This is a genomic window from Pseudomonas sp. NFX1, from assembly GCF_051123555.1.
Taxonomy (GTDB): Bacteria; Pseudomonadota; Gammaproteobacteria; order Pseudomonadales; family Pseudomonadaceae; genus Aquipseudomonas; species Aquipseudomonas capeferrum.
The window spans coordinates 2,169,110-2,226,133 of record NZ_CP169366.1; the positions used below are offsets into that span (position 1 = coordinate 2,169,110).

The 57,024-nt window shown below is 60.1% G+C and carries 55 protein-coding genes and 1 pseudogene (2 of these 56 only partly in view); 29 read left to right on the top strand and 27 right to left on the bottom strand.

From position 1 onward, the window contains the following. The 4 genes from DJ563_RS09430 to speB all read right to left on the bottom strand — a co-directional run. A protein-coding gene (locus tag DJ563_RS09430; protein ID WP_047583413.1) for a cytosine permease crosses the window boundary here: on the bottom strand, positions 1-734 show its 5' portion. The gene continues 736 nt to the left of window position 1, outside the view; 734 of the gene's 1,470 nt are visible here — the first part of the coding sequence; it begins with the start codon at positions 732-734; the stop codon falls past the left edge of the window. Next, on the bottom strand, positions 731-910 hold the full coding sequence (locus DJ563_RS09435; RefSeq protein WP_033698618.1) for a hypothetical protein: 180 nt from the start codon (positions 908-910) through the stop codon (positions 731-733). The genes DJ563_RS09430 and DJ563_RS09435 overlap by 4 nt, the downstream gene beginning before the upstream one ends. A 96-nt stretch (positions 911-1,006) precedes the next feature. Then, positions 1,007-2,515 (bottom strand): aldehyde dehydrogenase family protein, encoded by a 1,509-nt coding sequence (locus tag DJ563_RS09440; RefSeq protein ID WP_434519354.1) that lies wholly within the window; start codon positions 2,513-2,515, stop codon positions 1,007-1,009. A gap of 15 nt (positions 2,516-2,530) precedes the next feature. After that, positions 2,531-3,502: an agmatinase gene (gene speB / locus DJ563_RS09445; RefSeq protein ID WP_033698620.1), complete on the bottom strand. Its 972-nt coding sequence runs from the start codon at positions 3,500-3,502 to the stop codon at positions 2,531-2,533. A 289-nt stretch (positions 3,503-3,791) separates the two neighbouring features. On the opposite strand from speB, the gene DJ563_RS09450 reads away from it, so the two are divergent. Next, positions 3,792-4,703, top strand: a complete 912-nt coding sequence (locus DJ563_RS09450; protein ID WP_274100466.1) for a LysR family transcriptional regulator — start codon at positions 3,792-3,794, stop codon at positions 4,701-4,703. An 11-nt stretch (positions 4,704-4,714) separates the two neighbouring features. Here the strand turns inward: DJ563_RS09450 and DJ563_RS09455 are convergent, their stop codons facing one another. Then, positions 4,715-5,614, bottom strand: a complete 900-nt coding sequence (locus DJ563_RS09455) for a LysR substrate-binding domain-containing protein (protein ID WP_434519355.1) — start codon at positions 5,612-5,614, stop codon at positions 4,715-4,717. Between the two features lie 125 nt (positions 5,615-5,739). On the opposite strand from DJ563_RS09455, the gene DJ563_RS09460 reads away from it, so the two are divergent. Continuing rightward, positions 5,740-6,375, top strand: a complete 636-nt coding sequence (locus tag DJ563_RS09460) for a glutathione S-transferase family protein (RefSeq protein ID WP_434519356.1) — start codon at positions 5,740-5,742, stop codon at positions 6,373-6,375. Between the two features lie 23 nt (positions 6,376-6,398). Continuing rightward, the gene (locus DJ563_RS09465; protein ID WP_047583416.1) at positions 6,399-7,427 is read left to right on the top strand and encodes an LLM class oxidoreductase; all 1,029 of its coding nucleotides are present in this window, start codon (positions 6,399-6,401) and stop codon (positions 7,425-7,427) included. Between the two features lie 293 nt (positions 7,428-7,720). Here DJ563_RS09465 and DJ563_RS09470 read toward each other — a convergent pair whose 3' ends face one another. Next, a complete protein-coding gene (locus DJ563_RS09470; protein WP_434519357.1) occupies positions 7,721-8,275 on the bottom strand; it encodes a pyridoxamine 5'-phosphate oxidase family protein in 555 nt (184 codons plus the stop codon). A gap of 51 nt (positions 8,276-8,326) precedes the next feature. After that, positions 8,327-9,031, bottom strand: coding sequence for an SDR family oxidoreductase (locus DJ563_RS09475; RefSeq protein WP_434519358.1), 705 nt, complete (start codon positions 9,029-9,031; stop codon positions 8,327-8,329). A 239-nt stretch (positions 9,032-9,270) separates the two neighbouring features. Here DJ563_RS09475 and DJ563_RS09480 point away from each other — a divergent pair, with 239 nt between their 5' ends. Then, positions 9,271-9,477, top strand: coding sequence for a hypothetical protein (locus DJ563_RS09480; RefSeq protein WP_434519359.1), 207 nt, complete (start codon positions 9,271-9,273; stop codon positions 9,475-9,477). Positions 9,478-10,038: 561 nt separating this feature from the next. Here the strand turns inward: DJ563_RS09480 and DJ563_RS09485 are convergent. Then, entirely contained in the window at positions 10,039-11,007 is a 969-nt protein-coding gene (locus DJ563_RS09485) for an AraC family transcriptional regulator (RefSeq protein ID WP_434519360.1), read from the bottom strand. 103 nt (positions 11,008-11,110) lie between these two features. Between DJ563_RS09485 and DJ563_RS09490 the strand changes: the two genes are divergently transcribed. Further along, positions 11,111-12,361: an MFS transporter gene (locus DJ563_RS09490; protein ID WP_274099894.1), complete on the top strand. Its 1,251-nt coding sequence runs from the start codon at positions 11,111-11,113 to the stop codon at positions 12,359-12,361. A 79-nt stretch (positions 12,362-12,440) separates the two neighbouring features. Here the strand turns inward: DJ563_RS09490 and DJ563_RS09495 are convergent, their stop codons facing one another. The 12 genes from DJ563_RS09495 to phnD all read right to left on the bottom strand — a co-directional run bounded on the left by DJ563_RS09495 (position 12,441) and on the right by phnD (position 24,833). Continuing rightward, positions 12,441-13,208: a transporter gene (locus tag DJ563_RS09495; protein WP_434519711.1), complete on the bottom strand. Its 768-nt coding sequence runs from the start codon at positions 13,206-13,208 to the stop codon at positions 12,441-12,443. Positions 13,209-13,426: 218 nt separating this feature from the next. After that, positions 13,427-14,095: a DUF3313 domain-containing protein gene (locus DJ563_RS09500; protein ID WP_410927302.1), complete on the bottom strand. Its 669-nt coding sequence runs from the start codon at positions 14,093-14,095 to the stop codon at positions 13,427-13,429. A 46-nt stretch (positions 14,096-14,141) separates the two neighbouring features. Continuing rightward, positions 14,142-15,443, bottom strand: coding sequence for an OmpP1/FadL family transporter (locus tag DJ563_RS09505; RefSeq protein WP_434519361.1), 1,302 nt, complete (start codon positions 15,441-15,443; stop codon positions 14,142-14,144). Between the two features lie 82 nt (positions 15,444-15,525). Next, entirely contained in the window at positions 15,526-17,448 is a 1,923-nt protein-coding gene (locus tag DJ563_RS09510; RefSeq protein WP_434519362.1) for an alkyl/aryl-sulfatase, read from the bottom strand. A gap of 245 nt (positions 17,449-17,693) precedes the next feature. Further along, the gene (locus tag DJ563_RS09515) at positions 17,694-17,840 is read right to left on the bottom strand and encodes a hypothetical protein (protein WP_274099900.1); all 147 of its coding nucleotides are present in this window, start codon (positions 17,838-17,840) and stop codon (positions 17,694-17,696) included. A 32-nt stretch (positions 17,841-17,872) separates the two neighbouring features. Continuing rightward, positions 17,873-18,700 carry a phosphonoacetaldehyde hydrolase gene (gene phnX, locus DJ563_RS09520; RefSeq protein ID WP_434519363.1) on the bottom strand — a complete coding sequence of 276 codons (828 nt, stop codon included), beginning with the start codon at positions 18,698-18,700 and terminating at the stop codon, positions 17,873-17,875. Positions 18,701-18,776: 76 nt separating this feature from the next. Next, complete coding sequence (locus DJ563_RS09525) at positions 18,777-19,643, bottom strand: LysR substrate-binding domain-containing protein (protein ID WP_186663078.1); 867 nt, start codon at positions 19,641-19,643, stop codon at positions 18,777-18,779. A 50-nt stretch (positions 19,644-19,693) separates the two neighbouring features. Continuing rightward, positions 19,694-20,989: an MFS transporter gene (locus DJ563_RS09530; RefSeq protein WP_186663079.1), complete on the bottom strand. Its 1,296-nt coding sequence runs from the start codon at positions 20,987-20,989 to the stop codon at positions 19,694-19,696. Positions 20,990-21,075: 86 nt separating this feature from the next. Then, positions 21,076-22,164: an iron-containing alcohol dehydrogenase PsrA gene (psrA, locus tag DJ563_RS09535; RefSeq protein ID WP_274098842.1), complete on the bottom strand. Its 1,089-nt coding sequence runs from the start codon at positions 22,162-22,164 to the stop codon at positions 21,076-21,078. A 187-nt stretch (positions 22,165-22,351) separates the two neighbouring features. After that, on the bottom strand, positions 22,352-23,170 hold the full coding sequence (gene phnE / locus DJ563_RS09540) for a phosphonate ABC transporter, permease protein PhnE (RefSeq protein ID WP_274098843.1): 819 nt from the start codon (positions 23,168-23,170) through the stop codon (positions 22,352-22,354). Positions 23,171-23,172: 2 nt separating this feature from the next. Next, complete coding sequence (gene phnC / locus DJ563_RS09545; protein WP_434519364.1) at positions 23,173-23,967, bottom strand: phosphonate ABC transporter ATP-binding protein; 795 nt, start codon at positions 23,965-23,967, stop codon at positions 23,173-23,175. Then, positions 23,964-24,833 carry a phosphonate ABC transporter substrate-binding protein gene (gene phnD, locus DJ563_RS09550; RefSeq protein ID WP_434519365.1) on the bottom strand — a complete coding sequence of 290 codons (870 nt, stop codon included), beginning with the start codon at positions 24,831-24,833 and terminating at the stop codon, positions 23,964-23,966. Before phnD ends, phnC begins: the two co-directional genes overlap by 4 nt. Positions 24,834-24,944: 111 nt before the next feature. Between phnD and DJ563_RS09555 the strand changes: the two genes are divergently transcribed. The 5 genes from DJ563_RS09555 (at position 24,945) to DJ563_RS09575 (ending at position 29,443) form a co-directional block, all read left to right on the top strand. Further along, entirely contained in the window at positions 24,945-25,802 is an 858-nt protein-coding gene (locus DJ563_RS09555; RefSeq protein WP_274098846.1) for a LysR substrate-binding domain-containing protein, read from the top strand. Positions 25,803-25,915: 113 nt separating this feature from the next. Next, positions 25,916-26,494: a TetR/AcrR family transcriptional regulator gene (locus DJ563_RS09560; RefSeq protein WP_434519366.1), complete on the top strand. Its 579-nt coding sequence runs from the start codon at positions 25,916-25,918 to the stop codon at positions 26,492-26,494. A gap of 63 nt (positions 26,495-26,557) precedes the next feature. Further along, positions 26,558-27,661, top strand: coding sequence for an alkene reductase (locus DJ563_RS09565; RefSeq protein WP_434519367.1), 1,104 nt, complete (start codon positions 26,558-26,560; stop codon positions 27,659-27,661). A gap of 108 nt (positions 27,662-27,769) precedes the next feature. Next, positions 27,770-28,165 (top strand): nuclear transport factor 2 family protein, encoded by a 396-nt coding sequence (locus DJ563_RS09570; RefSeq protein WP_434519712.1) that lies wholly within the window; start codon positions 27,770-27,772, stop codon positions 28,163-28,165. A 144-nt stretch (positions 28,166-28,309) separates the two neighbouring features. Next, positions 28,310-29,443: an alanine--glyoxylate aminotransferase family protein gene (locus tag DJ563_RS09575; RefSeq protein ID WP_434519368.1), complete on the top strand. Its 1,134-nt coding sequence runs from the start codon at positions 28,310-28,312 to the stop codon at positions 29,441-29,443. A 145-nt stretch (positions 29,444-29,588) separates the two neighbouring features. Here DJ563_RS09575 and DJ563_RS09580 read toward each other — a convergent pair whose 3' ends face one another. Beyond that, the gene (locus tag DJ563_RS09580) at positions 29,589-30,326 is read right to left on the bottom strand and encodes a GntR family transcriptional regulator (protein WP_274098851.1); all 738 of its coding nucleotides are present in this window, start codon (positions 30,324-30,326) and stop codon (positions 29,589-29,591) included. A 189-nt stretch (positions 30,327-30,515) separates the two neighbouring features. On the opposite strand from DJ563_RS09580, the gene DJ563_RS09585 reads away from it, so the two are divergent. Both DJ563_RS09585 and DJ563_RS09590 read left to right on the top strand, forming a co-directional pair. Next, positions 30,516-31,349, top strand: a complete 834-nt coding sequence (locus DJ563_RS09585) for an amidohydrolase family protein (RefSeq protein WP_434519369.1) — start codon at positions 30,516-30,518, stop codon at positions 31,347-31,349. A gap of 30 nt (positions 31,350-31,379) precedes the next feature. Beyond that, entirely contained in the window at positions 31,380-32,684 is a 1,305-nt protein-coding gene (locus tag DJ563_RS09590; protein ID WP_274098853.1) for an SLC13 family permease, read from the top strand. Between the two features lie 260 nt (positions 32,685-32,944). On the opposite strand, the gene ttdB is transcribed toward DJ563_RS09590, so the two are convergent. The 3 genes from ttdB to DJ563_RS09605 are packed head-to-tail and all read right to left on the bottom strand — an operon-like array spanning position 32,945 to position 35,815. Continuing rightward, positions 32,945-33,553 (bottom strand): L(+)-tartrate dehydratase subunit beta, encoded by a 609-nt coding sequence (gene ttdB / locus DJ563_RS09595; protein WP_028945996.1) that lies wholly within the window; start codon positions 33,551-33,553, stop codon positions 32,945-32,947. Continuing rightward, the gene (ttdA, locus tag DJ563_RS09600) at positions 33,550-34,458 is read right to left on the bottom strand and encodes a L(+)-tartrate dehydratase subunit alpha (RefSeq protein ID WP_274098854.1); all 909 of its coding nucleotides are present in this window, start codon (positions 34,456-34,458) and stop codon (positions 33,550-33,552) included. Before ttdA ends, ttdB begins: the two co-directional genes overlap by 4 nt. A 10-nt stretch (positions 34,459-34,468) precedes the next feature. Beyond that, the gene (locus DJ563_RS09605; protein WP_274098855.1) at positions 34,469-35,815 is read right to left on the bottom strand and encodes a dicarboxylate/amino acid:cation symporter; all 1,347 of its coding nucleotides are present in this window, start codon (positions 35,813-35,815) and stop codon (positions 34,469-34,471) included. Positions 35,816-36,009: 194 nt separating this feature from the next. Here DJ563_RS09605 and DJ563_RS09610 point away from each other — a divergent pair, with 194 nt between their 5' ends. After that, the gene (locus tag DJ563_RS09610) at positions 36,010-36,939 is read left to right on the top strand and encodes a LysR substrate-binding domain-containing protein (RefSeq protein ID WP_434519370.1); all 930 of its coding nucleotides are present in this window, start codon (positions 36,010-36,012) and stop codon (positions 36,937-36,939) included. Positions 36,940-37,273: 334 nt separating this feature from the next. Further along, on the top strand, positions 37,274-37,783 hold the full coding sequence (locus DJ563_RS09615; RefSeq protein ID WP_274098857.1) for a ProQ/FinO family protein: 510 nt from the start codon (positions 37,274-37,276) through the stop codon (positions 37,781-37,783). 138 nt (positions 37,784-37,921) lie between these two features. On the opposite strand, the gene nhaA is transcribed toward DJ563_RS09615, so the two are convergent. After that, positions 37,922-39,277: a Na+/H+ antiporter NhaA gene (gene nhaA, locus DJ563_RS09620; protein WP_434519371.1), complete on the bottom strand. Its 1,356-nt coding sequence runs from the start codon at positions 39,275-39,277 to the stop codon at positions 37,922-37,924. 247 nt (positions 39,278-39,524) lie between these two features. Here nhaA and DJ563_RS09625 point away from each other — a divergent pair, with 247 nt between their 5' ends. The 14 genes and pseudogenes from DJ563_RS09625 (at position 39,525) to DJ563_RS09690 (ending at position 54,562) form a co-directional block, all read left to right on the top strand. Continuing rightward, on the top strand, positions 39,525-40,520 hold the full coding sequence (locus DJ563_RS09625) for a TRAP transporter substrate-binding protein (RefSeq protein WP_274098859.1): 996 nt from the start codon (positions 39,525-39,527) through the stop codon (positions 40,518-40,520). 63 nt (positions 40,521-40,583) lie between these two features. Continuing rightward, a complete protein-coding gene (locus DJ563_RS09630; protein ID WP_274098860.1) occupies positions 40,584-41,216 on the top strand; it encodes a TRAP transporter small permease in 633 nt (210 codons plus the stop codon). After that, positions 41,213-42,496: a C4-dicarboxylate TRAP transporter large permease protein DctM gene (dctM, locus tag DJ563_RS09635; RefSeq protein ID WP_434519372.1), complete on the top strand. Its 1,284-nt coding sequence runs from the start codon at positions 41,213-41,215 to the stop codon at positions 42,494-42,496. Before DJ563_RS09630 ends, dctM begins: the two co-directional genes overlap by 4 nt. A gap of 86 nt (positions 42,497-42,582) precedes the next feature. After that, complete coding sequence (locus tag DJ563_RS09640; RefSeq protein WP_434519373.1) at positions 42,583-43,533, top strand: TAXI family TRAP transporter solute-binding subunit; 951 nt, start codon at positions 42,583-42,585, stop codon at positions 43,531-43,533. A gap of 75 nt (positions 43,534-43,608) precedes the next feature. After that, complete coding sequence (locus DJ563_RS09645; RefSeq protein WP_434519374.1) at positions 43,609-45,636, top strand: TRAP transporter permease; 2,028 nt, start codon at positions 43,609-43,611, stop codon at positions 45,634-45,636. Next, complete coding sequence (locus DJ563_RS09650) at positions 45,633-46,061, top strand: DUF1850 domain-containing protein (protein WP_274098864.1); 429 nt, start codon at positions 45,633-45,635, stop codon at positions 46,059-46,061. The genes DJ563_RS09645 and DJ563_RS09650 overlap by 4 nt, the downstream gene beginning before the upstream one ends. Positions 46,062-46,232: 171 nt before the next feature. After that, positions 46,233-47,459, top strand: coding sequence for an MFS transporter (locus DJ563_RS09655; protein ID WP_033700140.1), 1,227 nt, complete (start codon positions 46,233-46,235; stop codon positions 47,457-47,459). A 250-nt stretch (positions 47,460-47,709) separates the two neighbouring features. Further along, positions 47,710-49,770 carry a TonB-dependent siderophore receptor gene (locus DJ563_RS09660; RefSeq protein WP_434519713.1) on the top strand — a complete coding sequence of 687 codons (2,061 nt, stop codon included), beginning with the start codon at positions 47,710-47,712 and terminating at the stop codon, positions 49,768-49,770. A gap of 319 nt (positions 49,771-50,089) precedes the next feature. Further along, positions 50,090-50,333, top strand: a pseudogene (locus DJ563_RS09665) (hypothetical protein). Between the two features lie 344 nt (positions 50,334-50,677). Beyond that, positions 50,678-50,887, top strand: coding sequence for a lysozyme inhibitor LprI family protein (locus DJ563_RS09670; protein WP_434519375.1), 210 nt, complete (start codon positions 50,678-50,680; stop codon positions 50,885-50,887). A 164-nt stretch (positions 50,888-51,051) separates the two neighbouring features. Beyond that, positions 51,052-52,038: a DUF1852 domain-containing protein gene (locus tag DJ563_RS09675; protein WP_434519376.1), complete on the top strand. Its 987-nt coding sequence runs from the start codon at positions 51,052-51,054 to the stop codon at positions 52,036-52,038. A gap of 26 nt (positions 52,039-52,064) precedes the next feature. Further along, the gene (locus DJ563_RS09680; RefSeq protein WP_434519377.1) at positions 52,065-53,096 is read left to right on the top strand and encodes a methionine synthase; all 1,032 of its coding nucleotides are present in this window, start codon (positions 52,065-52,067) and stop codon (positions 53,094-53,096) included. A gap of 25 nt (positions 53,097-53,121) precedes the next feature. Next, a complete protein-coding gene (locus tag DJ563_RS09685) occupies positions 53,122-53,631 on the top strand; it encodes a flavin reductase family protein (protein ID WP_434519378.1) in 510 nt (169 codons plus the stop codon). A gap of 16 nt (positions 53,632-53,647) precedes the next feature. Beyond that, positions 53,648-54,562 (top strand): LysR substrate-binding domain-containing protein, encoded by a 915-nt coding sequence (locus DJ563_RS09690; protein ID WP_434519379.1) that lies wholly within the window; start codon positions 53,648-53,650, stop codon positions 54,560-54,562. Between the two features lie 591 nt (positions 54,563-55,153). Here DJ563_RS09690 and DJ563_RS09695 read toward each other — a convergent pair. Continuing rightward, the gene (locus DJ563_RS09695) at positions 55,154-55,387 is read right to left on the bottom strand and encodes a hypothetical protein (RefSeq protein ID WP_434519380.1); all 234 of its coding nucleotides are present in this window, start codon (positions 55,385-55,387) and stop codon (positions 55,154-55,156) included. Positions 55,388-55,602: 215 nt separating this feature from the next. On the opposite strand from DJ563_RS09695, the gene DJ563_RS09700 reads away from it, so the two are divergent. Beyond that, positions 55,603-56,508, top strand: a complete 906-nt coding sequence (locus DJ563_RS09700; protein ID WP_434519381.1) for an alpha/beta fold hydrolase — start codon at positions 55,603-55,605, stop codon at positions 56,506-56,508. A gap of 20 nt (positions 56,509-56,528) precedes the next feature. On the opposite strand, the gene DJ563_RS09705 is transcribed toward DJ563_RS09700, so the two are convergent. Then, positions 56,529-57,024, bottom strand: partial view of a FecCD family ABC transporter permease gene (locus DJ563_RS09705; RefSeq protein ID WP_434519382.1) — the 3' end only. Its footprint extends 524 nt past the window's final position; the window shows 496 of its 1,020 coding nt (coding positions 525-1,020); its start codon lies off the right edge, out of view — the gene reads right to left on this strand; its stop codon occupies positions 56,529-56,531.

The following is a 57,024-nucleotide window of genomic DNA, read 5'->3' on the forward strand; positions in this document are numbered from 1 at the left end:
CACAGGCGCGACAGGTTGCCAATGTAGGGCCACCAGGAGAACCCTGCGGCGATGTTGATTTCCACCGCGATCATGAAGTTGACGTGCGGGTTTTCGAAGGGTGGCTGCAAGGGCGGCATGGCCAACAGTTCGCCGAAGCTGTAACGGCGGGAGATGAAGTACATCAGCGCCAGCATGATCAGGATCAGGCTGGGCGCGATCACCGCGCTCAGGCGGCGGATCATGTCGGGCCCGCGCATGGCCACCAGCGCCGCCAGCACGATGGCCAGCAGGGCCCCGGCGGTCACCAGCCAGTCGCCGGCGTCGGGCTCGCTGTGCTGTACCAGGGTTTCCAGGTTGTCCAGCGCCCGCCCGCACATCAACCCCAGCACCGCCAGCCAGCCCATGGTCAGTATCACCACCGAGAGGATGTACACCAGGCGGCTGCCATTGACGCCGAACATGCTGCGCAGGAAGGTGAACTGCTCGACGCCGTATTTGCCACACGGCAGGCAGGTGGACGATGCCGCCAGTACCACGCCGATGATGTTGCCGATGATGATCGCGGCAATCCCTTGCAACGGCCCGACGAACAGCGCGGTGGCACCGCCGATCAAAAACACCCAGGTGGCCACCGCCAACGCCGAGTTGGCGTAGGCATAGCCCCAGAAGCCCCAGACCCGTTCACCCGGCAGCAAGGGCGTGTCGCCGCGTTCGGCGGCCAGGCGAAATTCCTGCTCTCTGGCCCGGCTCATGGCTGGCCCCCCAGCACATACGCGCCGACCACCATGACCAGGGTCAGCACGGCAAGGGCGATAACGTCCGTTGCCTTCAGCGCGCCGGGCCAGTGCGCCCTGCCCTCCAGTTCTTCATAGGCGCGCAGGCGCCGTTCCAGGTCTTGTGCACGCTCGGTATCCACTTGGCTGTTCATGGGCATCACCTCGACGGGTTCTTGTTCTTGAAATTCGATGCGTTCGTGTTGCCTGCGTCGCTCGCCAAACCAGGCGACGCAGGCCGGCCCTGTCCCTCAGGGCAAGGTGATCCAGACCGCCTTGGTCTCCAGCAGAAACTCCAGTTGTTCGGCGCCCATGTCCTTGCCATAGCCCGACTGCTTGTAGCCACCAAACGGCATGGACGGGTCGAGCGTGCTGTGGGCATTGACGTAGACCGTGCCGGCACGCAGGCGCGGGATCAACCCGTGAACCTTGCCCAGGTCGTTGGAGTAGATCGCCGCCGCCAGGCCGTACTGCGAATCGTTGGCCAGCGCCAGCGCCTGCTCCTCGGCGTCGAAAGGCATGGTTACCAACACTGGCCCGAAGATTTCCTCACGGACGATGCGCATGTCGTTGGTGCAGTGGGCAAAGATGGTCGGCTGCACGAAGAAGCCAGCGCCCTCGACCGGCTCACCGCCGTAGTACACCTGCGCCCCTTCGGCCTTGCCCAGGGCGATGTATTCCAGCACCCGCTGCTGTTGCTGGCGCGACACCATGGGGCTGATGAAGCAGTCCGGGTCCAGCCCCGGGGCGATCTTCAACGTCGCCGTGTAGCGCGCCAGCGCTTCGAGGAAGGCCGGGTAGACACTGCGCTCGACATAAGCACGGGTACCGGCATCGCACACCTGCCCCGAGTTGAAGAACACACCGTTGGCGACCGCCTCGGCCGCAGCAAAGATATCGGCATCGGCGAACACGATCACCGGCGACTTGCCGCCCAGTTCCAGGGTCAGGCGCTTCATCTGGTCCATCGCCGCCTTGCCCACCGAGCAGCCCACCGGGGTCGAACCGGTAAAGCTCAGCTTGTCGATGCCCGGGTGGCTGGACATCGCCGTGCCCACCACGCTGCCGCGCCCGGTGACAATGTTGAGCACACCGTCGGGGATGCCCGACGCCTGCACCAGCTCGGCAAAGCGCAAGGCCGACAGTGAGGTCAGCTCCGCCGGCTTGACCACCACGGTGCAGCCGGTCGCCAGCGCCGCGCCGAGCTTCCAGGCCATGGTTTGCAGGGGGAAGTTCCAGGGCACGATGGCCCCTACCACGCCGACGGCTTCCTTGCGGGTATAGGCCAGGTAGTTGCCCGGCAGCGAGGGCTCGACGGTGCGCCCATGGATCTTGCTGGCCCAGCCGGCAAAGTAGCGCAGCGTATCGACGGTGCCCTGGATGTCCACGGCACGGGCCTGGGCGACCGACTTGCCCATGTCGATCGACTCGATCTGCGCCAGCTCGTCGCCATTAGCCTCGACCAGGTCGGCCAGGCGATGAATCAGGCGCTCGCGCTCCAGCGGCTTGAGCTGGCTCCACGGGCCGCCATCGAATTGCGCGCGGGCGGCACGCACCGCACGGTCCAGGTCATCCGGGGTGCCCATGGGGATGCGCGTCAGCACGCCCTCGGTGGCCGGCTCGATGACTTCGGCGCTGGCACCATCACTGGCCTCCAGCCAGGCACCGCCGATGAACATACGCTGAGGCTTGCTGAGGAAACGCTGGGTGGCCTCTGAAACCCCGAAGGCCTGCAGGTAGGCTTTTACCTTGTTGTCCACGGTACAGTCTCCGGATCAGCGGGCGTTGGCGCGCGCGTGGAAGATGAAGCCGATGCTGTTCATCAGCAACTGCGCGGCAAGAATCGAGGTCACGCCTGCCGGGTCGTAGGCCGGGGCCACTTCCACCAGGTCCATGCCGACGATCCGCCCCTGGCTGCGCCGGGCCAGCGCCTGGATGATCTCCAGCACTTCGTAGTAGAAGAATCCGCCATGGCTCGGTGTGCCGGTGCCTGGGGCGATGGACGGGTCGAAACCGTCGATGTCGATGGTGATGTAGTAGTCGCGGCCTTCGGGGATTTTCGCCATCACGCCTTCACAACCCAGGCGGCGCACGTCGCGTACCGAAAGAATCTGCGAGCCGGCGTCGCGCGCGGCATCGTAGTCATCGCGGTTGGAGGACGACACGTTGCGGATGCCCATCTGGGTCATGCCGACGATGTGGTCCAGCTCCGAGGCGCGGCGCAGGGGGCTGCCGTGGCCGTAGCGCACACCATGGCGCTCGTCGACGAAGTCCAGGTGGGCATCGAAGTGCACGATGTGGATCGGCCCATGCCCTTCAAAGGCCTTGATCACCGGCGCATGGATCGAGTGGTCGCCGCCCAGCACCACCGGCATGGCGCCGGCCTTGAGAATCTGGCGCACGGCCGACTCGATGTTGGCATTGCTGCTGGCCATGTCGGTGTGCACGATATCGGCGTCACCGACATCGACCATGCGCAGTTGGTCATCGGTCAGGTAGGTGGCGTCATCTTCGAAGTCGTAGGCGCCGGCATGGCCGAACGAGAACAGGGTCGATGCCTCGCGAATGCCGCGCGGTCCGAAACGTGCGCCAGAGCGCCATTGGGTGCCCATGTCGTTGGGCGCACCGAGGATCGCCACATCGGCGTCGATGGCATCCCAGTCGGTGCAGATGGGCGATTTGGCGAAGGTGCAATGCCCGACGAAGGGCAGGTTCAGGCGGCCGGATTCATAACCGTGCTTTGCCATGTTCAGGTTTCTCCACTTATTGTTCTGGTCAGGAGACGGGGCGACTGCTCGACCGCCGTTGCAGCCACTATGGCGGCAGGCCAAGAGCGGAAAAATGCGCAAGTGCAGATGCATACATCGGGCAACCCGAAGTATTCGCCCGAATGCCCAAAGCCCGCCGGCATTTCCAGGCGCCAGGCATTGCAGGGATCACGGCTGCGTGGTTAGCTTGAAAAAAAACAATGGCCGGACGCTCATATCAGCCAGCGCGATGTGACGCAGCGATGTGAAGCACCGCCAGGAGGCCACAGTGATCCAGCTCCACGATGTCGATCTGAAGCTTCTCAGGGTGTTCACCACCATCGTCAGGTGCGGGGGCTTTTCCGCCGCGCAGGCAGCACTCAACGCCGGCCAGTCGACCATCAGCGAACAGATGACGCACCTGGAAACCCGCCTGGGGGTCAAGCTTTGCCAGCGCGGGCGCAGCGGCTTTCGCCTGACCGAACAGGGCGTGGCCATCCATGAGGCCACCTTGCGCCTGCTAAGCGCGGTGGAGAGCTTCTGCATGGATGCCGACGTGCTCAAGCAGCACATCAGCGGCAAGCTCAACCTGGGCATCATCGACTCCACCCTGACCGACAACGCCTCGCCCCTGCCGCGCACCACCCAGCGCTTTGTCTCACGCGGGCACGATGCCCACCTGCACATCTACATCGGCGCCCCGGCGGAGCTCGAAGAGCGGGTACTGGACAGCCGGCTGCACCTGGCCATCGGCCACTTCCCGTTGCGCGTGCCGGGGCTGTCGTACCTGCCGCTGTACGACGAAGCCCTGGGGCTCTACTGTGGTCGTCGCCATCCGCTGTATGCCAGCAAGGCGGCCAACGGCCGCCTGCTTGAAGAAGTTCGCCAGTGCCATATCGTCGTGCGTGGCTACATGCAGCAGTACGACCTGGAGCAACTGGGCATCAGCAAGGCCGCCGCGACCGTGGAGAACATCGAGGCGGCGGCGATCCTGATCATTTCCGGCGCCTACATCGGTTTCCTGCCCGTGCATTTCGCCGAGCAGTGGGTCAAGACCGGCGAAATGCGCCGCCTGGGCGCCAGCACACTGGACCTGACCTCCCCCTTCGATGTAATCACCCGGCGCGGCGTGTCGCCGCCACCGATCCTGCGGGCGTTTCTTGAAGACCTGCACACCTGCATGCACCAGGCTGGCGTCTGACCACGCTCGGCTTACCCTGTACTACGGCTTCCCGCAAGCTGCCCCTCGATCCAGTCGATGAAGGCACGCACCTGGGGCCGCTTCAACTGCTCCTTGCGGGCGACCAGGTAGTAGGCAAAGCGTGACGGCCAGGGCCGATCCACGGCCACCACCAGGCTGCCGTCACGCAGCCCCTCCTCGGCATGCTGCGCCTGGACCAGGGCAATGCCTTGACCGCTCGCGGCCGCGCGCAGCAACAGCAGCTCCTCGTCAAAGCTCGGCCCGCGCCGGCTGCGGCTGTCAGGCTCGAAGCCGTGGGCCTGCAACCACAGCGTCCAGTCGACACGGTCGGCATCCTGCAGCAGCGGGTACTGCAGGCAATCTACGGGTTCATCCAGTGCCGGCCCACTGGCGAGCAGCGCCGGGCTGCAAACGGGTAGCAGCACGGGCGCCAGCAAAGGCATCGACTGCAGCCCCGGGTAATCGCCCAGGCCATGGCGCAGGGCAATGTCGACACGTTCGCGCTGCAGGTCGACCAGTGCCGCGGTGGCCTCGACACGAACCTCGATACCAGGGTGCAGCGCGCTGAAGCTACTGAGGCGCGGCACCAGCCAGCTGGACGCGAAGGAAGGTTGCGTGCTGATGGTGAGGGTGCTGGCCCGTGCCAAAGCTTCAAGGTCGAGCAAGGCGCTCTCGATTTCGCCGAAACCGCGCGAAACGCCGGGGTACAGGCCCGCCCCGGCCTCGGTGAGCTGCACGCCATGGCGGCTGCGTGTCAGCAGGGTGACGCCGAGGCGGTCCTCCAGCAGGCGAATCTGCTGGCTGATGGCCCCCGGGGTAACCCCCATGCGCTCGGCGGCCGCCTTCAGGCTGCCCAGGCGGGTGGTTTCGCTGAAGGCGCGCAAGGCAAGCAGTGGCAGAACGGCACCCATGGAACTCCTCGATTTAGAAAAACTAACGCTGGCGTAAGAAGCAATCGTTTTAGTATCGCGCTCGATCTGCATAGCATAGCGCTCAGGCCAAACAACTTGCGTTAGTTTTCCTGAGGTTATTCGACATGCATGATCCCTCACTGGTGCTGTACACCGACAGCTCGCCCAACGGCTTCAAAGCCACCATCGCTCTCGAAGAGATGGGCCTGCCCTACCGCCTGGAGCATGTTCGCATCGAGCACGGTGAGCATTTGCAACCAGGCTTTCTCGCGCTCAACCCGGCAGGCCGCATCCCGGTCTTGGTCGACCATGCTGCCAACATCGTGCTGTTCGAGTCTGCTGCCATCTTGCTGTACCTGGCACAGCTCAGCGGCCAATTGCTCGACCTCGCGCCGCAGCCGCGCTGGGCGGCGATCACCTGGTTGATGTACCACAGCGCCAGCATGGGGCCGCTGCTCGGCCAGCGCGTGCACTTCGAATGCTTCGAGGCCACGCCCAACCCTGCGGCGCTCAAGCGCTACCGCAGCCTTACCGAAGGCACCTTCAGCGTCCTCGACCAGCAGCTTGCCACCCAGCCATGGCTGGCCGGAGAGCGCTATTCGATCGCAGACATCGCGACCTTTGCCTGGCTGCACATCGCCGCCCTGGTGGGCTTCGACTTCAGCCCCCACCGCCACCTGACCCGCTGGTACCGCCAGGTCGAGCAACGCCCCGCCGTGCAACGGGGTATCCGCCTGCCCGCCCCGGCCACTGGCCCATGAAATCGCCCAACCAAGGAACGGCCATGAACCCTACAACCCCCACCTGCGGCGCCAACGCCAGCGCCTTCGCCCAGCACCCCGGCTACCGGCGCATGTTCGCGCCCGATCAACTGACCTTGGGCATCTTCATGCCGCTGCGTTTCTACGACGGCAACATGCAGGCACTGGCCGGGCAGGCACGGCTGGTCGGCGACATCGACCGCCTGGGCTTTGCCGCCGCCTGGGTGCGTGATGTGCCCTTGTTCGACCCGGCCTTCGGTGACGCCGGGCAGGTATTCGACCCGTTCACCTACCTGGCCTACCTGGCCGCGCAGACTCAGCGCATCGCCCTGGTGACCGGCAGCGCGATCTTCGCCTTGCGCCACCCGATCGACCTGGCCAAGGCCGCTGCCACCCTCGATACCCTGTCGGGTGGGCGCCTGGTGCTGGGCATCGCCTCGGGCGACCGGCCCGTGGAGTTTCCAGCCTATGGCTTGGACCACGACAGCCGCGGCGAGCGCTTTGCGCAAAGCGTGGACTACTTCCGGCAACTGTTGGCCGAGCACCCTGGGCCGATCCAGTCGCCGCTGGGCCAACTCGGCAGCGCCCGGTTGCTGCCAAGGCCAGTATCAGGGCGCATCCCATTGGTGGTGACCGGCTCGTCGCGACAAAGCCTGCAGTGGCTGGGCGAACACGCCGATGGCTGGCTCACCTACCCCGACGCCACCCATAACGTGCTTGGACCACGACGGTTGGCCGAAAAAATCCGCGCCTGGCGCGCAGCGATACCGGGCGGTGGTTTCCGCCCGCACATGACCAACGAATGGATCGACCTGGACGACGACCCGAACTTCCCGCGTACACCGCTGCAAGGCGGCTACGTGCTGCGCACAGGGCGCAACGGGTTGATCGACCTGCTCGGCGAATGGCGCGAGGCCGGGGTCAACCATGCAGCATTGGGGGTGCAGATGGCGCGGCGCCCGGCCCAGGACATCCTTCAGGAACTGGCAGAAGAGGTACTGCCGCTATTTCCGGCGCTGGCAGGGCCAGCACCGCATTCGCAGGACTGGTAGCGCGCTGCTCAGTTGCACAGTGGGTCGCGCAATGAATCGGCAATGTGCGTGTGCAGCGCATCGGCTGCGCGCGAACCTGCAGCGTCTCGGCTGCGGGGTATTGGCATGAGCAGCAGACACAAGTGACTTGCCTGACATCGAACTGCTGTGCGACTGGGGAGCTGTCAGCTTAGGGTCGAACGTGGCCAATCGCGAGTGGCTGCTTTCGACTTTCCAAACATCGCACAACGAGATCAGCTGCCTTGGCCAGCTATTTGCCCTGCCCCATTCTGCTCATCAAAATTGATCCTGTCTTAGGGCGCGATCCAACCCGCCTGCCAATGTTCGCCTTGCAGAATGAAGCGTGCCCGCTGGTGGATATCCTGGGTAAGGTCGAGCCACTCAATTTTTCTCAGGTGGACAGTCACTAACGCGAAGTTTTCGAAACCCTCCAGGTGCGTTTCATAGGCTGATGAAGGTGCAGAGATCGCCTCACCGGGGATGCTTCCATGGCGAAAGAGTGCTTGAGTTCTTCCTCGTGCCTGCTCCCAGTGCTTGGTAAGTAACGAAACATCCGACACAGGTTCACCTCGGCCTTCCATCCGCAGCTGAAGCTTGCCGGATGGGTCGACGGAGGTTATGCCGACTCTAGGTTCGGCAAGTATCTCCGCGCATTTTGCCGACCGCTTGTCCGCATAAAAGATGATCGACTGCGTAGATTCATCCGCATGGCGCAAGACCACGGTACTTACTTTTGGCTGCCCTTCAGTATTGACGGTTGCCAGTTGCATCAAGCGAAAGGGATTGGGAATACCGCCAACAGGTATAGATAAATCCGACCATACCTTGGTCAAGATCAGATCAAGCATGGCAATCGCCTAAAATTAAAAAGGGCCGCGAACGGGGTGCGGCCCGGAGGCTCAGACGCTGCGGGTAACACCGCCATCGACCTTGATGTTCTGGCCGGTAATGTAGGCTGCCCCTTCGCTCGCCAGGAAGGCGATAGTGGCGGCAATTTCCTCACTCGTGCCATAGCGCTTAAGTGGCACACCTTCTCGACGCTGCTCGGTAGCAGGGAGACTGTCGATCCAACCCGGCAGCACGTTATTAATGCGAATGTTGTCAGGGGCGTACTTGTCAGCAAAGATTTTGCTGAACGACGCCAAACCGGCACGGAAAACTGCGGAGGTAGGGAAGAGTTCGCTGGGTTCGAACACCCATGCAGTAGAAATGTTGATTATTGCACCGCCGTTCTGGCGCTGCATGTACGGCGTCACCAATCGCGTAGGACGAATGACGTTGAGCAGGTAGGTCTCCATACCCAGGTGCCAGTCATCGTCGCTGATCTCAAGGATCGGTGCCCGCGGGCCATGGCCGGCGCTGTTAACCAACACATCGATACGGCCCCATTTCTGAAAGACTGCATCAACGAGGCGCTGCAGATCTTCGTTTGACTGATTACTGCCGGTTACACCGATACCGCCTAACGCTTGCGCCAGGGCCTCCCCCTTGCCAGAGGAAGAAAGAATACCGACCTTGAAGCCGTCGGCAGCCAGTCTACGTGCTGCTGCCGCTCCCATGCCGCTACCACCGGCAGTGACTATTGCTACTTTTTCTACTGACATACATCCTCCTGAGTGAGGCGTGGATGGGTGGTTGGTGAATTGAGACTAGCACCGCTCAGCACCGTTCAGAGAGACAGCAACGCTTGTTAATGTCAGTAGATAATCTATAGCCTTGCCTGTTCAAGTAGCCATGTTCGGACGGCGGCCACCCGACAATTCAATGGAAAATTCAATAACCTGCCACGAAATGCATCCCCTGGCGTGTGGTCTGAACAGCCACTCTGCAAAGGATATGCACCATGTCCCTACGTATTGCACGCTGCTTGCTGATCCTGCCGTTGTTCGCGGGCTGCCAATATTTCCCCCATACCGATTACTTCATCGCGCCTGAAAACGAGCCCAATCCCGCCTGGATACGCATCGTCAACTTCACTCAGCATGCCGATATCTACCAATACGAAAACGGTGTGCGCTCGGGGCTCCGGATCGAAATTCATCGCATTTGACGAAGATATCTCCAGAAAAATTGGGTCGCCTAGTGTGGTGTTTCAGAAGTGCCAATGAAAATTACATGCCCAAGGCCCGTGCCGCACGGGCGATGGAGGCCAGGGTGTCCTCGGCTTTTTCAGGGGGGTTGTGAATGCCTGGAGCTTGTATTCGGGGCCACCAGGTGGCTGGCTTGGCATTTTCGGCGCCTATCAGATCGAGCGCCGCCCGCGCGGCGCATCGCGACGCAAGGCCGCTCCTACATTTGTTTCGGGCCAATTATTCCTGGGGCATTGGCGCGCGGCCCCTTGGTGCCCCCCTCAATATCGCGTCGTACAAACAAGGCGGTCGCGCGCAAATGCCACTGGCCTCACTGGCCCGAAACAAATGTAGGAGCGGCCTTGCGTCGCGATGCGCCGCGCGGGCGGCGCTCGATTTCCGCCCCACCTCCAAACCCAAGACAGGCACCTGGCCCCCATCACCCTATCTCCCGTCAAGCACATAGCAGCCCCACTCCCCAACATTCCGTGAAAATCCAACCCAACGCCGCCCATTATGCCCCCCACTAATTCCACTCAGTTTCAGGTGGCAGCGGACTGCCTCAACGTGCGACTCGACCCAGGCGTCTTACCCGTAACACGCTTGAACGCCCGACTGAACGCCGCCTGAGACGTATAGCCCAAACGCTGCGCGACCTCTTCAATCGGCACCCTTTCCAGCGTCAGCCACTGGCTGGCAAGCCGCATTCGTACTTCGGTGACGTAGCGCAGCGGGGTCATGCCAATCGTCAATTGAAAACGCTCCGCAAAGACCGAGCGGGACGTATTGCATTGCTCCGCCAACTGCTCGACGGTCCAGTCGCGGCCCGGTTGTTGATGCAGCGCCAGAAGTGCACCTGCCAGCCGCGGATCGCGCAGGGCGGCAACCAGGCCGGAGGCGTTGCCGCAGGCGCACTCGACCCAACCACGAACGACCATGGCGGCGACCACGTCGGCCAATCGCGCGAGGATGCCGGCGAAGCCGACGCGTGCGGCGCTGACCTCGCGCTCCATAGTGGTGAGAATAGGCACCAGCCCGGGGTAACGCTGGCCGCCGGCATCAATCAGCATCAAGCCCGGCATCAGCTTGCCAAGGCCATGGAGGCTGCCCAATTCGAACTCCATGCATCCACTGAACAAAAGCGTGGTCGGCATGGGGCCGGCATCGGTTCCGGTGGCAACCGCGCTGACGGTGTCGCCCAGAGGCTCGCCGCCCAGAAGGTCGATGTCCTGCACGGGCACGTGCGTATGCGAGAGCAATTGATGGGCCGCGCCATGGGAGATGAAGACGGCGTTACCGGCGCACAGCGCATACGTTGTCCCGTCTTCCATACGCAGCACCGCGTTGCCGACCGCCAGGAAGTGGAACCAGGCATGCCCGGGTTTGGCAGCGAAGCCCAAGCCGAAGGCCGGGCCCGCCTGGATACGCCGGTACTCGACACCGCGCAGGCGCATGCCGCGCAACAGCTCGTTGATGAGGTCGGAAGAAAGGGCAAATTGATCTGTCGACATTGCTCAGGTGTTTCAGTCAAAAAATTGAGTTTTTTGATCATAGATCATCCGGATTCTCGCGCCTAGACTACGGGTCGCAATTGAAGATTGGGAGATCCATGCAATGACTGACCTTGTATGCAATGCCGTACCCGACAGCCGTCCCGGCGCCGGGCCGGATGCAGAACCTGCAACCCCCGCGTGGATGGCCGTATTGTCGTTGGCCATGGGCGTGTTTGGCTTGCTGACCGCTGAGTACCTTCCGGCCAGCCTGTTGACGCCGATGGCGACCGAGCTGGGGGTGTCCGAAGCGCTGGCTGGCCAAGCGGTAACGGTGACAGCCGTGGTGGCGCTGTTCGCCGGCCTGTTGGTGCCAGGCCTGACTCGCAGTATCGATCGCCGCTGGGTGTTGCTGGGTTTTTCCACGTTGATGATCGCTTCCAATCTGTTGGTCGCCGTTTCCTCCAGTTTCGCGGTGCTGTTGTTGATGCGTATCTTGCTGGGCATCGCACTTGGCGGGTTTTGGAGCATGGCGGCGGCGGTGGCGATGCGCTTGGTGCCGGGGGCTTTGTTGCCGCGCGCGCTCTCGATCATTTTCAGCGGCATCGCCATCGGGACGGTGGTTGCGGTCCCGCTGGGTAGTTATCTGGGCGGGCTATATGGCTGGCGCAGCGCGTTCTTTGCAGCGGCGGCGGTGGGGGTGGTGACCTTGGCTTTCCAGTCACTCACACTGCCGAGCCTTGCGCCACGTCGGCCGGCACGCCTGCGCACGGTGCTTGAAGTGTTGCAGCGCCCAGGCATCGCTATGGGGATGTTCGGTTGTGTGCTGGTGCACAGCGGCCACTTTGCGATGTTCACGTATATTCGGCCATTCCTCGAAAGTACGAGCGGCATTGGCCCGCAGGGGCTGTCGCTGATGTTGCTGGGTTTTGGTGTGGCGAACTTTGTCGGCACATTGGTGGCCGGGTGGATGCTGACTCGTCACCCGTTGGCCACCCTGGTGTTGATGCCCGCGCTGGTGGGCGTTGCGGCACTGGCGCTGGTCCTGTTGCCGGCGTCGGTGCCAGGGCAAGCCGTACTGCTGGCGGTCTGGGGCCTGGCCTTTGGGGGTGTGCCGGTGGCGTGGTCGAACTGGGTCGCCAGCGCGGTCCCTGACCAGGCGGAAAGCGCCGGGGGCATGGTGGTAGCGTCTGTACAGTCGGCCATCGCCACAGGCGCAGCCGCGGGCGGGGCAATGTTCAGCCTCGGTGGCAGCGCAGGCGTATTCGTGGCGGCGGCCGTGCTGATGCTGCTGGCCGCGTTGCTGATTGCATTGCGTGTGCGAGTGCCTTCGGTAGATGGCACTGTACTGAACGGGTCGGCACTCCACCTGTGATTTAGCTCTCCAGGCGGCGCCGATCCGCTTCCAAACGGCTTAACCAATGCTGCAGCACCGGTAGCATGTGCGGGATTTATCAGCGCGGGAACAACAGCGTCACAGCAAAGCGAAAGCCCCACCCTTCTGGGCGATTATCCGGTGATTCGAGCCAGTAGCGCGGCCCAGCCTGGAGCGTGATGGGGTGGCCACCAACCTTTAGTAATTGGGTGACCATCAGGTTGATCGGAATCGCCCATTCTTTGGATTGCCAGTCGTAGGTTGATTCACTGTTGATGCCAAATGTGGTCAATGTGCTGTTCGTGTACGAAAGAAACGGCTGCATGAACGCCTGGTTGACCTTCTCCTTACCGTCTGCGGGGCTGCCCTCCAGCCCCCAGATATGGTTAGCCAGTATCCCGTGCGTCCAACCGTTGGATTGCTTCAAGGCTACCGCAGTCGGTCCGAGCCCCCATTGTTCAGTGCTCAGCACGTCGTTGCTGCCTGTTGGTATCAATAGCGCCGGCCCTGCGCCGAGTATCCAGCCACTGGCAGTGGGTTGTTTCGGTGAGAAGAAAAAGCTCTGGGTCACATCGCCCACGCCGGAGGTGTCTGCCGCGCCACCCAGGCCATGCTGGTCGATGACGGGCAGGATAGTCCTGGAGATCAGGTTCCAGTCATCATTCAGGCTGAAAGGCAGAACTGGCTGGATGTTGGTCAGGCTGCGCTTGCCATCGCCGCCTGGGCCCATTTTCTGGTCCCAGTTATATTGCACCGGCAAGCTGTACATGGCCGCAACCGGGTTCAGCGCTTTCTTGGCAAGCTCTGCCGAGTCTTCTGCTTGCCCTTGTCCGGCGTGCGCCAGCAAGGCAAGTGCATAAAGCGGGTAGCAGTTCCTGTTCAACAGTTTATCTCCCGTCAACTGACGCCACGTCGTTGTGACCGGACTGCGTATTCGGCTATCAGGCGTGATTTGATGATTAGTAAGATCTGAACGGTCATCGGGGCATCCTTAGTCCATCAAATCTTGGCATCAAATTCCGGTGCCCCCCCTGACGCACACCCACGGCAGGGGGGAGCTGCGGGCTACTTCTTCAGGGCCTGGAATGAACTGACCATGTCTTTCGCCCAACCATCGAGCACGGCACGTGCGTCCTTGGCCTGCATGATCTGCGAAGAATTGTCCAGTTCAGCGCCGGCACCTTTGCGTACCACTTCAGCCACCACCTCGTTGGAACTCCCGTCAAGGAATGCGGCCTCGGTGGCCACGCTGGTGTCTTGGTCGCGGATCCCCGTGGCCGTGCTGATGCCGGCCGCCACCAGCGCGATCGGGATCACCTCATACGGGCGCAGGCCCTTGGTTTTAGCACTCACCCCGGTGATTGCCGGGCGCACCACCAGTACACCGGGCCCGGGGCTCGTAGCCAGCGGCAGGGCCTTGGAAAACTGATTTTTCAACGCCTGATCGTAGTACTGGGTTATGCCTTGCAAGGTTTGCAGCGGAATCTTCGCGGTGGGTTGCGGCTTGGGGTAAAACTGGCTGGGTTCGACATACACGCTGGTAAATTGGTTGGCATCAATACCCGGCTTGATCCAGCGCGAGACCTCCGCGCCCGAGGGGGATTTGTCCTCCTTGAGTTTGCTGTAGTCCTTCAGGAAACCAGAGTATTGATCGGGCTCCACGTATTTGCTCGCACAGCCATGCAGTAACAGCGATGCGAGACAAACTGTTGCAATAAGCGACTTACTTTTCATGCAACTTCTCCTTCCACGTATAAGCATTGTCCAAGCATCAAAACCTTCAGAATCGCCAAGTGGCACCGCCACCGACGATGTGCAGGGCGGCGTTATCGAATGTGCCTGACAACGTGTCGCCGGAGCGTGCCTTGGTCTGCTCCACGTCCATGTCGCCGAGCCAGACCAGTGTGTAAGCCAAGTGCAGGTCCAGTCCTTCCTCAACCTGATAGTTCACCCCCGTTGCAAAGCGCCACGCCTCGCCCATCGGGTTGTCCACAGTACGATCCTTGTCATCCACGGCCGAGCTGTCATACCCCACCCCAAAACTCCAGCGCAGCTGGCGGGTCATCTGGTACTGGGCACCGACCGAGGCGTGCCAGGTGTCCTTGTACTTGCGATCGACCGTGCGGCTAACCCCGGCGGCATTGGCATCCACCTCGACGCCGATGTCACCGAACTCGCTCCAGTCCTGCCAACCCAGGCTTCCCAGCAATGTCCACTGCTCGTCTAGCTGGTGGGCCACGCTGAATGTCGCGGTCTGCGGCACGTTCATGTCCAGTTCCAGCGTGTCCACCGCCAGACGGTTGAGTGCGGCATTGATAAGAGGGTTATTGATGTCGCTGACGTGTGGGCTGTCCTCGAACTCCAGCTTCACCTTGCTGGTGTAGGCCAGGCCAATGCGTGTGCGGGGGCCGAGCTGGTAAAGCAGGCCCAGGTTCACGCCAATGCCGAAGTCGGTGTCCTTGTATTCAAGCTGGCCGTCGGGGCGCTCGACCAACCCTAGCAGGCTGTTGTTGATGGCCATCTCGGTGCGGTAATAGCCGAGCATCATGCGTGGGCCGATGCCGACAGTAAGGTCATCGGTAAACTTGTAAGCAAAGGTAGGTTGGAACGAGACGCCAATCACCGCCGATTCCTGGGTGAAGTAGCGCCCGGCCCAGTCGTCGTCGTAGTCCAGCGCCAAACCGAAGTTACCGTACATGCCGAACCCGATGGCTGAGCGGTCATCGAGCTGGTGGCTGATGAACAAGCTGGCGCCTGGCAGGTACTGCAGAGCGTTACCGCCCTCGTTGCCATCGAACTGGTTGCTACTGTCACGTGAGTAGCGCAGGTCGCCCAAGATGACCTGGGCGTTGGCGCTGATCTGCGTGCCGGGCAGCAGGGCGATGCCTGCGGGGTTGGTCATCAACACACTGGGGTCGGTGGCGAGCGCAGCCGAGCCAGCATTGGCCAGGCCGTTACTTTCCTGGCCGGCTTCATAAATGAAGATGCCTCCGGCTGACACGTTGGTGCTGTGAACAAACAACAGAATAAAGGTTGCAGGCAGCCACCCTTTGGCGTGATCCATTCGATTCGTCATGGTCATAATCCCTGACTCCACACTTTAGAAAGAGCAGGACACCGATGGCTCGATGTCCTGCTTGACGCAACCTGCGCCAAGGGAGCAATCAAGGTGTAACGATCGGGAACCAGAAGTCGAAGTTGTCCATGTAGCTCATCAGCTCCTCAAGTTTGCCTTCGGCACCCTCGACTTTCACGTCACCTGCGCTCACCGCGTCCTTGAGCGTGGTTTCCTTGAGCATCAGTTTGTTCAAGGTGTCGCGCGTCAGGCTGACCGTGGCGTCGGCTTTCTCGGCTTGCGAGCCTTCGGTGTGGTTGAGCACGCCATTGACCATTTCCACCAGGTATTTCTGCTTGAGGTCGGTGAAGTCGAAGTTCAGGGTGATGTGCTTGTCTTCGACCTCAGGCCCTTTGAGGCGCATGGCCAGGTAGTCGAAGAACAGGTCAAGGTCCATCGCCCGCACCGTATCGGGGCTGGCGGTGTCTGGCGTCGGCAACTGTTTCACGCCTTCGCGCAATTCCTTGGCACCGGTGAGGTAGAAGTTGCGCCAGGGTCCACTTTCGGCCTGGTAACCCAACTGCTCGAGTGTGTCGGCTTGCAGGTTCTTCGCTGCCTGGTTGTTCGGGTCGGCGAAGACCACTTTGTTGACCACCTCGGCTACCCAGCGGTAGTCGCCCTTGTCGTAGTACTCCTTGGCCTTCTTCAGCACCGCATCGGCGCCGCCCATCATCTCGACGTAGCGCTTGGACGAGTCTTCAGGCGGCAACTCATGCAGCGTCGCCGGGTTGCCGATGAACCAGCCCATGTACAGCACATAGGTGGCCTTGACGTTGTGGTTCAAAGACCCGTAATACCCACGGTTGGAGAAGCGCGAAGCGATCGATTTCGGCAGTTTCACCTGCTCGGCAATCTCGGTCATGGTCAGGCCCTTGTTGGCCAGGCGCAGGGTTTCATCGTTGATGTAGCGGTACATGTCCCGCTGCGACGACAGTTGCTCCTTGACCTCCTTGTTGCCCCACACCGGCCAGTGGTGCATGGCATACATGACCTGGACGTCGTTGCCCCACATCTTCAGCGCTTGGTTGAGGTACTTGGACCATGGCAACGGCTCGCGGATCTTCGCACCGCGCAGTGAGTAGGTGTTGTGCATGGTATGGGTGGAGTCTTCGGCGGTGTTGAGCGCTTTTTTCTCGTGGATGTAATAGAGCATCTCGGCTGGCGCCTCACTGCCCGGCGCGTAGAGGAACTCGTAGGTCAAGCCGTCGATGGTGCGCTTCTCACCGGTTTTCTCGATGATGTCGGTCGGCGGGATCAGGGTGACGGTACCGGCGGAAGTCGTGGTCCCCAACCCTGCACCCAGTTGGCCCGTTTCATTCGGCGGCAGCAGGTTGCCGTACATGTAACTGGCCCGGCGGCTCATGGCGGTACCGGCCATCACGTTCTCGGCAACGGCGTGTTCCAGGAAGCCTTTGGGGGCATAAACCTTGACCTTGCCTGCCTTGACATCCTTCTCGTCGATCACACCACGAACACCGCCGTAATGGTCGACGTGACTGTGGGTGTAGATCACTGCGACCACAGGCTTTTTCGGTCGATGCTGATAGTAGAGGTCGAGTGCGGCCTTGGCAGTTTCCGCCGAAATCAACGGGTCAAAGATGGTGATGCCTTCCTTGCCCTCGACGATGGTCATGTTCGACAAGTCGTAGTTGCGCACCTGATAGATGCCATCGGTGACTTCGAACAGGCCGGAAATATTGATCAGCTGTGACTGCCGCCAGAGGCTGGGGTTGGTGGAAGCCGGGGCGGCCTCGCCTTCCTTGATGAAGTTGTACTTGGCCGGGTCCCAGATCAGGTTGCCCGAGGCGCCCTTGATCGGCTCTTTCGGCAAAGGGGCGATAAACCCTTTGTGAGCCAGTTCGAAGGAGGTCTTGTCGTTGAACGGCAGTTCCTTGAGCAATGCATCGTTGGCATCTTTAGTTGCTGCTGTTGCCGGTTTCGCTTTTTCTTCAGCCCACGCCTGTGAGGCCATACTGATGGCTGCGGCTAAAAAGAAAGTAGAACTGAGTTTCCAGACTTTGCCCACCGAGGCAGTGCGGCCTGGGTTACAGAAAGCTTCTACGAACACAGTCATTGCCAGCTCCTTTTTAACAATGCGCTGTACCGGTTCGGCAACTGCCAGCTAGGGTTTCATATCGCTTAGAGAGAGTAGACGCGGGTGAGAAATTTTCCTCTTAATGTAAGAAACCCGATCAAATGCGGCTGACAGCTTCATGATCACCAACGGTAGCCGTAGCCAGGGCGGCCGGGGCCGAGGTTGCCTTGGGCGAACTCGGCATAGGTCAGGCGCGCCTGGCAGTCCGCCACGGCAATGTGATCAGGCCAGTAGCGGACACTTCGGGTAATGATCGTTGCAAGGTTCACGTTCGACAGGAAGACATCGACGATGCTTAGCGTCAGACGCTCTGGGGCATCTCACCTTGCTGCAGTCGCGCTTCGATATCGGCGATCACTCCCGGCAACTCGGCAATGGTATCGATCAGGTAGTGCGGCCGTGCGCCCTCGAATATCTGGCCAATGCGCGTGCGCGCCTGCTCAAGTTCTGCCTCCGGCAGTGCCTTGTACTGTTCGTATGTCAGGCCAAGCGCATTGCCCGAGCAGGTCAGGGCAACCGTCCACATTCCAGCACTGCGGCCTTCGAGGATCCCGGGCCAGGTGTCGTCGACCTTGACGCATGCGGCCACGTCACTGATCCCCAAGGCAATGACGTTGGCCAAGGATTGCGCCGGATAGGGGCGCCCGTTCGGCACCTCATCGGTAGCGACCACATGATCGGCCACGTAGCCTTTGGTCCTGGCCAGCGCCACCACTTTATCCATTACCACTGCCGGATAGCCGGAGCATGAGCCGATTTTCAGGTCCTTTGCGCGCAATTGCTCGATGGCCTCCAGAGCCCCCGGGATCAACGCCGAGTGCTCGGCGATTTTCTCGATCTGCAATGGCATGAAGCGTTCGTAGATGGCGGTCACATCGTTGTCGGTGGGCGTGCGGCCGAACGCAAGCCGATAGCGCTCGGCGATGGTCGGCAGGTCGCACAGCGTGCGGATATGGTCCCACTTGCCCATGCCCATTGGGCCGCGGGCTTCTTCCAGGCTGACTTGCACGCCGAACTCGGCGAAGGCTTCAACGAAGATCTGGGTCGGTGCAAATGAGCCAAAGTCCACCACGGTGCCGGCCCAATCGAGAATCACGGCCTGCAGTTGCTTGGGTTGCTGATAGTTCATGACATTGCTCCTTGAGTGAAAAAGCGATGAGCGAAGCCCGCCTAGCACGGTAGCGCGCTGGCGTTGAGCGCTTGAATCAGTGATTGGTCAACGAATCGAACAATTCGCCGATGATTGGCCGCTTACGGCGGATGGCCAGGCAGCACAGGAAGTAGCTGATATGGAACGGGTCCTCGGCGAAGGCGATTGAGCGCGTACCCGGCCGATCGGCATGCTCTACAGCCGAGACGAAACCCACACCGATGCCGTGCACCACTGCATGGACAATCGCCTCGCGGCTGTTCAACTGCATGGCGCAGTCCAACGCCACTGCATGCTGGCGGCAGCCTTCTTCTACCAGTTGGCGAGTACGCGAGGCCGGTTCGCGCAGCACCACTGGCTGACCGGCTATCTCCTTGACGCTCACACTGGCTTGCCCGGCCCAAGGGTGATCGTCGCGAACCACCGCAAGAATCGGGCAGGTGCGATACAACCGCGTACTGAGCCGGTGGTCGAACTCCGACAAGGCGAGGATCGCCAGGTCGATGTCGAAGTTGTACAGCCGCTCCAATGTCCCGGCCTCGCTGCTGAACGAGGTTTCCAGCTCGATCTGCGGATAATGCTGCATCAGTTCGTAGGTCAGGCTCATGGCGATGGGAGGTGATACCGCGCCGATCCGCAGCATGCCCTGCTTGCGCTGGTGGAAGCTCTGCAGCAGTTGCAATGCCTCGTCTTCCTGGCCGAACAGACCCTGGGTGATGTCGTACAGCTGGCGGCCAGCTGTGCTCAGTTCGATGAAGCGGCCGCGGCGATGGAACAACTCCACCGAAAACCGCTTCTCCAGCCCGCTCACCTGCTCGCTGATGGTGGGCTGGCCGATACTCAGCAACTGCGCCGCCTGGGTAAAGCTGCCTGTGCTGGCGACTGCATGAAAGGACCGCAACCACTTGTGGTACTGGTACATGGCTTCTCTCGATCAAGAAACAGCTGCAAGCTGAAAGCATAGCGGCGCCCTCAACGGCGTACGAACAGCGCAACCAGGGCGCTGCAGGCACAAGCCGTGGTGACCACGATGAAAATCAGCGACGTATTGCCCGTTGTATCGAGCATACGACCGATCAACGGCTCAGCCAGCCCGGCGAAGAGATACGATGAGAAATTCATGATGCCGGTCGCAGTACCGGCGCGGCGGGCACCTACCAGGTCCGGGCACAGTGCCCAGAAACTCGATGCCGGCCCATAGACGAAGAAGCCGCACAGGAACAACGCTAGCAGGCCTACTGCGCTGTGCGCCGGAAGGCTCCACATCCACAAGCTGGTGAGTGCGCCCAGCACCATGTAGAGCATGATCGCCAGGTACCGCTTGCTGCCGAACAGCTTGTCCGAGACCCAGCCGTTGCTAAGTGCTCCGACCGCCATACCCACGGGCAAGGCGATGGTGATCCACTTGGGGTCGATGAAACTGTCGCCCTTCTGCCAGTTGGCACCGAGGAAGTGCACCGGGACCCAGACGATCAAGCCGTAGCGAGCGGCGTTCTGAAAGCCGAGGGAAACCGCAGCCACCAACAAGCGCGGGTTCTTCAGCACCGCCAGGTAGCGTTGCCGCGAGGTCTCTTGGTCCGTCTGCGTGGCCTCGCTGCTGCGGTCCTGGGCATTGGCCACGCCGGTGTTGTCCAGCGCCGGGTAACCCATGTCCTGCGGCCGCTCCCGGGCCACCAGGTAGAAGACGATGCCTCCTGCCAGCATCAAGAGCACGGGCAGGCGGAAGATCCAGCGCCACTCCAGGTGCAACACATCGAGGATGACCACGGAGGTGACATACGACAGCACCGAGGCACAACCGGCCGCAAACACATAGAAGCCGTAGACCCTGCCCCGCTCGGCGGCGCTCCACCAGTTCGAGAGCAGGCGACTGCCCGGCGCCCAGCCCAGTGCCTGGAAGTAGCCGTTGACGCCCCAGGGCAGCACCAGGCTCAGCAAGCCGCCAGCGAAGCTGGTCACCCAGTTGGCGCCACATGACAGCACTGCGCCCAGCGTCATGATGCGCCGCCCGCCGAATTTGTCGGCCAGGTTGCCATTGATGGCCTGGCCTATCGCGTACATCCACAACATCGCGCTGGAGGCCCAACCGAGCGTCTCCTTGCTCAGGCCGAATTCGGCCTGGATGCCAGGGATGGCAAAACCGAAGGTCTGACGACCCGTGTAGAAAAACAGGTAGCAGAACATGGCAGCCAGCAGCATGCGCCACTGGGCCAGGCGGAACGGCATGGTAGTCGGGATCGAGCCAGGCAGTGTTTGTGCACGGTTCATGACGGTTTCCTTTTGTTCGCTGCCGCCGGCACGGGGGCGCGGCGAGTCGGCACTCTTGTTCGGTGCGGGAGGAAAAGCGTGATGCGTCAGGCGGCTTGGGAGCCGATGAAATTGCGTCCGCGTGGACCCTGCATGGCGTCATCGATCATCGCTTCGGCCTCGGCGGCTGTCACGCCGTAGTCTTCAAACTCGGTGCGCACGCCCAAGCGATGCAAGAAACCCCGCAGGCGCTGCTGGGCGGCGTCAAGGTCAGGGCCGAAAACCTTCTGCAGGGTACGGTCGCGTTGGCCGTCACGGCCCCAGGCCAGGCCAAGGACCATCGGCAGGGTGAACGAACAGGCGATGCCATGGGGCAGCCCATGGCGCAGCGTCATTTCATACGAGATGGAATGGGCCAGGGCCGTCTTGGTGTTGGAGAACGCCATCCCGGCCTTGAGCGCGGCCAACGCCATGCGTGTGCGCAGCTCGGGGTTGCCCAGGTCCTGGTGCAACTGTGGCAGGCAGTCCAGGATGTCCTCGATGGCCGACACTGCAAAGGTGTCCGAAATAGGATTAGCGTTGTGATTCCAGATCGCTTCCAGGGCATGTGACAACGCATCCAGCCCGGTAGACACCGTCACTGCGCCGGGTACGCTGAGCATCAGCTGTGGGTCGATCAACGCCACCTGAGGCCAGGTGCACGGCAAATGCAGGGAGTACTTCTTCTGCCGGCCGGCATCCCACAGCGTGGCCCACGGCGTGACCTCGCTGCCGGTACCCGCCGTGGTGGGCGCGGCAATCAGCCGTTTGTACCGAGCCGGGGTGAACGGCTTGCCACTGGCCAACAACTCCAGCAGTTCATCGAAGTGCCCCGAGGCGGTCCCTACGATCAACGCTTTGGCCGTATCGATGGCGCTGCCACCGCCCAAGGCGAAGACGCTGTCGCAATCGCCATGGTCGGCCCAGAAACGCTCGTGGACTTCGCGCAACCACGCCACGTCCGGGTTCGGCTGCACATTGTCTATCACACAAACCAGGCGCTCGCCGAGCAGGCCGCGCACCCGCTCCACCAGCCCCAATTGCACGGCCTCGGGGAAGGTCACCAAGGCGACCTTGCCCGGGCACAGGTCGGCGATCCGCTCCAGGCTGCCAGCGCCGAAGACGGTCGAGACAGGATTATGGAAACAGGCAGGCATGGACAGTTCCTTATTGTTGTTGGAAGGTGCAGCCATGCTCGTCGGCTGGCAGCTTTCGTTCCAATCGTTTAAATGCAGGCAGGTATCGGTGAGACCGATAACAGCGGCAGCAGGCATCGCGGTTTCTCCAGGCAAGCCCCGCCCCTGCGCAAGCGAAGGGCGCAGAAGGCAAGGCCGGGTAACAGGATCAGTGACGGGCCGAGCCCTGAATGGCTTCGCGGAGCCGGCTGGAAAGCAGGTCCGCCAGTACCACCATCAGGGTGATCAGCAGGATGCAAGTCGCAGTTTCTTGGTACTTGAATAGCTTCAAGCTGCTGACCAGCTCGAACCCAAGGCCACCCGCACCGACCATGCCCAGCACGGTCGCCGAACGCAGGTTGACCTCGAAGCGGTAGAGCACCACGGCAATCCAGGCAGTGATGACCTGCGGTAACACACCGAAGATAATTACCTGCAGCGGCCGAGCGCCGGTTGCCTGCAAGGCCTCGATCGGACCTTGGTCGATTTCCTCGATGCTCTCGGCGAAAAATTTGCCAAGCATGCCCACACCGTGCAGCGCCAAAGCGAGCACGCCAGGGAACGGGCCCAGACCGACTGCCGAAACGAACACCAGCGCCAGGATCAGTTCGTTGATGCTACGAATCACATTGAGCAGTTGCCGAGTAGCCTGATACAGCCAACGCTTGTTGTGCAGATTGCGCGCGGCAAGCAAGCCCAGCGGGATGGCGCCGACAATCCCCAGCAAAGTGCCCCACAGCGCGATCTGCAGGGTTTCCAGCGCTGGGTGCCAGAGGCTTGGCAGGATGCTCAGGTCTGGCGGCAGCGAGCGGCCGAGAAAGTCGCCAATCTGTGGCAGGCCGCTGGCCAGCTCGGTCCAGCTCAACTGCGCCCCCTCGGCGCTCAAATGCAGGATGCACAGGACTAACACCAGCAATGCAGCGCTGCCCAGCCAGCCGCGTGATGTGGCCGGCGTGCGCACCAGCCATTGGTGAGTACGTGGATTCATGTTCAGGCCCTCGTGCCACTAGCGATGGGAAGATTTTCAGCAAGCGGGGTATCGCCTGGCTGGCGAGGCGCGGCACTGTGGTAAATACGCTGCAGCGCAGCGTCATCCAAGGCCTGCGCCGGACCATCAAATACCAGGCGGCCACTGGCCAAGCCGACGATACGGTCGCCGAAGGCCCGTGCCAGATCCACTTGGTGCAGGTTGCACACCACCGTGATGCCGAGGGTGCGGGTCGCCTCGCGCAGATAGCGCATCACCAGGTGTGCCGTTTTCGGGTCTAGGCTGGCCACGGGTTCGTCAGCCAGGATCACATCGGGGCGCTGGGCCAGTGCCCGGGCGATGCCGACCCGCTGCAGTTGTCCGCCAGACAGCGAATCGGCGCGCGCGCTGGCCTTGTCGCTCAGTTCGACGCGGCCCAAACAATCATGGGCCAGGGCTACGTCCTCTCGTCGGAACAGCTGCAGCAGCGAGGCCAGGGTGCTGCAGTACGCTAGACGCCCGGTCAGCACGTTTTTCAGCACCGACAGGCGCGGCACCACGTTGTGGTGCTGGAAAATCATCGCTACCCGCCGGCGAAGTTCGCGCTGCTGGGAAGCCTGCATGGCGTCCACCCCGCCGACTTCCAGCACACCACTGTCGGCGTGTGCCAGGCGGTTGATGCAGCGCAGCAAGGTGGATTTTCCGGCACCGGACTGACCGAGGATGACCAAGAACTCGCCGGCCTGGACCTGCAGGTCGATGCCACGCAGCACCGGGTTATCGGCATAGCCCTTGTTTAATTGCTGGATGCGGATCATTTCAGCCTCCGCAGGTCAAGATCGAGCACCGTGGCGGTATCGCGAACAACGTCATAAGCCGCGTCGCTGGTGGGCTGAAAACCGTCGAGCATGCCCTGGTCGCCCCAGGGCACATCCTTGATCGCGGCGAATGCACTGCGCAGCTTGGCTTGCAACTCAGGGTCAAGGCCTTTGCGCCAGACCATCGGCGATTCGGGAATGTCCGGCGAGGTCCACACCACATGGAAGTCCTGCTGTTTGACCTGCCCGTTGTGCACCGCGCTGGCGAGGATGCGATCGGCCACCGCTGCGGCGTCCACTTTGCGGTTTTCCACGGCGAGGATGCTCGCGTCGTGGGATCCAGAGAAGATCACCCGCGAGAAAAGGGTCTTCGGATCGTGGCCAGCCTGTTCCAGGCCCGCCTTGGGAAACAGGTGCCCGGAAGCCGAGCTGGGGTCGACGAAGGCGAAGGTCTTCCCCTGCAGGTCTTGCAGGCTGCGAATGCCAATGTCGTTACGGGCGATGATCAGGCTGTGGTAGGCGCTGCTGCTGGTCTTGCGGGTCACGGCCACGGCAAACGCCTCGGCATCAGCCATCTGTTTGGCCAGCACGTACGAGAACGGCCCCAGGTAGGCCACATCCAGCTTGCCGGCACGTAGGGCTTCGATCACGCCGTTGTAATCGGTGGCCACGAAAGGTTTGACCGGCATGCCTAGACGCTGCTCAAGCTGGTCGAGCACCAACTGGCTGCTCTTGATCATTGCCTGAGAGTCCTCGGAAGGTATCAGGCCGACGGTCAGGGTCTGTTGGGCCTGCACTGCCGGAGTAAACATCAGGGGCAGCAGGATAAAGCGGGCAGAACGGCGCAGGCTGGCAAGGGAAATCATGGCGTCACCGCAGGGTTGTTTTTGGTGAGGCCAAAGCTAGGGCTGTCATGTGACAGTCACCGCATCAATTCAATATGGTTTTTGACCCCTTTCCATTCAAAGGATCTATGGATGTCTTCTGCACGCCTGCGTACTTTTCTTGCCGTCGCCCGCCATGCCAGCTTCAGCGCCGGGGCCAGGGCCATCGGCGTCAGCCAGCCGACGGCTACCAACCAGGTCCAGGCCCTGGAGCGCGAATTCAATGTCGAACTGTTCCACCGGCGCGGGCGCCGTATCGAACTGACCACCGTGGGCCGTGCACTTTTGCCGATCGCAGGCCAACTGGCGCTGCTCGATGCCGAAGCCACCAACCTGCTGCGTGACGCCGGCAAGCTCAACCGCGGGCAACTGCGCATTGGCGCGGTTGGCCCGTTCCATGTGATCGAAATGGTTGACCGCTACCAAGCCCGCTATCCGCAAATCGATGTCTCCATCCGTGTCGGCAACTCGGCCTCGGTGCTGGCCGATCTGGAAAACTACGTGAGCGACATCGGTGTACTCGCCGGGCGGCCGGAAAACCCGGCATTTGTCGCCCAACGCTACGCGCGCCATCCGGTCATCTTGTTCGTCCATGTCGAACACCCCTTCGCCAGGTATGACGAAGTGTCCCTGCAAGCCTTGCAGGGGCAGCCACTGCTCCGTCGCGAGCACGGCTCGACTACCCGCCTGGCACTGGAACGGGCCTTGCACGAGGCTGACGTCAGCCCGCGGGTGGCCATGGAAATCGGCAGCCGCGAGGCGCTGCGCGAAGCGGTCATCCGCAAGCTCGGCATCGGCGCGGTGTCGGAGGCGGAATACATTGGCGCCCCCTGCCTGAAAGTCATCCGCATTGCTGGCGATGTGGTATTTACTGAAACGTATCTGTATTACCTGGCCGAGCGGAGCAGCAGCCAGGTCATCGACTCGTTCCTGTCGATCGCGCTGCGTTGAATGAAGGTTATCGTCCCTGCAGGCGTTCCAAGGCCCGATCAAACTCGCAACGTTCAACCTGGTCGCTCACCAAAGTAGACGACTGGTCTAATCTGGGTTAGGCTTCGCTCATCATGAAGAAACCAGCCAACGAAATGCGTGAGCACATCCTCGATGTTGCCAGGGCACTTATGACCCACAAAGGCTACACGGCTGTCGGTCTCAACGAGGTGTTGAGCACGGCCGGAGTACCCAAGGGCTCGTTCTACCACTACTTCAAGTCCAAGGAAGAATTTGGCCAGGCATTACTCGACGTTTACTTCGACGAGTACCTGTCCCGTATCGAGCCGATCCTCAAGCAGAAGGCGAATGGTGCGCAAAGTCTTCTGAAGTACTTCCAGTACTGGAGCGAAACCCAGTATGACGAGGCCGTGGATAACAAATGCCTGGTGGTCAAGCTCGGCGCTGAAGTCTGCGACCTTTCTGAAGTGATGCGCCACGTGCTGGATAAAGGCACGTCCCGCATCATCAGACTGATCAGCGATAGCATTGAGCGTGGTATCGCTGATGGCAGCATCGTTACCAAAGACAGCAAGGCGCTGGCCGAGTCGCTGTATCAACTGTGGTTGGGCGCATCGTTGATGGCAAAGGTGAACCGTTCTACCCAACCCTTCCAATCGGCGCTGGCCATGACGAAAAGCCTGCTCGGTTGAGCGGCTTTTTTTAACCAGTTTGTAGACGACTGGTCTACTTAGATGAATTTGATGGAACCACTCATGACTGATAACAGTACCCGTACCGACTTGTTCGAACCCACCCGGATGGGTGCCATCGAACTCACCAACCGCATCGTCATGGCACCCGTGACGCGCAGCCGTTACGCCGAGGATGGCGTGCCCAATGAACTGCATGCTACCTACTACGCTCAGCGCGCCTCCGCTGGCCTGATCATCGCCGAGGCGACCAACATCAGCGCCCAAGGCCGTGGCTACGCTGCGACGCCCGGTATCTGGAGCGCAGAACAGACGGATGGCTGGAAGAAAGTCACCGAAGCTGTGCATGCCAAAGGCGGCAAGATCGTGTTGCAGCTGTGGCATGTCGGCCGCTTCTCAAGCGTCGAACTGCAGCCTGCCGGTCAGGCACCGGTAGCACCCTCTGCGATCCGGGCCGAGGGCAATACCTACACGGTCGACGGTTTCGTGCCAGTGTCGACACCGCGCGCGCTGGAAACTGACGAGATAGCCGGTGTTATCGCGCAATACCGAGTTGCCGCGCGAAACGCCATGCACGCGGGGTTCGATGGCGTGGAAGTGCATTCTGCCAACAGCTACCTGCTCGATCAGTTTCTGCGTGACTCTACCAATCAGCGCACCGACCAGTACGGTGGCTCGATCGAAAATCGAGCACGCCTCACCCTTGAAGTCACCCGCGCGGTGATCGAGATCTGGGGGAGCGACCGGGTCGGCATCCGACTGTCACCGGTGACCCCGGACGCCGGTAACACACCTCCCGACAGCAACGTCATGGGCCTGTTCGGTTACTTGGTGCCCGAGCTGAACAAGCTCGACCTGGCCTACATGCATTTCGTGGAAGGCGCCACTGCGACTAGCCGCGACATCCCTGCGGGCGTTGATATGGATGCCCTCAGCGGCCTGTTCGCAGGACCCTATATCGGTAACAACAACTACGACCTGGAAATGGCCATCGAGCGCCGCGCTCAGAACAGGATCGATGCAGTGGCCTTCGGCCGCTTGTTTATCTCCAACCCAGACCTGGTTGAACGCCTTCGCCATGGAGCAGAACTGAGCACCGCTCCCAGAGAGAGCTATTACGGCGGTGGGGCCAAGGGCTACACCGACTGGCCGAATGGCAACTACTGAAGCAGATCTACCACCCCCACATCGCGCCCTGAACTGCGCGCTTCCGGCTCCCGGTGTCCCCCGAAACCGGGCAGTCTTTCGACGCATCATGCGTCTCTCAGCACCTGGATAGCTAATCATGAGCAAAACATCAAGACCGTTGCCACGGCCGAATATGACGCCGTTATCGCCGTGGCTCAGCACTATGTCGATAGCCTGCGCATCGGCAACGCTGAAGGGTTGGCGCAGGCCTTCCACAAGGATGCCGTCATGTATGGTTTCACCAACGGCGAGCTGCTAGGAGGCCCGATCTCCAACTTGTTCGGCTTCGTCAGAAAGCACGGCAACGCCCCGGATATCACCACTCGCCTGGATGTGCTGGCGATTACCCCAACGACCGCCGTCGTGCGTGTGGACATGGAAAACGACGCCATCGGCGCCGACTACAACGACTATCTGACGTTGATCCGCATCGCCGGCACATGGCAAGTCATCGCCAAGGTTTACCATCAGTTCGAAGGCTGACGTTCGATCATCATTGATGTCGGGCGGTCTGAACGATCAGCTCGATCAGTAGTGGGCCATTCGGGTAAGGCGTCAAGTCTTGTCATTTGCCAAGGCTTAAGGCAGGGTCGATACCACTGACATCTCTGCCAAAGGAGTCACCCCATGTCGAGGCTTTATCCCAGTATTGACCCTGAGGGGCTGGTCGAGTACTCGGTGGTCTATACCGACCGCTCGCTCAATCACATGTCACAGACATTTCAGGGCGTGATGAAGAACATTTCCAAAACCCTGAAACAGGTCTATAACGCCCAGGCTGTTGCGGTGGTCCCAGGGAGCGGTACATTCGGCATGGAGTCGGTAGCGCGACAGTTTGCCACCGGCCAGCAATGCCTGGTGATACGCAATGGCTGGTTCAGTTATCGCTGGAGCCAAATCCTTGATACGGGCAACATCCCGGCGGCCACCACGGTGTTGAAAGCCCGACCGGTCGACACCGGGCGCCAGGCTGCCTACGCGCCCCCGCCGCTGGAGGCAGTGCTGGCGGCCATTGAGGCGCACAAGCCGCAGATTGTCTTCGCCCCCCACGTTGAAACCTCGTCAGGGATCATCCTGCCCGACGAGTACCTGCGGGCCGTCGGCGACGCCGTACATGCGGTGGGTGGCCTGTTCGTGCTGGACTGCATCGCCTCTGGCACGCTTTGGGTTGATATGCACAAGTGCGCAGTCGACCTGCTGATCAGCGCACCGCAGAAAGGCTGGAGCGCCTCCCCTTGCTGTGCCCTGGTGATGCTCAGCGCGTTGGCCCTCGAGCGCATCGAGCACACGCAGAGCAGCAGCTTTGCCTGCGACCTGAAAAAGTGGCTGCAGATCATGCAGGCCTACGAACAAGGCGGACACGCCTACCATGCGACCATGCCCAGCGATTCGCTGGCGCGATTCAACGACGTGATGAACGAGATGCAGGCCTACGGTTTCGACAAGGTCCGTGGCGAGCAACAGGCGCTGGGTGATCGGGTGCGCGCCATGTTGACCGGCAAAGGCTTCAAAAGTGTGGCCGCAGCCGGCTTCCATGCCACAGGCGTCGTGGTGAGCTACACCGGTGATGCCGACATCAAGAGCGGCAAGAAATTTGCCAATCACGGCCTGCAAATAGCTGCCGGCGTGCCGTTACAATGCGACGAGCCGGCCGACTTCCAAACCTTCCGCATCGGTCTGTTCGGGCTCGAAAAACTACACAATATCGAGCGCACGGTCAGCATCCTAGAGCAGGCACTGGACGAAGTGATGGCGAATTAAGCCTTCAGCCTCATGCCGTAAGGTGAATTCAGAAAGGTAGCCTGCCCAAGGGGACGGAGCCGCATTCGCTTCGTTCTCCAGGATGGGAAATACCTCGCGCCGCGTACTCAATCCCCTATCAATCGATGGCGTCGGCGCATAAACCTCAGGAAATCTCGATCTGATACCTGAAGCCATCGGCCGCAGCGCGGGAAAGGCGGTATTCCAGTGGGGATCGGTCATAGCCCATTGCCGTGCGTTCGATGCTGACCATCGGTGCACCGATCTCGATTGACAGCATGTCAGCCATGGACCTGTCGGCCGCGCCAACTGTGAGGGTTTCCTTGGCCGAGGCGATGCATTGCCCGCACTGCTTTTCATAAAGCGGATAGAGCAGTTCACCGAAGCTCGCCGAGTCGATTTCCAGCAAGTCACCGAAGCGGCTGGCGGATAGCCAGATATCCTCGTGAAACAACACGCGGCCTTCGACCATTCGCAGGCGCTCCATGTGCACGACCTGCTCACCCTCGCTCAGCTTTAGCGCGTCGGTTACTGCCTGCGAGGGTGTCTGGAGGGTCTTGGAGAGGATACGGCTGGTGGGGGTTTCTCGCCCGCCGCCTGCATTCACTTGGCGAAAGAAACGAGCCAGCGAAGTCTCGAAATTAGGCCGCCGCAAAAAGGTGCCTCGGCCCTGGCTGCGCAACAGAAGCCCCTCGTTGACCAGCGTATCCACCGCCTTGCGCACCGTGCCGATGGCGACGCCGTAATGCCGAGTCAGCTCTGCCTCGGTGGGAATAGGGGCACCCGGGGTCCATTCGCCGGCAGAAATCTTCGCCAGCATTTCTTCTCTGAGGCGCTGATACAGCGGCAGCCGCTCGTCGTATCCGAGTGTTGGGGTGTTCATTTATTGATCAATCCTTGTCCGAGGCGAATTCACTTTATCACTGTTGCGTGAATTGACAGATACCAAGCGCTGAAGATATGGTCATGCAGTCATCTATATGAATTACGGGCGACGTAACGATTCGGCTCGCTTCCAGCCCTGATTGCCAGCAGCGGGCGTGTCAGGACAACAATAATCAGGGTTTCGCTTATGGATCATTCTCTGTCTCTCAGATTGCACGGCGTGGACACGCACGCACACATCTTCCATCAGCATTTGCCGATGGCTCCCGAGCGACGCTACAGCCCTCGCTATGATGCGCTGGTCGAAGACTACCTCGGGCACCTTGATCGTCATGGCCTGGCGTATGGCGTGCTGATCCAGCCGAGTTTTCTGGGCACCGATAACCATTACTTGCTGGACGCTCTAAGCCGATATCCAAAGCGGCTACGTGCCGTGGCAGTGGTTGACACCCAGATCAGTGAGGTGCAACTGGACGAACTTGCCGAGGCGGGCGTGGTAGGTATTCGCCTCAATCTGGTCGGTAAGGCATTAGCCGACTATACAGGCCCCGCCTGGACCGGCCTGTTCAAGCGGCTGGCCCGGCGAGGCTGGCACGTCGAAATTCAGCGCGCAATCCATGATGTGGCACTGATCGTGCCAGACATTTTGGCGTGTGGCGTCGAAGTGGTGATCGATCATTTTGGCCTCCCCACTGGCGACATCGAAATCGAGAAGCCCACCCACAAGGCATTTCTGACCTTACTCGCCGACGAACGCGTATGGCTCAAACTCTCGGCGCCCTACCGCAGCCAGTTCAACCTTGCCCAGGCACGGCTTGTTCTGGCTCAGCTGCGCGAGTCTAGCGGTGGCATTGCGCGATTCCTTTGGGGCAGTGACTGGCCCAACACCCAGTTCGAAGACCAGACCGACTACGACCGGCAGGTTGCCTTCTTCGAAGCGTTGCTCCCGGAACCCAGCGAACGCACTCGAGTATTGCGGGATAACCCGGCGAAGCTGTTCAGCTTCGACGTTTCGCGTTAACCGCCCCATAACAACAATAGGACGTTCCTTATGATGAGCTTGCTCGTCGTGGCGGCAATCGTGGTTGCCGTCGCCCTTGGCTACAAGACCAAGATCAACATCGGTCTCTTCGCCATTGCTTTTGCCTACCTGATTGGATGTTTCGGGATGGGCCTGAGCCCCGCCGAAGTCATCAGCATGTGGCCGCTGAAAATCTTCTTCATCATTTTCGCTGTTTGCCTTTTTTATAGCTTCGCTACGGTTAACGGCACACTGGAAAAGCTGGCCGAACACTTGATTTACCGCTGCCGAACGATGCCGCAACTGCTTCCCTTCGCGGTTTTCTTCACCGCTACGGTCATTTCGGCAATGGGCGCTGGCTACTATACGGTTCTTGCCTTCATGGCGCCGATTACCCTTTTGCTATGCGAACGCACCGGCATGAGCCTGATCATCGGCGGCATGGCGGTAAACTATGGCGCCCTGAGCGGAGCCAACTTCGTCTCCAGCCAGAGCGGCATTATCTTTCGGGGCTTGATGGTCAACGCCGGCATTGCAGAGAATGATGCCTTCATCAACGCGGCGGCAATCTTCGTCAGTACGCTGGTGATTCCGTTACTGGTGATTTCGGTGTTGGTATTCCTTTCCGGGCATGGCAAGGCGATGAAGGCCTCTGCCTACGTAGCCACCGCACCTACGCCGCTGGACCGCGAACAGAAAATCACGCTTTGGCTGACACTGACGATGATGGTCATCGTTCTCGCGGCACCTATCGCCCAGATCGCCTTCCCCGATAACGCGACAGTACGTTTCATTAACGCCAAGATCGATATTGGCTTGATCGCGAGCCTGTTTTCGGTCATCGCGCTGCTGCTCAAGCTGGGTGATGAACGGAAGGTCCTGGCCTCGGTACCCTGGGCGACGTTGATCATGATCTGTGGGGTGGGCATGCTCATCTCGGTCGCGATCAAGGCCGGGACCATTGACCTGCTGGCCGCGTGGATGGGCAGCAGCATCCCGCCGATCCTGGTGCCGATCGTCTTCGGCATCGTCGCGGCGTGCATGTCGCTGTTCTCCAGCACCCTGGGCGTCGTCACTCCGGCGCTATTCCCGATGGCACCGCCAATCGCCGCCGCGCTCGGGATAGACCCGATGCTCCTGTTCGTGGCCATCGTGGTCGGCGCACAGGCCACTTCTATTTCGCCATTCTCCTCAGGCGGCAGCTTGATACTTGGCTCCTGCCCGACGGAACAAAGTCGCTCCTCGTTGTTTCCGCAGTTGCTCTTCCGTGCCGCACCTCTGGGTTTCGTCGCGGCCCTGATATTCAATGCGATCTTCACGTTCATCGATTTTTGAATGGCGAAATAACGGCCCGGAGAGCTCAGTGAATTTCGTTGGGAAGGTGGGCGGGCCACCCTGTGGAGGACGAAACATGTCCATACTTACGTAAGTCATGGTGGGAACGGTTTCGCATGGCGATCTCTTAAATTATCTAATGAGGCGTTAATTGAGGCCGTGCCAGGCGCTTTGTTGAATGTTCGAAGTTGTCGATAAGAGCCGTACTTAGGCTGAGCGATGGGCAGTTTAGGTGTGTTCGCTAAACTGCCCCATGCGCGTCACTTGATGAAACGAACTTGGCTATTGATCTTTTCGATGACCGCACCTTTGCGTTCGTTGAAGCGCGCCTTGTTCTGCTCGAACAGGTTGTTGCCCTTGGTGTCGATGGAAATGATCAGAGGCCCGAACTCACGCACTCGGTTGACCCACAGCGTTTCCGGCATGCCCAAATCCTGCCATTCAGCACGCTCGATTTCCTCGACCTGGGTGGCGGCCAGGACTGCGCAACCACCGGGGAACACTGCATGTACAGCTTTGTTCTCCAGGCACCCGGTGGTGGTCTCTGGCCCCATGCCGCCCTTGCCTACGATCAGCTTGACACCGGTCTGCTCGATGAACTGTTTCTCGAATTTTTCCATGCGCATGCTGGTGGTCGGGCCGATGGACACCATCTCGAAGCTGCCATCCTCTTTCTTCTTGACGATAGGGCCGGCGTGGAAAATAGCGCCGCCACGCAGATCGACCGGTAGCTCGCGGCCCAGTTCGATGAGCCGGCGGTGGGCAACGTCACGGCAGGTCACCAGTTGGCCGGTAAGGTAAACCACGTCGCCGACGTTGAGGTTGGCCAGATCTTCATCGCTGATTGGGGTATTGATGATCTTTTTCACAGTACTACCCCTTCATGGGAGAGGATGTCATAGCTCAGGTCGGCGTTGATGCGGATCTTGCCGCGGCGGTGCGCCCAGCAACCGGTGGACACTGCCACGCCAATGGTCGAGGGGTGACGGGCCGAAGACTCGATGTTCACGCCCATCACGCTGCTATTGCCGGTGAGGCCCTGGGGGCCAATGCCGATTTCGTTGAGGCCTTCTTCCAACAGCTTCTCCATCATCGCCGCGCTTTCGTTCGGGTGGCTGGAGTCCACTTCGCGCAGAATGGCCTTCTTCGACAGGCGTGCTGCGGTTTCCACCGAGGTGGAGACCCCCACACCTACCAGCAAAGGTGGACAGGCGTTTACACCACGGGAGGTGATTACATCGAAGACAAACTCAGTCACCCCTTCATAACCTTGGCCTGGCATCAGTACCTTGGCCGAACCCGGCAATGTGCAACCGCCACCGGCCATGTACACGTCGACGATGGCGTAGTCGGCATCGGGGATGATTTCCCAGTCCAGCCAAGGGATCTTTGAGCCGGTGTTGGTGCCAGTATTCTTCTCGATGAAGGTTTCCACTGCGTTATGGCGCAGGGGCCCGTGAATGGTGGCTTCCTTAGTAGCATTTTCGAGGATGCCTTCCATTTCACCGAGCAGCGGGAAACGCGCGCCGGCCGAGATGAAATACTGGATCACGCCGGTGTCTTGGCAGCTGGGGCGGTTGAGCTTGTCGGCGTATTCCTGGTTGTCGGCCATCGAATCGTACACTGCAATGGCCAGTGGATTGGTTTCCGCTGCACGCAGCTTGGCCGTTTTTTCCTTGACGTCTTTGGGCAGGCGTTTGCCAATGTAGGCAGTGAACTTGGCCAACGTGTCGGTCAGCGATGAGACGGCTGTTTCTTTATCTAGGGTATCCACGGTTATTTCCTCAGTGCATCACAAGGTGTTTTTTTTCAGGGCTGACGGCAGTTTCTGAAGCCGCCCCCTGTAACGCTTCTTTCTCTGGTTCTGCGCAGGCCTTGCCATCAAGAACCTGGTTCATCCGGTCGCTATCAAGTGCACCAACCCACTTCGCGATGGCCATCGTTCCGACCGCGTTGCCGATGGTGTTGGTGATGGCGCGAGCCTCAGACATGAAACGATCGACGCCGAGCAGCAGCACCATGCCGGCTACCGGAATGTTGTCCATGGTTGCCAAGGTCGCGGCGAGCGTGATGAAGCCTGAGCCAGTTACACCTGCCGACCCCTTCGAGGTGAGCAGCAGTACGCCGAGTACGATCAGTTGATCCATCAGGGACAGCGGGGTGTTGGTGGCCTGGGCGATGAAGATCGCGGCCATGGTGTAATAGATGCACTGGCCGTCAGGATTGAAGGTGAGGCCGGATGGGATAACCAGGCCGACGACTGGCTTAGACACCCCAACCCTTTCCAGCTTGTTCATCATTTGAGGCACCACCGACTCAGATGAACTGGTGCCAAGCACGGTGAACAGTTCTTCGCGCAGGTACTTGAGGAACTTCCACAAGCTGAAGCCCGACATCCGCGCGATGCTGCCCAGGATGATCACCACGAACAGGAAGCAAGTCAGGTACATGGTCGCCATCAGTTTGCCCAGCGACGCGATTGAGCCCAAGCCGTACTTGCCTACGGTGAACGCCATTGCGCCACAGGCTGCCAACGGCGCGACGCGCATGACCAAGCCAACGATGTAGAACATGCCGTGGGAGAAGGCCTCCAGCACGTCGACGACCGGCTTGCCGCGTTCGCCGAGATTGGCCAGGGCAATGCCCAGCAAAGAAGAGAAAAGCAGGATCTGCAGGATCTCATTCTTGGCGAATGCGTCGACTACGCTGCCCGGGATCAGATGGAGTAGGAAGTCGGTGAAACCACCCGTGCCGGTGGCTGCGGCCGAGGTGTAAGTGGAAATCGCTTGGGTGTCCAGGGTCGCAGGATCGATGTTCATCCCCTGTCCCGGTTGCACCAGGTTGACGACAATCAGGCCCAGAACGAGAGCGAAAGTTGACAGTACCTCGAAGTAGATCAGGGCGCGCGCACCTACCCGGCCCAACTCTTTCATGTTTTCCATTTTGGCGATGCCCAGCACCACCGTCGCGAATATGATGGGCGCGAACACCATCTTGATCAGCTTGATAAACGCATCACCCAGCGGCTTCATGTCCACGCCGACCTGCGGCCAGAACACGCCTAGCAGGATGCCGATCGAAACCCCGATCAGAACCTGCACGTACAACTTACCTACCAATCGCTTGGCCATTGCCGTCTCCGAATTATTGTTGTGAGTCGGATGTATGTGGCGACTGGGCTACGTTGCGGGAGGCAATCCTCCTCACAGGCTCGCAGCTAATAGCCCAGATTCTTTGTGGTTAATCACCGCAGGCCTAAGGTAATGGTTTTTTCAGAATGCTGTAATACAATGAAATTAAACTCATTGTTTACCTGGAGTTAACTATGAACCCAGTGTCTGAGCTTGCTTTCTTCAGTCAACTGGTCGGGGCGGGCAGCCTGGCGGCCACCGCTCGCGAGCTGAACCTCACTCCGCCTGCAGTGACGAAGCGTCTTGCGCAATTGGAAAAGCGCCTTGGGGTGCGCTTGCTTAATCGGACGACACGCCGCATCAGCCTCACGGCAGAAGGTGAGACCTATCTGGTTAATGCCAAGCGGATACTCGAGGAGATTGAGGAGATGGAGCGCCAGGTATCAAGCAGCCGCGCTGAACCGAAGGGTTTGCTGCGTGTGAATGCGCCTCTTGGTTTTGGGCGTACCCATGTGGGGCCGGCCATCTCATCCTTCGCTAAGCGTTACCCTGAGGTGCAAGTCCAGCTGCACGTGAGCGACCGTCCAATCCACCTTCCTGATGACGCGATCGATGTGGCTATTCGGTTCGGTGAGCTACCGGACTCCAGACTGATTGCTCGAAAGATTGCCACCAACCGCCGACGTCTCTGTGCCACACCGGGCTATCTCGACACCTTCGGCAGACCGGAGTCTCCACGTGATCTCATGAGGCATAACTGCATAGTGTTGCGGCAAAACGATGCGGCATTTGGCACTTGGCGATTGAGTCGGGGTAGGCAAATTGAGTCCATAAAGGTTCATGGTGGCTTGAGTACCAATGACGGTGAGGTCGCTTTGAATTGGGCCTTGGAGGGGCATGGGATACTGATGCGTGCAGAGTGGAACCTAGCTGATCATTTACGATCCGGCAGGCTTGAAGAGGTGTTAGCGGACTATGAAACGCCTCCGGCGGACATCTATGCCGTTTACTTGGAGCGTCTAAATTTATCTGCGAAAGTGTCCTTTTTCATTGAACACCTCAGGGAGTTTTTCAAGAGCAAGGCAGATGAGCAGGCTAATAGTCTTGCTGCCTGGGCGCGTTGACACTGAATCGCGCCTGTTGTTGTAGCGCATTGAAATGACTGCTTCTGGCCGGTTGCTGCCTTTCGCCAACGAGGTACGACCGGTGCGCCGCCGGCATGTCTACCCGAAGCTGAACGTAAAACCGCCGCAAGAACTGTTTGCGCGGCACAGGGGGAAGCGCTTGAGCGTGAGCTGGACCGCCAACGGTACAACGTCCCTGACAGGTGAGAAATCGCCGAGGCAGTAAGGGCGGGTTCACAGAAAGTGCGGCGATTCATCCTGTTTGAGCTGCTCCCAAGCGCTATATGGAATATCCTTGTGCCACGCAATCAACTTCGAAGCAGTGAACTGAACGATGGGTTTTGAACAACTAGCTGAGCTACGTGACCGCCTAAGGTCGGAAAAACAACAGGTCAAGGCCGATAGCGCGAAACACCCCAAGCGCAAGCCTTCCCCGCAGGCGAAGCCTCGTGCCCAGGATCCTGCGGTGGCGGCGATCTGGCCATTACAGAAGCATTTTCCACTGGCCTTTCCTGTCAACCCGGCCCCGAAGGTGCCGCTCAAGGAGGGTATTTTCAAGGATGCCGAGCAACACCTGGAGCTGCTCGGGTTAACCCGCGAGCAGCTTAAACTGGGTATCTCGACCTGGTGTCGGGGAGCTCGATACTGGGCAAGCATGGTGGAGAATGCACCGCGCTTGGACTTGAATGGGCAAGCATCCGGCATTGTGACCGCCGCACAGGCGCTGCACGCGAAGCAACAAGCTTCGCGACAACGCAGCCAGGGCCGACGGGATCGTGTGAAGTCAAAAACAAGTGCCCCGGCCCCTGCCGCCGATGCCACAGCGGAGCAGACTCCGGACTGAGTTCAATCACGCACCTGCTGTGCTTTTCAAGGCGATGACGCACAGCAGGTGAACATACATGAGGAGATGACAGCGATCTGTCATCTCCTGTTGCACTGCAGGTCCAGCGTCACAGCAGATCTGTGGGCGCGTGCAACGTCAGAGCGTCTTCGCGCAGGCTGAATGATTTCGGCGTACGCTCAGGATTCCCCAGGCGATACCCAGCACGGCGGAAATTACCGATCCGCAAAGCACGCCTACCTTTGCTGCGCCGAGCAGACTGGCATCGGCAAACGCCAATGTGGCGATGAAGATCGACATGGTGAAGCCGATGCCGGCCAGCAAGCCGATCAGGGTGACGCCGGTCCAAGTGACACCCGCTGGCAATGTGCACCACCCCAGACGGACCATCAGCCAGCTCACGCTCAACACCCCGAGTGGTTTACCCGCCACTAATGCAATACCGATACCCAGCATCACCCAATGTGGCGTATCGCTGGACAAGTCGATGCCCTGCAGGTTGACCCCCGCATTGGCCAGCGCAAACAGCGGCATGATCGCGTACGCCACCCAAGGGTGCAGCGCATTTTGTATCCGCACTACCGGCGGCAAAAGCTCGCGCTGAGCCAAACGCAGTCGTTTGAGTGGATCGATTAATTCGTTGATGCCCTGCTCTGGTGCCTTTGCGCTGCCAATCAGCTCCCCGGTAAAGCGTCCGATCGCATCCAGTGGGCGCTCGCGCATTGGCATAGCGGCGACGGGGGTCATCATGCCGAGAATCACACCGGCCAGCGTCGGGTGAGCCCCCGTCATCAGTATCCCGCCCCAGGTCACCGCGCCTGGAAGAATATAGGCATAGGCTGACCCGACCCCTATTTTTTGCAGGCCGATGACCATTGCCAGCCCTACTCCAGCCACTGCGAAACCTGAGTAATCCAACCCGCCCGAGTAAAAGAACGCGATGATCAAGACAGCTATGATGTCGTCGATGATCGCAAGGGCCAACAGGAACACACGGATGTTCGATGGTATCGACTTGCCCAGCAGTGCCAACACGCCCACCGCAAACGCAATGTCAGTGGCGGTGGGCACTGCCCAGCCGTTGTGTTGCGGTGCTTGATGGTTGAATGCCAGGTAGAGCAGCGCAGGGACTGCAACGCCACCCAATGCTGCAGCCATCGGCAAGCTCGCCTGGCGCAGGCTGGACAACGCCCCTTCATGGATCTCGCGGCGGATTTCCATGCCTACAACCAGGAAGAAAATGGTCATCAAACCATCGTTGATCCAAAAATGCAGGGACTGCGAGACGACGTGCGAGCCAATGCCGAATGACACCGCGGTGTGCCACAAGGCTTCGTAGCTGGCAGCGGCTGGGGAGTTGGCCCAGATTAACGCGGCTATGGCGCTAATCAGCAGCACGACGCCACTGACCGCTTCGATATGGAGGAAGCGCTCCAGGTTGGCAAACGCTCGCTGGGCCAGTTGCTGAGCACGGGGCAATTCTACTGTTCGCATAGGCAAGGTCACTCGCGCGCGGCGGCCCGACCGGCGTAACTTTTAACCTGCCTCACCGCCCTATGCGGCTAGCACCCAGGCGAAGTTTACAGAATCATCCTAGGCGTTGCGAACTCCGGATACCCCTCAGGCGTTGGTCATTACCCTGCAATTTGCGGTTTTCTGCCTAGACTGACTGTTGTTCTGTTACGCCAAAGCGCGCGCGGCGTAGAACCCTGGGAAAAATAAAAACGAGAGGATGCTCCTGATGTTCAAATCTCTATCCATCGTCTTCACCTGCGCGTTTGCGCTAGGCACCCTGAGCCTTGCCCATGCGGCAGATCCGGTCATCATCAAGTTCTCGCACGTGGTCGCGGACCAGACGCCCAAGGGGCAAGGCGCCCTGATGTTCAAGAAACTGGTAGAGGATCGCTTGCCCGGCAAGGTCAAGGTCGAGGTCTATCCGAACTCCTCGTTGTTTGGCGACGGCAAGGAGATGGAAGCCCTGTTGCTAGGTGACGTACAGATGATTGCGCCTTCCCTGGCCAAGTTCGAACAGTACACCAAGTCCCTGCAACTTTTCGACCTGCCCTTCCTGTTCAATGACATCGCTGCCGTCAACCGCTTTCAATTGAGTCCCCAGGGCCAGGGGCTGCTGAAGTCGATGGAAAGCAAGAATATTACCGGCCTGGCCTACTGGCACAACGGGATGAAGCAACTGTCGGCCAACAAGCCATTGCGGGTGCCCGCCGATGCCCGTGGTCTGAAGTTCCGGGTGCAGGCGTCCGCCGTACTCGAAGAGCAGTTCAAGGCTGTTCGCGCCAACCCGCGCAAAATGAGTTTTGCCGAGGTTTATCAAGGGTTGCAGACCGGTGTGGTCAATGGTGCGGAAAATCCCTACTCGAATATCTACAGCCAGAAAATGCATGAAGTGCAGAAGTACATCACTGAATCCAACCACGGTGTGCTCGACTACATGCTGATCACCAACACCCGATTCTGGAACGGGTTACCAGCGGACGTACGCAGCGAGCTGGACAAGATCGTTGTAGAAGTCACGGCTCAAGTCAACAAGGAAGCAGAGCAACTCAACGACAGTGACAAGCAACGCATCCTCGCGGCGAAAACCACTGAAATCATCGTCCTGACCCCAGCGCAACGTGAGCAATGGCGAGACGCGATGAAACCGGTCTGGAAAAAGTTCGAGGGCGATATCGGGCCCGAACTGATCCAGGCAGCCGAAACTGCCAACAACGCTCAATGATCGCAAAGGCAGAGGCTGCCGGGGCGGCGTCTGCCAGTCGCCACTCGACGTGAGATACCATCGATGAAAGCGCTTCGGCGAATCTGGGAACACTTCGAGGAAGGCTTTATCGTCTTCCTGCTGGCCGCCATGACATTGGTCACGTTCATTTACGTGATCCTCAACAATTTCTACAGCCTGTTCTATTGGCTTGCCGATCGCTGGCCGAGCGCAAGCACCCCGTTGTTTGTCATCGGCGACGAAATCATGGAAATGGCTCAGGCGATGACCTGGAGCACCGCGCTGACCAAGGCGCTGTTTGGCTGGCTGATCTTTTTCGGGCTTGCCTATGGCGTGCGCACGGGCGGGCATATTGGAGTGGATGCACTCGTCAAACTCACCCGCCGGCCGGTGCAAAAGTTCATCGGTATCGTGGCCTGCTTGTGCTGCCTGGCCTATGCAGGATTGCTCAGTGTCGCCAGCTTCGAATGGATTCAGACGTTGATGATCGCCAGCATCGGCGCCGAGGACCTTGGCCACTTCGGCATCATGCAGTGGCATATCGGGCTGATCGTCCCCTTGGGGTTTGCCTTGGTTTTCATCCGTTTCGCCGAAATCCTTGTGCGCATCTTGCGCAACTACCAGACCGGCCTGGGCCTGGCCGACGAAGCCGCTGACGCGCTGAAGCTCGCCGAGCACGAGGATGACAAGCCATGACCATTGCGTTCTTGTTCGTAGCCCTGTTCGTGCTGATGTTCATCGGCGTTCCCATCGCGATCTCCCTCGGCCTGGCCGGCTCCATGACCATCATTTTCTTCAGCCCAGACTCGGTGCGTTCGCTGGCGATCAAGCTGTTCGAAACCTCGGAACATTACACGCTGCTGGCCATTCCGTTCTTTCTGCTGGCCGGTGCCTTCATGACCACCGGTGGTGTTGCCCGCCGCTTGATCGACTTCGCCAATGCTTGTGTCGGGCACATTCGCGGCGGCCTGGCCATCGCCGCAGTACTGGCCTGCATGTTATTCGCTGCCCTTTCCGGATCCAGTCCGGCGACCGTGGCTGCCGTGGGGTCAATCGCCATTGCCGGTATGGTCCGCTCCGGTTATCCGCAGGCCTTTGGTGCAGGCATTATCTGCAACGCCGGTACGTTGGGCATCCTCATTCCGCCCTCGATCGTGATGGTGGTCTACGCCGCGGCCACGGAGACCTCCGTCGGCAAGCTGTTCATGGCCGGTGTGGTGCCTGGCCTGCTTTTGGGAACAGCGCTGATGGTGGCGATCTATATCGTCGCCGTTAAGAAAAACCTGCCCGCCCTGCCGCGCGCGACATTGCGCGAGCTGCTGGGGACGGCGCGCCAGGCAATCTGGGGCTTGTTGCTGATGGTGATCATCCTGGGCGGCATCTATTCCGGGATGTTCACCCCAACCGAGGCGGCAGCTGTTGCGGCGGTTTACTCGGCGTTCATTGCCTTGTTCGTCTACAAGGACCTGACGTTTCGTGAAACGCCCACAGTCCTGCTGGAATCCGCCAAGCTGAGCATCATGCTGATGTTCATCATCGCCAACGCCATGCTTTTCGCCCATGTACTGACCACCGAACAGCTGCCACAACAGATAACCGCCTGGGTGATCGACGCGGGCCTGACGCCCGTGACCTTTCTGCTGGTGGTCAACATCGTGCTGCTGATTGCCGGTGCGTTCATGGAGCCGTCGGCGATTATCCTGATCTTGGCGCCGATTCTCTTCCCCATTGCCATGAAACTGGGCATCGACCCGATTCACCTCGGCATCATCATGGTCGTCAACCTGGAAATCGGCCTGATCACACCGCCGGTGGGCCTGAACCTGTTCGTCACCTCGGCAGTGACCGGGATGTCATTGCCCGCGACCATCAAAGCGGCGATGCCTTGGCTGATGATTCTTGTGCTGTTCCTGGTGCTGGTTACCTATGTACCTTGGATTTCGCTGGTCCTGCCGGCCTGGCTGGGTATGAGTTGAAGTCGACTGCCCGCCCCCTTTGGCGCTCCGATCAACTACAGTGCAATCACTCTGGATAAAGACATAACAACACGGAGAGGTTCCCCATGCGAGTAAAGACACGCTTCGCCCTACTGGTCGCTGCCACATTGGCAGTCAGCACTTCAGCTCAGGCCGCACCCGTGTTCATCAACATTCTCACCGGTGGGACCAGCGGAGTTTACTACCCGATCGGTGTCGGCTTGTCGCAGATCTACAGCGATGGCATTGCCGGCTCCAAGACCTCGGTCCAAGCCACCAAGGCCTCGGTGGAGAACCTGAACCTGCTGCAGGCTGGTCGAGGCGAGCTAGCGCTGGCGCTGGGCGATTCGGTTGCCGATGCCAAAAACGGTGTGGAGGACGCAGGCTTCAAGACACCGCTGACCAAATTGCGCGCCCTTGGCGGGGCCTACCCCAACTACATTCAAATTGTTGCCAGCAAGGAATCAGGGATCAAGACGCTGGCCGATCTCAAAGGCAAGACGATCTCGGTCGGGGCACCCAAGTCCGGTACTGAGCTGAACGCCCGTGCGATCTTCAAGGCTGCGGGGCTTACCTATCAGGACATGGGTAAAGTGCAATACCTGCCGTTTGCTGAATCCGTCGAACTGATCAAGAACAGGCAACTGGACGCGACCCTGCAATCGTCCGGGTTGGGCATGGCTGCGATTCGCGACCTGGCCTCTGTCATGCCCCTCAACTACGTCGCCATCCCGCCTGAGGTGGTCACGAAGATTGGCAACCCGGCCTATCAGAGCGAAATGATTCCGGCCAACACGTATGACGGGCAAACCGAGGCGGTGCCGACGGTTGCCATCACCAACATACTGGTGACCCGCGCAGACATGTCCGATGAAGTCGTCTACGAGATGACCAAGCTCTTGTTCGAAAACCTGCCACGGCTGGGTAACTCACATTCGGCAGCCAAGGACATCAAACTGGAAAGCGCAGCCAAGAATCTGCCAATTGCACTGCACCCAGGCGCCGAACGCTACTACAAGGAAAAGGGCGCGCTGTAGCTGCACGAGGCGCAGTGGGTTGTATTGCCACTGCGCCATCGATTCTTTCCAGTGTGGCCATGAGGCAGGCAATCAATGAGTGACGAGCATCAGGGTATTTCCGCAAACCCGCGGGACTGGCCAAGAACCTTGTTTTATGTAGCGTTGCTGTTTTCGATTTTCCAGATCGTCACCGCAGCCTTCTCCCCCATTTCAAGCCAGGTGCTGCGTGCGGTACACGTCGGTTTCCTGCTCTGGGTGGTATTCCTCAGCTATCCAGCCCATGGCAAGGCCCGCCCCTGGCAACCGCTGGCTTGGCTGCTCAGCCTGGCTGGCATCGTCACCGCCCTGTATCAATGGGTGTTCGAGGCAGACCTGATCCAGCGCTCCGGCGACCTGACGCCAGCTGACATGGTGATCGGCGTGCTGCTGATCGCGCTGATCTTTGAAGCCGCTCGACGGGTGATGGGCATTGCACTGCCAATCATCTGTGGCTTGTTCCTGGCCTACGGCTTGTTCGGTGAATACTTGCCCGGCGAACTGGCCCACCGAGGCTATGGTTTCGACCAGGTCATCAATCAACTGTCCTTCGGCACTGAAGGGCTCTATGGGACACCCACCTACGTTTCGGCTACCTATATCTTCTTGTTCATCCTGTTCGGCGCCTTCCTGGAGCAAGCAGGCATGATCAAGCTGTTTACCGACTTCGCCATGGGCTTGTTCGGTCACAAGCTGGGAGGACCGGCCAAGGTCGCCGTCGCTTCATCCGCGTTGATGGGGACCATCACTGGCTCAGGCATTGCCAACGTGGTGACCACGGGGCAATTCACCATCCCGCTGATGAAGCGCTTTGGTTATCGGGCCGCATTTGCCGGCGGCGTGGAAGCTACCTCCAGCATGGGCAGCCAGATAATGCCGCCAGTCATGGGCGCGGTTGCCTTCATCATGGCCGAAACCATCAATGTGCCGTTCGTGGAAATTGCCAAAGCGGCGTTGATACCCGCCATGCTGTATTTCGGCTCGGTGTTCTGGATGGTCCATCTGGAGGCCAAGCGTTCCAACCTCAAAGGCTTGCCCAAAGACCAATGCCCCAGCGCTTTCGGCGCGGTAAAGGAAAGCTGGTACCTGCTGATTCCTCTAGTAGTGCTGGTTTACCTGCTGTTTTCCGGGCGTACCCCGCTGTTCTCCGGCATGGTCGGGTTAGCCTTGACCGCCATTGTCATCCTCGGCTCGGCGATCATTCTCAGGGTGCAGAGCTTCGGCTTGCGCTGTGCATTCTGGATTGCGCTGGGTATTCTCTGCACAGGCTTTTTTCAACTCGGTATCGGTGTGATTTTTGCGGTCGTTGCCGTGCTGATGGTGTTTTGCTGGTTTATCAAGGGCGGCCGGGAAACCCTGACCATTTGCCTGCACGCGTTGGTCGAAGGTGCACGGCATGCGGTTCCGGTGGGGATCGCCTGCGCACTGGTGGGGGTGATCATCGGCATCGTCTCGCTCACAGGCGTTGCTTCAACCTTTGCCGGTTACATATTGGCGATCGGCCGGGAGAACCTGCTGCTGTCACTGATATTGACGATGATCACCTGCTTGGTGCTAGGCATGGGTATCCCAACCATCCCCAACTACATCATCACCAGCTCGATCGCAGCCCCTGCGCTGCTGGAACTGGGCGTGCCGCTAATTGTGTCGCACATGTTCGTGTTCTATTTCGGGATCCTCGCCGATCTGACCCCACCGGTCGCCCTCGCCTGTTTCGCCGCAGCCCCCATCGCCAAAGAAAGCGGATTCAAGATCAGCCTGTGGGCGGTACGCATTGCCCTGGCAGGTTTCGTCATCCCATTCATGGCGGTCTATAACCCGGCGCTGATGCTGCAGGGCGATAATCTGTGGATGACGGCCTACATGTTGATCAAGACCCTTCTGGCAGTCGGCCTCTGGGGAGTAGCGTCCACCGGTTACCTGCAACAGAAAATGGCCATCTGGGAGCGCTTGTTGAGTTTGGGTGCGGGGGCCTTGTTGATCGTGGCGCTGCCGCTGACCGACGAGATCGGTTTCGCGCTTGGGATTCTGGTATTGCTGCAGCATGTCTGGAGGTCCAGGCACGCAGGGACGGCGAACGCATGATCGGCTTGTGCCTGGGGCTGGATGGCGGGGTCTGGGCGCAACTGCCGGTGTCCCATTTCACCCTGGCATGGAATCACAGCATCGAGAAGATACGCTGGGAGGAAGACTATCGCCTCACCCGCGAAGGCCTGGTGTTGGAAGGCGCCAGGATTCGAGGTAATGGTGCAGGCATGGAGATACCCGATGATGCTCGATTGGAGCTGGGCAGTTGGCATTTCAAGCGCACATTGCCGCCCCTGCAACCTTTGAAACTAGGACGCACCCCCGAAGCTGGCGACTATCAGCTATGCCTTGAGCAGGTGTGTCACGCCATGAGCCATTGGGTTGGACCGCCCTCAACCACCCAGCCCTTCATACAGCTGTGGCGTTGCGAGACAGATGGACATTCGGTACGGAACACCCATTCCTATCGAGCCACCTACTGAAAGCCGCCGCGCTGTAGCAGACGCTCTGCATTGGGCGTCTTATCGATCGTACTGATGATTACTATCGAGCGGCGCGCCTGTGTGGTGGCGCCCACCCACTCGTATAATCGCCTTCAATTTTCGCCCTCTCCTCGCCTGCTGCAGGCGACATCCCCCTTGGAACCCAGCATCATGCCAAGCGACAGCCAGGCCCCTAGCGGCCTTCCCGAACATAACCAACAAAGCGTCAAACAGCAGTGGCTGGCGATTCTTTCGGTCGCCGTGGGTGCCTTCGCCCTGGTCACCAGTGAGTTTCTGCCGGTGGGCGTGCTCAACGACGTTGCCAGCGACCTCGGCATCAGCGCAGGCCAGGCCGGCCTGATGGTGACCCTGCCCGGCATCATGGCCGCCCTCGCCGCCCCTTTGCTGTCGGTCGGCATTGGCGCCATGGACCGCCGTTACCTGCTGATCGGCCTGACGCTGATCATGATCATCGCCAACGCGGTGGTGGCCTACGCCAGTGACTTCAGCCTGCTGCTGTTCGGCCGCGTCCTGCTGGGCGTGAGCATCGGCGGCTTCTGGGCCACGGCCATTGCCCTCAGCGGCCGCCTGGCACCCAAAGGCGTGGGCGTTGCCCAGGCCACCTCTATCATCATGGTCGGGGTAACCCTGGCCACCGTGCTGGGCGTGCCCGTGGGCACCTGGCTGAGTGGCCTGATGGGCTGGCGCATGACCTTCCTGGTTACCGCGCTGGTGGGCGTGCCGGTGCTGCTGGCGCAGGTCCTGCTGCTACCGCGGCTCAACCCGGACAAGGCCATCCGCATCAGTGACCTGCCGGCCCTGTTCATCAACCCACAAGCGCGGGTTGGGTTGATTGCGGTATTGCTGATTGGCCTGGCGCACTTTGCCGCGTACACCTATGTGGCACCCTTCTTCAAACAGAACGCCGGCTTCGATGGGCCGACGATTGGCTCGCTGCTGTTGCTGTATGGCGTGGCCGGGGTAATCGGCAACATCTTCGCCGGCTTCGCCGCCAACCGCAGCGTGCGCCACACCCTGATGCTGGTGGCCGTGATGATTGGCGTCAGCACCGCCCTGTTCCCCCACTTCGCCACGGGCATGACCGGCGCTGCAATGTTGATCGCACTGTGGGGCTTCGCCTTCGGCGCCTTCCCGGCGTGTGCCAGTATCTGGATGTTTGTGGTCGCACCAAAGGATGTCGAACGCGGCATGCCCCTGTTCGTGGCGATGTTCCAGGTGATTATTGCGCTGGGCTCGTTCTTTGGCGGGCAGATCGTCGACCAGTTGGGCAGCTCGGTGCTATTGAGCCTGGCCACGGCCCTGGTGGGCTGCGGCTTTGTCACCGTGCTGGTGCTGGGGCGTAGCGTCACTAACCGATTGGCCGTTCAGCCCTGCTGACAGGCCGTAGTAAAAAACCGGCATCAATCCCCGAGCGGGTACTCACCCGCTCCGGCGTTCGTCCACCTTGCCGCTGTGGCCATTTCGCCACATGAAGGTGTATGAATAAAAGTTAACGGAACCTGCTTGGCAAATGGGTTAGTTTCTCATTAACAGTTAGAAACACTTCCCGTTAGCATCTACGCCCCAGGACTTCCCCTTGAAACGCCACCTCCCCGCCAGTCTCCTGCTGGCCGGCGCGTGCAGCGCCATGCCCATTGTTCATGCGGCCGACGACCTCACACTGCCTGCCACCCAGATCGAAAGCACCCGGGACAGCGGCGACGGCCCAAGCCAGGGCTATGAAGGCAAGCCATCGACCAGCACCACCAAACTGGGCCTGACCGACAAGCAAACGCCACAGGCAGTGACGACCATCACCCGGCAGGAGCTGGACGATTTCAAGATCACCGGTATCAAGGACGCGCTGCGTGCAGCGCCGTCGGTGACCGTGGAGCAAACCGAAAGCGACCGTACCGAGTTCACCTCGCGCGGCTTTGACATCAATACGTTCGAATACGACGGCATGGGCATGCCCTTCGTAAGCACGGTGCTGGTAGGCGACCAGGACCTGGCCGAGTACGAGCAGATCGACGTGCTGCACGGCGCCAATGGTTTGATGAGTGGCGCGGGCAACCCGTCCGCCACGGTCAACTTCGTGCGCAAACGCCCGACCGACACCTTCCAGGCACAGATCGACACCAGTGTCGGCTCTTGGGACAGCCGTCGCGTGGACGTCGACGTTGCCGGCCCACTTACTGATGCCGGCAATGTGCGTGGCCGTTTCATCTACTCCCATGACAAGGGCAACTCATGGATGGACCGCTACAGCCACGAGCGCAACGTTGCCGCAGGCCTGCTGGCATTCGACGTGTCCGACACCGACACCGTGACGGTGGGTTTTTCCCAGCACAACAGCGACTCCAACGGCAGCACCTGGGGCAACCTGCCGCTGGTCGACAGCGCGGGCAATGCCATCCACTACAGCGGCCGCAGTAACAGCATCGGCCAACCGTGGACCTACTGGAACCTGCACACCCAGCGCACGTTCGTCGAACTCAAGCATGACTTTGGCAATGACTGGAACGCCACGCTCACCGCCACCGGTGTGCAGGAAAAGCAGAACACCAACATGCTGTACGTCGGCTCGGTCAGCGGTGACGACGCCCTGGCGTATGCCAACCACACCAGCAGCGAAGCTCACCAACTGCTGGGCGAGGCCAAGGTGCAGGGGCCGTTCAGCCTGTTCGGGCGCGAGCATCAGCTGACCTTCGGCGCTGCGTATGGGCGCACCCATCAGAAAGGTCACGAGTACGACGAAAACCTGGAAGACGGCAGCGCCTTCAATACCTCGTTCGCGGGCATTCTGGCGGGCACTACGCCCATGCCATCGTTCGGCGTCACCAGCGAAGGCCTGTCGCAAAACTTCGAAGACACGCAGAAGAGCGTATTTGCCGGGGCGCGTTTCAGCTTGGCCGATGACCTGCACTGGATCGTCGGTGCGCGCATGCTCAGCGCCGACGGCAAGGGTGAAAGCTACGGCACCGAGCACTCCACCCGCGCCCACGGCAAAGTGACGCCTTACACCGGCCTGGTCTACGACCTGAATGACGCCTGGAGTGTCTACGGCAGCTGGACCAAGATCTACAACCCGCAATACAACGTGGTTGGCACCGATGGCACCCTGCTCGACCCGCTGGAAGGCAAAAGCATGGAGCTCGGCGTCAAGGGCAGCGTGATGGACGAGCGCCTGCACGTGACGGCTGCGGTGTTCAAGACCGAGCAACGCAATGTGGCCGTGGATGCAGGGTTCGACGGGGTTCAGGAAGTCTACACACCGGGCGACTTCAAGAGCCACGGCGTCGAGTTGCAGGCCTCCGGCGAAGTGGTGCCTGGCCTGGACCTGCTCGGCGGCTACACCTATGTGCGCATCGACGATGACAACGGCGAACGGGCACGCAAATACGTGCCGACGCACAGCGTGCGCGCCATGGCCACCTACCGCCTGCCGGGCCTGCCGCAGATGAAAGTGGGTGCCCGTGCAAGCTGGCAAACCGCAGTGGAAAACGACAGCAACAGCGCCATCCACCAGAACGCTTACGGGTTGGTTGACCTGATGACCAGCTACGACATCGACAGCAACTGGAGCACTTCGCTGAACCTGAACAACGTCACCGACCGCAAATACCTGCTGTCGCTGTACGACAACGCCACCACTGCCAGCTATGGCGCGCCGCGCAACGTGACGGCGTCGGTGACCTGGAAGTATTGATCGGGGGTTTGCTTTTCAGTGATGAATAATCAGATATAACCCCTTCCTTGTAGGCCTTTTCCCAAACATACTCCTGCCGCCTTTTATCCGTTGCGGCCGCTCAGGCACCGCTCTAGTCTCGGCCTGTCGCTGCAAACAGCGATCGGCTTTGACAGGCTGCGACGGTACATGGCACAGCTCGTCCTTATGGCGGCTGTACGTGCGGGCACGCTTGCGTGCGCCGGAACTTGCTATGTCCGCCGGTCTGTCAACCCACGTACAGCTGCCACCCTTCTGTTTGACAGCAGGCAGGTGACCGCATCTCTAAAAGGACGTAGTCATGCTCAAGATCGTTCCCGATCCACCCCACAACCACCACTCTCTCGAAGACACCCTCATCCAGGCTGTGGACTACGCGCTGTGCGCACAGACCGTGTGCCCATCAGGCGATTCTGCTGCAGCCCAAATCACCCGTGTCGATCCTGATGATGACAACCATGCATGAGCTGGAGGCGCTGCGTGTGCTGCTTGAGTCGGCGTTGATTCAGGTGCAGATGCCAGCAGAGCCGCGTACTCGGCATTAAGGGCCTATGCGATGTGTTGCCTGGCTTGGCATTTTCAGCGCCTATCAGATCGAGCGCCGCCCGCGCGGCGCATCGCGAGCAAGCTCGCTCCTACATTCGTTTCGGGCCAGTCACGCCTGTGCCAACGCACGCGACCGCCTTGTTTGTCCGACACATTATTGAGGCGGACGCCAAGGGGCCGCGCGCCAATGCCTCAGGAATAATTGGCCCGAAACGGATGTAGGAGCGAGCTTGCTCGCGATGCGCCGCGCGGGCGGCGCTCGATCTCCGCCCCACCTCCAAACCCAAGACAGGCGCCTAGCCGCCATCACCCTATCTCCCGACAAGCACATAGCGGCCGCACATTGGATAATCTCAAGCCCAAAGCGCCCAATGACTCAGAGCGGGTTCCAGAAATGCTTCAACAGTCTCAGGCACTCTGGGAGCAATACGCCGAGGCGGAATGCAATGGGTTATACGAACAGAGTATCGCTGGGACTATTCGGGGTTCCGTTTCGCAATATTGCAGATACCGCATGGCCCTCCAGCGCCTGACTGAATTGGACGAATGGTGAGTGGTCAGAATTTTTACCGTACAAGGATGTCACGGTCATCGCCACCGCCATCATGAAGATGGCTAAAGCCCCTGTGAAATCAATTCAGTACCCCTCGATCAGGCCGCAACCTAGAATACGTCTCAACTAGAGAGCCTATAAATATTCGAGTGGGACAGCCGACCATGACGACCACAGATTTCAACTTTTCCATCAAGACCATTCGTTTCGACGAACATTATCACCCCGCCGAAAACACACGCCTCACGACCAACTTCGCCAACCTGGCGAGGGGCGCGAGCCGCCAGGAAAACTTGCGCAACACCCTGGGGATGATCGACAACCGCTTCAACGCCCTGGCGCATTGGGACAACCCAAAAGGCGACCGTTACAGCGTCGAGCTTGAGATAATTTCCGTCGCGATGACGATCGATGCTGAACGCAGCGATCACCCCCTGCCCTTGATTGAAATACTGAAAACCCACATCGTCGACCGAAAAACCGGCGAGCGCATCGCCGGCATGGTGGGGAACAATTTTTCGTCCTACGTGCGCGATTACGACTTCAGCGTACTGCTACTGGGGCACAACAAAAACCAGCCAGCGTTCAGCACACCTGAGCATTTTGGCGAGCTGCATGGCAAGCTGTTCAAGCGCTTCGTGAACTCCGCCACCTACAAACAGCACTTTGCCAAGCCCCCGGTCATCTGCCTGAGCGTGTCGAGCAGCAAGACTTACCATCGCACTGAAAACCAGCACCCGGTGCTGGGCTTTGAATACCAGCAAGATGAATATTCCTTGACCGATGAATATTTCGGGAAGATGGGATTGAAAGTGCGTTACTTCATGCCTGCGAACAGCGCTGCGCCGTTGGCTTTCTATTTCTCCGGCGATTTGCTCAGTGACTACAGCAACCTTGAGCTGATCAGCACCATCAGCACCATGGATACCTTCCAAAAAATCTACCGCCCCGAAATCTACAATGCCAATTCGGTGGCAGGAAAGTCCTACCAGCCCAGCTTGAAGCACGAAGATTATTCGCTGACACGCATTGTTTATGATCGGGAAGAGCGTAGCCGGCTGGCTATTGAACAGGGACGATTTGTCGAAGAGCACTTCATCAAACCTTACCACGCCATGCTTGAGCAGTGGTCCGCCAACTACGCTTCCTGACTTACGCAAATACAAGGTCTTCTTTCATGAAAAATCTGTTACCCACGTCGACTGCCGGCAGTTTGCCTAAACCCTCTTGGCTCGCACAACCCGAGACACTTTGGTCCCCCTGGAAGTTGCAGGACGAGGCGTTGACCGAAGGCAAACAGGATGCACTGCGCCTGTCATTGCAAGAGCAGCAACACGCCGGCATTGATATCGTCAGTGATGGCGAGCAAACGCGCCAACACTTTGTGACGACCTTCATCGAGCACCTCAGCGGCGTTGATTTCGAGAAACGTGAAACCGTGCGTATCCGCGATCGCTACGACGCAAGCGTACCGACGGTGGTGGGGGCTGTCGCTCGGCAAAAGCCCGTGTTTGTAGAAGATGCCAAGTTTTTGCGTCAGCAAACCCGGCAGCCCATCAAATGGGCGCTGCCAGGCCCCATGACCATGATTGATACGCTGTACGACAACCATTACAAAAGCCGCGAAAAACTGGCGTGGGAATTTGCCAAGATTCTCAACCAGGAAGCCCTTGAGCTAGAGGCTGCCGGTGTGGACATCATCCAGTTCGATGAACCCGCCTTCAATGTCTTCTTCGACGAAGTCAATGACTGGGGTGTGGCCACGCTGGAAAGGGCCATTGAAGGCCTCACATGTGAAACGGCCGTCCATATTTGCTATGGCTATGGCATCAAAGCCAACACCGACTGGAAAAAGACCCTGGGCAGTGAGTGGCGCCAATATGAAGAAGCGTTCCCCAAACTGCAAAAATCCAGCATCGATATCATCTCGCTGGAATGCCACAACTCGCACGTCCCGCTGGACCTGATGGAACTCATCCGCGGTAAAAAAGTGATGGTAGGCGCCATTGACGTGGCGAACCACACCATTGAAACCCCCGAGGAAGTCGCGGCTACCCTGCGCAAAGCACTGCAATTCGTAGATGCCGACAAACTCTACCCGTGCACCAACTGTGGCATGGCCCCATTACCTCGCCAGGTCGCCAGGGGCAAGCTGAATGCGCTGAGTGCAGGCGCAGACATCGTGCGCAGAGAACTCCTGGCCCATTAAAGGCCCCCTCACGTCAGGACCTACCATGTCACTTCCCAGTACTGCCATCGCGCCCTCGCGCTTTCGCGAAGCGCTCGGGCACTACGCGTCCGGTATCACGGTGATCACCTCGCTCATCGATGGCGCGCCGATTGGCTTCACCTGCCAGTCGTTCTATAGCGTGTCGATGAGGCCGCCGCTGGTGTCATTCAGCGTGATGGCCAGTTCGGCCAGCTACCCCGGCATTCGCCAGGCGGGCCGCTTCGCGGTCAATATCCTTTCAGGTGAACAGGTGGGGATTTCCAACCAGTTCGCCCGCAAAGGCGCGGACAAATGGCATGGGGTCAAGTGGCAGGCGTCGCCGCTGGGTAATCCGGTCATTGCCGGCAGCCTGCACTGGCTGGATTGCGAGATTCACGCCGAACACGCAGCCGGTGACCACGTGATCGTGATTGGCGAAGTGAAAGCGCTGAACGTGCAGGACGCCGCAGCGACGCAACCCTTGCTGTATTTCAAAGGACAATATCGCAACCTCGCCGCGCATTGCGCGGTTTGAGCGTTGCCCTCTTCTCATGATCGACTTGAGACACCTACGCACCCTTTATGCCCTGCGCGAAACGGACAGCCTGCCCGAGGCTGCCGAGTACCTGCACCTGACGCAATCGGCGCTCTCGCACCAGTTCCGGGAGCTGGAAAGTCGCCTCGGCATGCCCGTGTTCGTGCGCAAGTCCAAGCCGGTGCGCTTCACCACGGCCGGCCTCAAGCTGTTGCAATTGGCCGACCAGGTGCTGCCGCTGATTCGCACGACGGAGCGCAAGCTGAGCAAACTGGTTGGCGGTACGGCCGACCGGCTGCACATCGCCATCGAGTGCCACAGCTGCTACCAATGGTTGATGCCCTCGGTGGACGATTTCCGCGAGGCATGGCCAGAGGTTGAACTGGACCTGGCCTCAGGGTTGTCGTTCGCGCCACTGCCGGCCCTGGAACGGGGGGACCTCGACCTGGTGGTGACCTCCGACCCGGTGACCTTGCCAGGTATCACCTACGTGCCGCTGTTCGGCTACGAGGCAATGCTGGCCATCGACAAGCACCACTCCCTGCGCGAAAAGCCCTACCTGGAACCCGCCGACATCGCCAGCCAGACCCTGATCACATACCCGATCGAGCGCAACCGCCTGGACATCTTCACCCGCTTCTTCGACCCCGCCGACCTCGAGCCCGCCCAGGTACGCACCGCCGAAATGACCGTGATGATGATGCAGCTGGTGGCCAGCGGCCGCGGGGTTTGCTGCCTACCGAACTGGGCGGTGCATGAATACACCTCGCGCGGCTATGTCATTGCCAAGCGCCTGGGCGAGAAAGGGCTGCAAGCCACGCTATTCGCGGCGGTTCGCAGCGATATGCTGGAAATGCCCTACATGAGGGACTTCCTGCTTACAGCAAAAGATATTTCCTTTGCGACGTTGGAGGGCGTCAATGCGGTATGAGGCCCGTTGCCTGATAGCTATGGCTCGTAAACTGTTGGTCAACACAGGCTAGTAATGTTGGGGAAGTGGGGCTGCCATGTGCTTGTCGGGGTATAGGGTGAGGGCAGCTAGATGCCTGTCTTGGGTTTGGAGGTGGGGCGGATATCGAGCGCCGCCCGCGCGGCGCATCGCGAGCGAAGCTCGCTCCTACATCTGTTTCGGGCCAGTCACGCCTGTGCCAGCGTGCGCGACCAACTTGTTTGTACGGCTCGATATTGAGTCGAACGCCAAGGGCGCGCGCGGTGGCTTCAGGAATAACTGGCCCGAAACAAATGTAGGAGCGAGCTTCGCTCGCGATGCGCCGCGCGGGCGGCGCTCGATATCCGCCCCACCTCCAAACCCAAGACAGGCACCTAGCTGCCCTCACCCTATACCCTGACACGGCTCACCATCGGCAGTCCATTTTGTGGGAGCGGGCTTGCCCCGCGAAGAGGCCGAGCCAGAAAATGGGGTTGACTGGCACGGGCTACGCCCGTGTTCGCGGGGCTAGCCCGCTCCCACAGACGGCAGGAAGAACGACTACGGCCAGGCGTAGGCAGCATGTGAGCCGCCCTAGCTGTCACCCTCCTGCACAGTAACCCTCACCCCCGTGCTTGCAATTTCATACTCGGATTCAGAAATCCTGCGCACCGCCCCACCAAACTGCATCTCGAAATGCTTCAGCCCTTCATGCCGAATCATGCCATGTGGCGAGCGCTCAATCGTCTCGTCTTGATAAATGTTGATCACGTAGACCACGTTATCCGTACCCACCCCGACGATCTTCCCAACATATTTATCTGCCATGTCCGCACTCCCTGAGTAAACCCCACAGTTGCTGCAACTGAGATGCTGACTGTTCAAGGATGTGCGCAATGGCGGTAGGGGTCTGTACGCTACCGAACAGACCCCTCACGTCATTCTGCCAGCCGACGCCGAAGACGCAGGGCTGGATGTTATCCTCGACACTTCAACCCGTTTGGCGGTATTGGACGGCGAACGAAGGACAAAAGGAAAATGTCATGCGCACACGCACCCTCCTCGCGGCAATCGGTACCGCTTTCACCTTGATCTCAGCCCCGGCATCAGCCACCCAGCCCGCAGCGCAGGCGTCGGCAACGTTGAGCAAAGACCGCATCTCGGTAACCGTTGAGGGCGCCGGCCCGGATGTCATCCTGATCCCGGGCTTGGCGTCTTCCCGCGAAGTGTGGCAAGACCTGGCCGCCAGGCTAAAGCATAGCTACCGCCTGCACCTGGTGCAGGTCGCAGGCTTTGCTGGAGCACCGGCCGTCTCCAACCCGCAAGGCAATGTGGCCGACCCAACGGCCGAGGCCATCGCTGACTACATCCGCACCCAGCACCTCAAGGCCCCGGTGATCATTGGCCACTCACTGGGTGGCGAGGTGGCGCTGATGCTCGGTGCGCGTCATCCCGACCAGGTCGCACGCCTGATGATCGTCGATGCCCTGCCCTTCTACACCCTGCTGATGGACCCCGCCGCCACTCGCGAAACTGCCGCACCGCATGCAGCGGCGTTCCGTGATGCGCTGCTGGCGTCACCGCCGGCGCAAACCGAGGCCATGCAGCGCGCCTCCATAGCCCGCCTGGCAAAAAGCGAAGCGGCCAGGCCTGCACTGCTTGCGGCGGCGCTAGGCTCGGACCGGCAGACCACGGCGGATGCCACGTATGAACTGATGACCACCGACCTGCGCCCTGAGCTCGGGCGCATCCAGGTGCCGGTAGAGGTCGTCTATGCCTACGACCCCCTCTACGGCATACCGGCTGCCAACGTCGAGGCGACTTTCCGCAACGCCTACGCCACCACCCCACACATCAGCTTCAAGCGCATTGACGACAGCTTCCACTTCGTCATGCTCGACCAGCCGCAGGCGTTCGCCACCGCAGTCACCGATTTTCTGCAACCGTAGCGGTCGCTTGCCGCAGCCGTTCAGCGCTTGAGCAGGGCAATGAAAAACAACCCGCCAAGCGCTGCGGTGGCAATGCCGATGGGCAGGTCTTGCGGGGCGATCAAAGTGCGTGCAGCCACATCCACCCAAATCAGAAAAATCGCCCCCAGCAGTGCACTCACCGGCATCAGCCGGCGGTTTTCCGCACCCACCAGCGCCCGCGCCATGTGCGGCACCATCAGGCCGACGAAGCCGATGGCGCCCGACAGCGATACCAGTACGCCGGTCAGCAGCGAGGTGCAGGTGAACACCTGCAGGCGCAGGCGTCGGCCGTTGAAACCCAGGCTCAGCGCCGTCTGCTCACCACTCATCAGCGCATTCAAGCCACGCCCCAGCACTTGCAGTGTGACCAGCCCCAGCACCACGCACAGTGCCGGCAGCCAGATGACATGCCAGCGCGCCGCGCCCAGGCCACCCAGCATCCAGAACACCACCGAAGCGGCGGCATGCTGATCGCCCGTGTACAACAGCAGGTTG

Bases quoted from the DNA above. Each gene is read 5' to 3' on its own strand.
- DJ563_RS09435 (WP_033698618.1), bottom strand. From the start codon at position 910: ATGAACAGCCAAGTGGATACCGAGCGTGCACAAGACCTGGAACGGCGC.
- speB (WP_033698620.1), bottom strand. From the start codon at position 3,502: ATGGCAAAGCACGGTTATGAATCCGGCCGCCTGAACCTGCCCTTCGTC.
- DJ563_RS09455 (WP_434519355.1), bottom strand. From the start codon at position 5,614: ATGGGTGCCGTTCTGCCACTGCTTGCCTTGCGCGCCTTCAGCGAAACC.
- DJ563_RS09460 (WP_434519356.1), top strand. From the start codon at position 5,740: ATGCATGATCCCTCACTGGTGCTGTACACCGACAGCTCGCCCAACGGC.
- DJ563_RS09465 (WP_047583416.1), top strand. From the start codon at position 6,399: ATGAACCCTACAACCCCCACCTGCGGCGCCAACGCCAGCGCCTTCGCC.
- DJ563_RS09470 (WP_434519357.1), bottom strand. From the start codon at position 8,275: ATGCTTGATCTGATCTTGACCAAGGTATGGTCGGATTTATCTATACCT.
- DJ563_RS09475 (WP_434519358.1), bottom strand. From the start codon at position 9,031: ATGTCAGTAGAAAAAGTAGCAATAGTCACTGCCGGTGGTAGCGGCATG.
- DJ563_RS09480 (WP_434519359.1), top strand. From the start codon at position 9,271: ATGTCCCTACGTATTGCACGCTGCTTGCTGATCCTGCCGTTGTTCGCG.
- DJ563_RS09485 (WP_434519360.1), bottom strand. From the start codon at position 11,007: ATGTCGACAGATCAATTTGCCCTTTCTTCCGACCTCATCAACGAGCTG.
- DJ563_RS09490 (WP_274099894.1), top strand. From the start codon at position 11,111: ATGACTGACCTTGTATGCAATGCCGTACCCGACAGCCGTCCCGGCGCC.
- DJ563_RS09500 (WP_410927302.1), bottom strand. From the start codon at position 14,095: ATGAAAAGTAAGTCGCTTATTGCAACAGTTTGTCTCGCATCGCTGTTA.
- DJ563_RS09505 (WP_434519361.1), bottom strand. From the start codon at position 15,443: ATGACCATGACGAATCGAATGGATCACGCCAAAGGGTGGCTGCCTGCA.
- DJ563_RS09510 (WP_434519362.1), bottom strand. From the start codon at position 17,448: ATGGCCTCACAGGCGTGGGCTGAAGAAAAAGCGAAACCGGCAACAGCA.
- phnX (WP_434519363.1), bottom strand. From the start codon at position 18,700: ATGAACTATCAGCAACCCAAGCAACTGCAGGCCGTGATTCTCGATTGG.
- DJ563_RS09525 (WP_186663078.1), bottom strand. From the start codon at position 19,643: ATGTACCAGTACCACAAGTGGTTGCGGTCCTTTCATGCAGTCGCCAGC.
- DJ563_RS09530 (WP_186663079.1), bottom strand. From the start codon at position 20,989: ATGAACCGTGCACAAACACTGCCTGGCTCGATCCCGACTACCATGCCG.
- psrA (WP_274098842.1), bottom strand. From the start codon at position 22,164: ATGCCTGCCTGTTTCCATAATCCTGTCTCGACCGTCTTCGGCGCTGGC.
- phnE (WP_274098843.1), bottom strand. From the start codon at position 23,170: ATGAATCCACGTACTCACCAATGGCTGGTGCGCACGCCGGCCACATCA.
- phnC (WP_434519364.1), bottom strand. From the start codon at position 23,967: ATGATCCGCATCCAGCAATTAAACAAGGGCTATGCCGATAACCCGGTG.
- phnD (WP_434519365.1), bottom strand. From the start codon at position 24,833: ATGATTTCCCTTGCCAGCCTGCGCCGTTCTGCCCGCTTTATCCTGCTG.
- DJ563_RS09555 (WP_274098846.1), top strand. From the start codon at position 24,945: ATGTCTTCTGCACGCCTGCGTACTTTTCTTGCCGTCGCCCGCCATGCC.
- DJ563_RS09560 (WP_434519366.1), top strand. From the start codon at position 25,916: ATGAAGAAACCAGCCAACGAAATGCGTGAGCACATCCTCGATGTTGCC.
- DJ563_RS09565 (WP_434519367.1), top strand. From the start codon at position 26,558: ATGACTGATAACAGTACCCGTACCGACTTGTTCGAACCCACCCGGATG.
- DJ563_RS09575 (WP_434519368.1), top strand. From the start codon at position 28,310: ATGTCGAGGCTTTATCCCAGTATTGACCCTGAGGGGCTGGTCGAGTAC.
- DJ563_RS09580 (WP_274098851.1), bottom strand. From the start codon at position 30,326: ATGAACACCCCAACACTCGGATACGACGAGCGGCTGCCGCTGTATCAG.
- DJ563_RS09585 (WP_434519369.1), top strand. From the start codon at position 30,516: ATGGATCATTCTCTGTCTCTCAGATTGCACGGCGTGGACACGCACGCA.
- DJ563_RS09590 (WP_274098853.1), top strand. From the start codon at position 31,380: ATGATGAGCTTGCTCGTCGTGGCGGCAATCGTGGTTGCCGTCGCCCTT.
- DJ563_RS09605 (WP_274098855.1), bottom strand. From the start codon at position 35,815: ATGGCCAAGCGATTGGTAGGTAAGTTGTACGTGCAGGTTCTGATCGGG.
- DJ563_RS09610 (WP_434519370.1), top strand. From the start codon at position 36,010: ATGAACCCAGTGTCTGAGCTTGCTTTCTTCAGTCAACTGGTCGGGGCG.
- DJ563_RS09615 (WP_274098857.1), top strand. From the start codon at position 37,274: ATGGGTTTTGAACAACTAGCTGAGCTACGTGACCGCCTAAGGTCGGAA.
- nhaA (WP_434519371.1), bottom strand. From the start codon at position 39,277: ATGCGAACAGTAGAATTGCCCCGTGCTCAGCAACTGGCCCAGCGAGCG.
- DJ563_RS09625 (WP_274098859.1), top strand. From the start codon at position 39,525: ATGTTCAAATCTCTATCCATCGTCTTCACCTGCGCGTTTGCGCTAGGC.
- DJ563_RS09630 (WP_274098860.1), top strand. From the start codon at position 40,584: ATGAAAGCGCTTCGGCGAATCTGGGAACACTTCGAGGAAGGCTTTATC.
- dctM (WP_434519372.1), top strand. From the start codon at position 41,213: ATGACCATTGCGTTCTTGTTCGTAGCCCTGTTCGTGCTGATGTTCATC.
- DJ563_RS09640 (WP_434519373.1), top strand. From the start codon at position 42,583: ATGCGAGTAAAGACACGCTTCGCCCTACTGGTCGCTGCCACATTGGCA.
- DJ563_RS09645 (WP_434519374.1), top strand. From the start codon at position 43,609: ATGAGTGACGAGCATCAGGGTATTTCCGCAAACCCGCGGGACTGGCCA.
- DJ563_RS09650 (WP_274098864.1), top strand. From the start codon at position 45,633: ATGATCGGCTTGTGCCTGGGGCTGGATGGCGGGGTCTGGGCGCAACTG.
- DJ563_RS09655 (WP_033700140.1), top strand. From the start codon at position 46,233: ATGCCAAGCGACAGCCAGGCCCCTAGCGGCCTTCCCGAACATAACCAA.
- DJ563_RS09660 (WP_434519713.1), top strand. From the start codon at position 47,710: ATGCCCATTGTTCATGCGGCCGACGACCTCACACTGCCTGCCACCCAG.
- DJ563_RS09675 (WP_434519376.1), top strand. From the start codon at position 51,052: ATGACGACCACAGATTTCAACTTTTCCATCAAGACCATTCGTTTCGAC.
- DJ563_RS09680 (WP_434519377.1), top strand. From the start codon at position 52,065: ATGAAAAATCTGTTACCCACGTCGACTGCCGGCAGTTTGCCTAAACCC.
- DJ563_RS09685 (WP_434519378.1), top strand. From the start codon at position 53,122: ATGTCACTTCCCAGTACTGCCATCGCGCCCTCGCGCTTTCGCGAAGCG.
- DJ563_RS09690 (WP_434519379.1), top strand. From the start codon at position 53,648: ATGATCGACTTGAGACACCTACGCACCCTTTATGCCCTGCGCGAAACG.
- DJ563_RS09695 (WP_434519380.1), bottom strand. From the start codon at position 55,387: ATGGCAGATAAATATGTTGGGAAGATCGTCGGGGTGGGTACGGATAAC.
- DJ563_RS09700 (WP_434519381.1), top strand. From the start codon at position 55,603: ATGCGCACACGCACCCTCCTCGCGGCAATCGGTACCGCTTTCACCTTG.